The sequence below is a fragment of the Photobacterium chitinilyticum genome (genome assembly GCF_004104355.1).
GTDB lineage: Bacteria > Pseudomonadota > Gammaproteobacteria > Enterobacterales > Vibrionaceae > Photobacterium > Photobacterium chitinilyticum.
Genome location: NZ_RJLM01000008.1, coordinates 115,344 through 173,014 on the forward strand (window position 1 = coordinate 115,344; position 57,671 = coordinate 173,014).

The 57,671-nt window shown below is 49.1% G+C and carries 44 protein-coding genes and 1 other annotated feature (2 of these 45 cut by a window edge); of the genes, 14 read left to right on the forward strand and 30 right to left on the reverse strand.

Going from position 1 to position 57,671, the window contains the following annotated elements; genetic code table 11:
• The 5 genes from EDI28_RS18095 to rppH all read right to left on the reverse strand — a co-directional run.
• Positions 1 to 216, reverse strand: partial view of a thymidylate synthase gene (locus tag EDI28_RS18095; RefSeq protein WP_128785294.1) — the 5' end (the start) only. The gene continues 636 nt to the left of window position 1, outside the view; only the first 216 of its 852 coding nucleotides appear in the window; its start codon is at positions 214 to 216; the stop codon falls past the left edge of the window.
• A 114-nt stretch (positions 217 to 330) separates the two neighbouring features.
• On the reverse strand, positions 331 to 1,137 hold the full coding sequence (lgt, locus tag EDI28_RS18100; protein ID WP_128785295.1) for a prolipoprotein diacylglyceryl transferase: 807 nt from the start codon (positions 1,135 to 1,137) through the stop codon (positions 331 to 333).
• 67 nt (positions 1,138 to 1,204) lie between these two features.
• A complete protein-coding gene (locus EDI28_RS18105; RefSeq protein ID WP_128785296.1) occupies positions 1,205 to 2,008 on the reverse strand; it encodes a sulfite exporter TauE/SafE family protein in 804 nt (267 codons plus the stop codon).
• Positions 2,009 to 2,014: 6 nt separating this feature from the next.
• The gene (ptsP, locus tag EDI28_RS18110; RefSeq protein WP_128785297.1) at positions 2,015 to 4,273 is read right to left on the reverse strand and encodes a phosphoenolpyruvate--protein phosphotransferase; all 2,259 of its coding nucleotides are present in this window, start codon (positions 4,271 to 4,273) and stop codon (positions 2,015 to 2,017) included.
• A gap of 26 nt (positions 4,274 to 4,299) precedes the next feature.
• Positions 4,300 to 4,821: an RNA pyrophosphohydrolase gene (gene rppH, locus EDI28_RS18115; protein ID WP_128785298.1), complete on the reverse strand. Its 522-nt coding sequence runs from the start codon at positions 4,819 to 4,821 to the stop codon at positions 4,300 to 4,302.
• 808 nt (positions 4,822 to 5,629) lie between these two features.
• On the opposite strand from rppH, the gene mutH reads away from it, so the two are divergent.
• Positions 5,630 to 6,298, forward strand: a complete 669-nt coding sequence (gene mutH, locus EDI28_RS18120; RefSeq protein WP_128785299.1) for a DNA mismatch repair endonuclease MutH — start codon at positions 5,630 to 5,632, stop codon at positions 6,296 to 6,298.
• Here mutH and EDI28_RS18125 read toward each other — a convergent pair.
• Positions 6,293 to 6,595, reverse strand: a complete 303-nt coding sequence (locus EDI28_RS18125; RefSeq protein ID WP_128785300.1) for a DUF6482 family protein — start codon at positions 6,593 to 6,595, stop codon at positions 6,293 to 6,295. The two genes, mutH and EDI28_RS18125, sit on opposite strands and share 6 nt — an antisense overlap.
• Positions 6,596 to 6,783: 188 nt before the next feature.
• Between EDI28_RS18125 and EDI28_RS18130 the strand changes: the two genes are divergently transcribed.
• A complete protein-coding gene (locus tag EDI28_RS18130; RefSeq protein ID WP_128785301.1) occupies positions 6,784 to 7,818 on the forward strand; it encodes an NADP(H)-dependent aldo-keto reductase in 1,035 nt (344 codons plus the stop codon).
• 107 nt (positions 7,819 to 7,925) lie between these two features.
• Here the strand turns inward: EDI28_RS18130 and EDI28_RS18135 are convergent, their stop codons facing one another.
• The 9 genes from EDI28_RS18135 to xerD all read right to left on the reverse strand — a co-directional run bounded on the left by EDI28_RS18135 (position 7,926) and on the right by xerD (position 19,071).
• Entirely contained in the window at positions 7,926 to 8,171 is a 246-nt protein-coding gene (locus tag EDI28_RS18135; protein WP_128785302.1) for a hypothetical protein, read from the reverse strand.
• Between the two features lie 469 nt (positions 8,172 to 8,640).
• The gene (locus EDI28_RS18140) at positions 8,641 to 9,978 is read right to left on the reverse strand and encodes a sigma-54-dependent transcriptional regulator (protein ID WP_128785303.1); all 1,338 of its coding nucleotides are present in this window, start codon (positions 9,976 to 9,978) and stop codon (positions 8,641 to 8,643) included.
• 232 nt (positions 9,979 to 10,210) lie between these two features.
• Positions 10,211 to 11,485, reverse strand: a complete 1,275-nt coding sequence (locus EDI28_RS18145; protein ID WP_128785304.1) for a dicarboxylate/amino acid:cation symporter — start codon at positions 11,483 to 11,485, stop codon at positions 10,211 to 10,213.
• Between the two features lie 427 nt (positions 11,486 to 11,912).
• On the reverse strand, positions 11,913 to 12,335 hold the full coding sequence (locus EDI28_RS18150; protein WP_128785305.1) for a hypothetical protein: 423 nt from the start codon (positions 12,333 to 12,335) through the stop codon (positions 11,913 to 11,915).
• 167 nt (positions 12,336 to 12,502) lie between these two features.
• Positions 12,503 to 14,011, reverse strand: coding sequence for a lysine--tRNA ligase (gene lysS / locus EDI28_RS18155; protein ID WP_128785306.1), 1,509 nt, complete (start codon positions 14,009 to 14,011; stop codon positions 12,503 to 12,505).
• Between the two features lie 31 nt (positions 14,012 to 14,042).
• Positions 14,043 to 15,141 (reverse strand): peptide chain release factor 2 gene (prfB, locus tag EDI28_RS18160; RefSeq protein WP_128785307.1). Its coding sequence is split into 2 segments (ribosomal slippage): positions 14,043 to 15,065 and positions 15,067 to 15,141, totalling 1,098 coding nucleotides; the frame shifts between segments, so codons are not numbered across the junction.
• A 223-nt stretch (positions 15,142 to 15,364) separates the two neighbouring features.
• Entirely contained in the window at positions 15,365 to 17,089 is a 1,725-nt protein-coding gene (recJ, locus tag EDI28_RS18165; protein WP_128785308.1) for a single-stranded-DNA-specific exonuclease RecJ, read from the reverse strand.
• Positions 17,090 to 17,254: 165 nt separating this feature from the next.
• Positions 17,255 to 17,977 (reverse strand): bifunctional protein-disulfide isomerase/oxidoreductase DsbC, encoded by a 723-nt coding sequence (dsbC, locus tag EDI28_RS18170; protein WP_128785309.1) that lies wholly within the window; start codon positions 17,975 to 17,977, stop codon positions 17,255 to 17,257.
• Positions 17,978 to 18,138: 161 nt separating this feature from the next.
• Complete coding sequence (gene xerD, locus EDI28_RS18175) at positions 18,139 to 19,071, reverse strand: site-specific tyrosine recombinase XerD (protein WP_128785310.1); 933 nt, start codon at positions 19,069 to 19,071, stop codon at positions 18,139 to 18,141.
• A 211-nt stretch (positions 19,072 to 19,282) separates the two neighbouring features.
• On the opposite strand from xerD, the gene fldB reads away from it, so the two are divergent.
• A complete protein-coding gene (gene fldB / locus EDI28_RS18180; RefSeq protein WP_128785311.1) occupies positions 19,283 to 19,801 on the forward strand; it encodes a flavodoxin FldB in 519 nt (172 codons plus the stop codon).
• 64 nt (positions 19,802 to 19,865) lie between these two features.
• On the opposite strand, the gene brnQ is transcribed toward fldB, so the two are convergent.
• Positions 19,866 to 21,173: a branched-chain amino acid transport system II carrier protein gene (gene brnQ / locus EDI28_RS18185; RefSeq protein WP_128785312.1), complete on the reverse strand. Its 1,308-nt coding sequence runs from the start codon at positions 21,171 to 21,173 to the stop codon at positions 19,866 to 19,868.
• 393 nt (positions 21,174 to 21,566) lie between these two features.
• Here brnQ and EDI28_RS18190 point away from each other — a divergent pair, with 393 nt between their 5' ends.
• Together EDI28_RS18190 and srmB are read left to right on the forward strand one after the other, a co-directional pair.
• A complete protein-coding gene (locus EDI28_RS18190) occupies positions 21,567 to 22,283 on the forward strand; it encodes a tRNA1(Val) (adenine(37)-N6)-methyltransferase (protein WP_128785313.1) in 717 nt (238 codons plus the stop codon).
• Positions 22,284 to 22,465: 182 nt separating this feature from the next.
• Entirely contained in the window at positions 22,466 to 23,728 is a 1,263-nt protein-coding gene (srmB, locus tag EDI28_RS18195) for an ATP-dependent RNA helicase SrmB (protein WP_128785314.1), read from the forward strand.
• 89 nt (positions 23,729 to 23,817) lie between these two features.
• On the opposite strand, the gene yaaA is transcribed toward srmB, so the two are convergent.
• Both yaaA and EDI28_RS18205 read right to left on the reverse strand, forming a co-directional pair.
• The gene (gene yaaA / locus EDI28_RS18200) at positions 23,818 to 24,591 is read right to left on the reverse strand and encodes a peroxide stress protein YaaA (RefSeq protein ID WP_128785315.1); all 774 of its coding nucleotides are present in this window, start codon (positions 24,589 to 24,591) and stop codon (positions 23,818 to 23,820) included.
• Positions 24,592 to 24,700: 109 nt separating this feature from the next.
• The gene (locus EDI28_RS18205) at positions 24,701 to 26,131 is read right to left on the reverse strand and encodes an alanine/glycine:cation symporter family protein (RefSeq protein WP_128785316.1); all 1,431 of its coding nucleotides are present in this window, start codon (positions 26,129 to 26,131) and stop codon (positions 24,701 to 24,703) included.
• 676 nt (positions 26,132 to 26,807) lie between these two features.
• Here EDI28_RS18205 and EDI28_RS18210 point away from each other — a divergent pair.
• Positions 26,808 to 26,990, forward strand: a complete 183-nt coding sequence (locus EDI28_RS18210) for a DUF3545 family protein (RefSeq protein ID WP_128785317.1) — start codon at positions 26,808 to 26,810, stop codon at positions 26,988 to 26,990.
• Positions 26,991 to 27,081: 91 nt separating this feature from the next.
• Here EDI28_RS18210 and EDI28_RS18215 read toward each other — a convergent pair whose 3' ends face one another.
• The 3 genes from EDI28_RS18215 to nfo form a co-directional block, all read right to left on the reverse strand.
• Entirely contained in the window at positions 27,082 to 27,615 is a 534-nt protein-coding gene (locus EDI28_RS18215; protein WP_128785318.1) for a hemerythrin domain-containing protein, read from the reverse strand.
• A 122-nt stretch (positions 27,616 to 27,737) separates the two neighbouring features.
• On the reverse strand, positions 27,738 to 28,418 hold the full coding sequence (gene ung, locus EDI28_RS18220; protein ID WP_128785319.1) for a uracil-DNA glycosylase: 681 nt from the start codon (positions 28,416 to 28,418) through the stop codon (positions 27,738 to 27,740).
• A gap of 468 nt (positions 28,419 to 28,886) precedes the next feature.
• Positions 28,887 to 29,732, reverse strand: a complete 846-nt coding sequence (nfo, locus tag EDI28_RS18225; protein WP_128785320.1) for a deoxyribonuclease IV — start codon at positions 29,730 to 29,732, stop codon at positions 28,887 to 28,889.
• A 361-nt stretch (positions 29,733 to 30,093) separates the two neighbouring features.
• Between nfo and grcA the strand changes: the two genes are divergently transcribed.
• Both grcA and EDI28_RS18235 read left to right on the forward strand, forming a co-directional pair.
• Entirely contained in the window at positions 30,094 to 30,471 is a 378-nt protein-coding gene (grcA, locus tag EDI28_RS18230) for an autonomous glycyl radical cofactor GrcA (RefSeq protein WP_128785321.1), read from the forward strand.
• Between the two features lie 296 nt (positions 30,472 to 30,767).
• Entirely contained in the window at positions 30,768 to 31,946 is a 1,179-nt protein-coding gene (locus EDI28_RS18235) for a dicarboxylate/amino acid:cation symporter (RefSeq protein WP_128785322.1), read from the forward strand.
• A gap of 127 nt (positions 31,947 to 32,073) precedes the next feature.
• Here the strand turns inward: EDI28_RS18235 and thrC are convergent, their stop codons facing one another.
• The 3 genes from thrC to thrA are packed head-to-tail and all read right to left on the reverse strand — an operon-like array spanning position 32,074 to position 36,781.
• Entirely contained in the window at positions 32,074 to 33,360 is a 1,287-nt protein-coding gene (gene thrC, locus EDI28_RS18240; RefSeq protein WP_128785323.1) for a threonine synthase, read from the reverse strand.
• Positions 33,361 to 33,362: 2 nt separating this feature from the next.
• Positions 33,363 to 34,319, reverse strand: coding sequence for a homoserine kinase (thrB, locus tag EDI28_RS18245; protein WP_128785324.1), 957 nt, complete (start codon positions 34,317 to 34,319; stop codon positions 33,363 to 33,365).
• Positions 34,320 to 34,321: 2 nt separating this feature from the next.
• Positions 34,322 to 36,781 (reverse strand): bifunctional aspartate kinase/homoserine dehydrogenase I, encoded by a 2,460-nt coding sequence (gene thrA, locus EDI28_RS18250; protein WP_128785325.1) that lies wholly within the window; start codon positions 36,779 to 36,781, stop codon positions 34,322 to 34,324.
• Between the two features lie 84 nt (positions 36,782 to 36,865).
• Positions 36,866 to 36,977: a sequence feature (Thr leader region), on the reverse strand.
• Positions 36,978 to 37,265: 288 nt separating this feature from the next.
• Here thrA and aceK point away from each other — a divergent pair.
• On the forward strand, positions 37,266 to 38,984 hold the full coding sequence (gene aceK / locus EDI28_RS18255; RefSeq protein ID WP_128785326.1) for a bifunctional isocitrate dehydrogenase kinase/phosphatase: 1,719 nt from the start codon (positions 37,266 to 37,268) through the stop codon (positions 38,982 to 38,984).
• A 175-nt stretch (positions 38,985 to 39,159) separates the two neighbouring features.
• On the forward strand, positions 39,160 to 39,621 hold the full coding sequence (locus EDI28_RS18260) for a hypothetical protein (RefSeq protein ID WP_128785327.1): 462 nt from the start codon (positions 39,160 to 39,162) through the stop codon (positions 39,619 to 39,621).
• A gap of 33 nt (positions 39,622 to 39,654) precedes the next feature.
• Here the strand turns inward: EDI28_RS18260 and EDI28_RS18265 are convergent, their stop codons facing one another.
• Both EDI28_RS18265 and EDI28_RS18270 read right to left on the reverse strand, forming a co-directional pair.
• Positions 39,655 to 40,161, reverse strand: a complete 507-nt coding sequence (locus EDI28_RS18265; RefSeq protein ID WP_128785328.1) for a putative 4-hydroxy-4-methyl-2-oxoglutarate aldolase — start codon at positions 40,159 to 40,161, stop codon at positions 39,655 to 39,657.
• A gap of 36 nt (positions 40,162 to 40,197) precedes the next feature.
• Entirely contained in the window at positions 40,198 to 40,602 is a 405-nt protein-coding gene (locus tag EDI28_RS18270) for a DUF3293 domain-containing protein (RefSeq protein WP_128785329.1), read from the reverse strand.
• A 392-nt stretch (positions 40,603 to 40,994) separates the two neighbouring features.
• Here EDI28_RS18270 and arcA point away from each other — a divergent pair, with 392 nt between their 5' ends.
• Positions 40,995 to 41,714, forward strand: coding sequence for a two-component system response regulator ArcA (gene arcA / locus EDI28_RS18275; RefSeq protein ID WP_036816827.1), 720 nt, complete (start codon positions 40,995 to 40,997; stop codon positions 41,712 to 41,714).
• Between the two features lie 72 nt (positions 41,715 to 41,786).
• On the opposite strand, the gene EDI28_RS18280 is transcribed toward arcA, so the two are convergent.
• From EDI28_RS18280 to mnmL, 4 genes are all read right to left on the reverse strand, one after another.
• The gene (locus EDI28_RS18280) at positions 41,787 to 42,380 is read right to left on the reverse strand and encodes a hypothetical protein (RefSeq protein WP_128785330.1); all 594 of its coding nucleotides are present in this window, start codon (positions 42,378 to 42,380) and stop codon (positions 41,787 to 41,789) included.
• On the reverse strand, positions 42,377 to 44,743 hold the full coding sequence (arcB, locus tag EDI28_RS18285; protein ID WP_128785331.1) for an aerobic respiration two-component sensor histidine kinase ArcB: 2,367 nt from the start codon (positions 44,741 to 44,743) through the stop codon (positions 42,377 to 42,379). Before arcB ends, EDI28_RS18280 begins: the two co-directional genes overlap by 4 nt.
• Positions 44,744 to 44,885: 142 nt before the next feature.
• The gene (locus tag EDI28_RS18290) at positions 44,886 to 46,850 is read right to left on the reverse strand and encodes a sensor domain-containing diguanylate cyclase (protein ID WP_233353469.1); all 1,965 of its coding nucleotides are present in this window, start codon (positions 46,848 to 46,850) and stop codon (positions 44,886 to 44,888) included.
• A gap of 67 nt (positions 46,851 to 46,917) precedes the next feature.
• Complete coding sequence (gene mnmL / locus EDI28_RS18295) at positions 46,918 to 47,850, reverse strand: tRNA modification radical SAM protein MnmL/YtqA (protein ID WP_128785332.1); 933 nt, start codon at positions 47,848 to 47,850, stop codon at positions 46,918 to 46,920.
• 615 nt (positions 47,851 to 48,465) lie between these two features.
• Between mnmL and gltB (EDI28_RS18300) the strand changes: the two genes are divergently transcribed.
• The 3 genes from gltB (EDI28_RS18300) to gltB (EDI28_RS18310) form a co-directional block, all read left to right on the forward strand.
• Entirely contained in the window at positions 48,466 to 53,013 is a 4,548-nt protein-coding gene (gltB, locus tag EDI28_RS18300) for a glutamate synthase large subunit (protein ID WP_128785333.1), read from the forward strand.
• Positions 53,006 to 54,478, forward strand: coding sequence for a glutamate synthase subunit beta (locus tag EDI28_RS18305; RefSeq protein ID WP_128785334.1), 1,473 nt, complete (start codon positions 53,006 to 53,008; stop codon positions 54,476 to 54,478). The genes gltB (EDI28_RS18300) and EDI28_RS18305 overlap by 8 nt, the downstream gene beginning before the upstream one ends.
• 448 nt (positions 54,479 to 54,926) lie before the next feature.
• On the forward strand, positions 54,927 to 57,671 hold the 5' portion of the coding sequence (gene gltB, locus EDI28_RS18310; protein WP_128785335.1) for a glutamate synthase large subunit. It continues 1,719 nt past the right edge of the window; the window shows 2,745 of its 4,464 coding nt (coding positions 1–2,745); the start codon lies at positions 54,927 to 54,929; its stop codon lies beyond the right edge, outside the window.

Here is a 57,671-nt window from a genome sequence, read left to right on the forward strand (position 1 = left end):
TGCAGCATTATCATAGCCACGAATATAGCCGAGCAACTCTGCAATCGCGGCTTTCCAGAAGCTCTTACGCGTGGTGATTAGTGGGAATTGATTGTTTTCCACATCATAGGTCAAGTCGGCATTCACGACAGTCAGGCATCGCTTGCCAGTTCGTTCATTCTCAATCCAAACACCATCATCTACGATCCGCTGACACAGATCTAAATATTGTTTCATCTTCCCGCCCGTTCATCTCTAAGCTGCACCGGTAAGGTACAATTGCGCCCAATATTATCAGAATACAAAAAAGGCAGCACCCTGAAGTGCTGCCTTGATCCAATACGCTTTCTATTAGGCGGGTTTGTTTCTCGTCTGGGTTTTATACGCCCACAGCATCATCAACAGGCCGCCGATAACCATAGGTAGCGACAAGATCTGCCCCATGCTGATCCAACCGCCAAACAGCCCTAGGTGGGCATCTGGTTCACGGAAGTACTCGACAATAAAGCGGAAACTGCCGTAACCGAACAGGAACAGACCAGACACAGCTCCCGCAGGGCGCGGCTTGCGGATAAAGATATTCAGGATGATCAACAATACCAAGCCTTCGAGGAAAAACTCATACAGCTGCGACGGATGCCGCGGTAGCGGCCCACCTGTAGGAAAGATCATCGCCCACGGTACATCCGAGGTACGTCCCCACAGCTCACCGTTGATAAAGTTACCCAAGCGTCCGACACCTAGCCCGAACGGTACCAGCGGTGCAACAAAATCAGCCACATTGAAAAACGTCCGCCCTTGTTTGTGGGCATACCAGAACATCGCCGTGATCACACCCAGCAATCCGCCATGAAATGACATGCCTCCCGTCCATACCTTGAACAGATAGAGTGGGTTATCCAAAAACAAATCGAAATTATAAAAGAGCACATAGCCGATACGCCCACCAAGAACAACACCGAGGAAACCGGCAAACAACAAGTCGCTGACCTGCTCCCGGGTCCAGCCGCTGCCCGGCTTGTCGGCCCGATGGTTTGCCAACCACATAGCAAAAACAAAACCCAACAAATACATCAGTCCGTACCAGCGTATGGCTAATGGACCAATTTCAATCAAAATGGGGTCAATGTTTGGAAACGTCAAATAACCTTGGCTCATTCAATCAATCTCAAAAATAGGGGCAAGGAACTGGTTATTAACCATCAACTCTTACCGCTGTAAGCAATTATCCCAAAAACATCTCCGCGCTGATAAACAGCAAGAAGACGGCAAAAATCTTTTTCAATGTCATGGTCGGCAAACGGCTGACCAATGCAGCACCATAACGGGTTGTGATCATTGAAGTCATCACAATCCCCATTAATGCCGGAAAATAAACATAACCAATACTCATGGCAGGCAGAGTCTCATCACCGATACCGGCGGCAATAAACCCCATCATTCCCGCGACTGCAATCAATGCACCGGATAATGAAGCACACCCGATGGCACGACGCATTTCAACACCATGCCAGCTGAGATACGGAACCGTCAGTGATCCTCCTCCGATCCCAGCTAAGCTCGACACTACACCGATCACCCCGCCACTGCATACCGTTGCCATTGGTCCCGGCAATTGACGCAGACTGGAGATCCGCATTGAGACCAGCATTTGCAATGCCAATAGTAGTACAATAACCGCAAATATTTTCGGCAGCAGCGCCGTCGGTACCAACTCAGCGATAGCACTGCCGCCAAGCCCACCAACAATCACCCCCGGGGCCAAAGATTTCACAATCGTGAAATCCACATTACCCAGCTTGATGTGGTTACGGGCGGACGAGCCAGAGGTCAATACAATACTGGCGAGTGATGTGGCCAACGCAATATGCATTACCAGCTCACTTTCAATACCTGCCTGCGGTAACAACCAAACCAGCGCCGGCACAACCAGCAGTCCACCACCAATTCCCAGCAAACCGGCCAGCAAGCCGACACAGCTCCCTAAGCCCAGACACATGGCAAATAGCCATAATACGTTATCTATCATTTTAACCTACTGCTTACCGGCCCGGATAAACCCACCCAAGCCACGCTCGTCGACAAACTCAGTTGTTCTGGTACGCACATCATCAGCGAATGTCGCCTTCAAAGCAAATCGACTTAGCTGCTCCATCTCGCTGACCGAAATATGACGCAGAATATACTTAATTCTGGCGACATTGCGGGTATTCATACTCAACGAGCGATACCCCATTCCAACCAACAACAGCGCCCCAACCGGATCACCTGCGAGTTCACCACAGACACTCACCGGTATATTCAAGGCATTACTGGTGTCGATAATGTGCTTCATAGCATGGAGTACCGCCGGGTGCAGTGCATCATAGACACTTGCCACCCGTGAATTGTTCCGATCAACGGCCAATAAATATTGAGTCAGATCGTTGCTGCCGACAGAAATAAAATCCACTTTTCCTTTTAGCGCCGGCAGCTGGTATAAGATCGACGGTACCTCAATCATGATCCCGAGCCTTGGCCGCTTCAACACCTTTCCCTGCTCTTTGGCATAACACGCGACTTCTCTATAGGCACGGTCAATCAATGCGTTAGATTCATCAAGTTCAGCAATTCCGGATATCATCGGCAGTAAAATATCCATATTTTCTAGTCCGATACTTGCTTTCAGCATCGCTCTGACCTGAATCAGGAAAATCTCAGGATGATCAAGCGTAAAACGAATACCCCGCCAGCCCAGAAAAGGGTTATCTTCTTCGATGGTCAGGTACGGCAGAGGCTTGTCACCACCGACATCCAAGGTCCGCATTACCACCTGTTTATCATGGTAGGTCGATAAAATAGCCCGGTACTGCACCGTTTGTTCTTCTTCAGATGGGAAGCTGCGCTGCAATAAAAAGGGAACTTCCGTTCGATAGAGCCCAACCCCATCCACACCTTGGTTCACAGCAATACTGGTATCGGCGCTCAGCCCGGCATTGAGGTGAATATGAATACGCTGGTTATCCCGCGTATAAGAGGCCTTGCCGAGCTCCTCTTCTACAGTTTGGGTCAGCTCGTTTTCTTCTTTGAGCAGGCGATTGTATTCTGCGAGTACGTGCCGATTCGGATTGACCAGGAAATCCCCCCGATATCCGTCAACGATCACCTGACAATTGTGAACTTTCTCAGGAATAAAATCGACGCCCATAATCGCCGGCAAACCAAGAGCCCTCGAGAGAATCGCGGCATGAGAGTTCGCCGCCCCTTCCTGCGCGACAACCGCCGCCAGCTTATCTCGGGGAATACTGGCCAGCATGGCCGCTGTCAGCTCACGTGTCAGTAAGACAACCGGTTCATCCCACTGGTGTTCGGTCACATCATCATTATGGAGGAAAAACAGCAGGCGCTGGCCAAGTTCTCGGATATCTTGCGCCCGCTCTTTGAGGTAGTCATCTTTCATGTTGGCAAAGCGATCAGAGTAAGCCTCGACAACTTGGCGGATAGCCCATTCAGCCAAATCACCACCGACAACCTTGGCAAACAGATCTTTACGCAACATTGGATCATTGAGCAAGTGGCTGAACAAATCAAAAATCGCCAGCGTTTCTTTATGCAGCTCGCTGTCGAAACGCTTTCGCAACCGACGGAATTCGGCACTGGCAAGTTCAATCGCAATGCTCAGTCTTTCCTGTTCAGCTTCTATATCCAGACAAGACGCCGGCAGCACCTGCTCTAGCCGTGGCTGGTTATCATCCCACCAGGCGCGTGCAACCGCTACTCCAGTAGAAGCAGCGGAACCAATCAGGTGCAGCCCATCACGTTGGTCCGGCCACATTCCCTGCGCCTTGGCATGAGCAAATATCACCGCCAACTGGGCTGCCAGCGTCACCATGAAAGACTCTTCGCTTTCATCAAACTCACGTCGCTGTTGCTGCTGAATAACCAGTACGCCTAAGACCTGGCGCTGATGAATAATAGGCGTACCGAAGAAGGAACCGAAAGACTCTTCACCAATACCGGGAAAATGTTTGAAATGAGGATGATGCCTGGCATCTGCGACATTAATAGGTTCGGCCCGGCTACCAACCAGCCCAACCAGGCCTTCACCAAAAGCTAGCTCTATCTGGTAGTGGGGCTTTGTCAGCCCCTGTGTTGCCATCAGGGTAAATTGCTGTCGCTCGTGATCAGCAATATAGACAGAACAGCACTCTGTCTTCATTGCCCGGCAGGTACTGACAACAAGTTGATCAAGCGCTTCAATTAAACTTGGGGCGCTTGCGACCTTCTCAACAATTTCTCTAAGCTGCGTCAGCATAATAAACCCTATTCGGTAATCCTGAGTTATCCCCGCTTGCCTCTGCGCTTTATCTTGCGCTCTTTTCTCTCCTTAAACGGCATAGCCATCGCCGCAAACTCTTTTAGCGCCCGCCGATAGACATCACGCTTAAAAGAGACGACTTGTCGAACCGGGTACCAGTAACTCACCCAACGCCAACCATCAAACTCAGGTGTGCTGCCACGCTGCATATTCACCTTTGACTCATCACATTCCAAGCTGAGCAAAAACCATTTTTGCTTTTGCCCGATACAAACAGGTTTAGAGTCCCACCTTACAAGACGTTTAGGTAATTTATAACGTAGCCAGTGTCGACTTGACGCTAAAATTCGGACATCTTTTTTAGTAAGCCCTACTTCCTCGTACAATTCCCGGAACATGGCCTGCTCAGGGGTTTCCCCTTCATCAATACCACCTTGCGGAAACTGCCAGGAATGTTGTCCATATCGTCGAGCCCAGAATACTTGGCCATGGCTATTACAGATCACAATCCCTACATTAGGGCGGTATCCATCGCCATCAATCACTGGACGACCTCAAGTATAAATATCTATTAACAGTGATTTTTTCACAGACGATGCAACGGGTAAACAAACATTCTAATTAATAACCATTTTTTCCTACCTAGCACTCAATTTCTGGATAACTTCGAACACCTGGCGAGTTTATAAACAAACAAATGAGACCTATGCCACATTTATACACGCTTTCTGTGGATAGATTTGTGCAGAAACCCTATATCAGTCGTATTCACTCATGTCTCCAGCAAATAAAACCTTTGTACCAGCATAAAACAAAAAAAATAAACATTCTAAAAAACAATGAAATAAGTCATCACACAAGACCTGATATTACTATTTTTCAAAGATCTTCCGTTTAGGTAAAACAGATCGGTTAAAGATCAACCAACAGCTGCTTTATCCACATCACACACCACGAACAGCTGTTTTTTTACTCGCCACACTGTGCAAAATCTCCCCACACACCTGGATAAATAACCAGATAGCGATAATTTAAAATAATTGCTCAAGCATCCTGTGGATATCTTTGTAAAAGATCCTTACATTCCTCTTTTATAAGCTTGTCTTTCGCAAACCAGAGCGCCTTCAGCTCTTTTTCCAACCCTAACAAATCAATTTAATTCAACATGTTATAACTACAACCAGTACACTGCATCAGTGATCTTCCAACTGCAACCATGAAGATCGTACGATATTCAACCACTTTGAACGTCGTCACTTCCTGTTCTTCTTTCGTACTATTATCAGCATAGAAGTGCTGTGGTAGTATGCCCGGTTCCAACGACTATTAGCACGAGAGTGCCTTTATATTAATATGCGCCCAACTCCACAAACTGAGCTAGAGCTCCTTGGCCGCGCTCGTGATTTGGCTGGCCTGTCGCTAGGCGAGCTTGCCCTGCAGGCCGATATCGTTACACCTCCGGATCTAAAACGAGACAAAGGCTGGGTCGGTCAGTTGCTGGAGTGGCACCTCGGCGCTACCGCAGGAAGTAGACCTATCCCTGATTTTGTTGAGCTTGGTATCGAGTTGAAAACGATCCCGATTGGCTACAACGGCAAACCACTAGAGACAACTTTTGTCTGTGTTGCACCGCTCATTGGCCTCCAGGGCCTCAGTTGGGAAAATAGCCATATCCGTCACAAACTGGCAAAGGTATTATGGATCCCCGTTGAAGGAGAGCGTGACATCCCCCTGGCAGACCGGCATGTTGGCTCACCTTTATTATGGAGCCCGTCAGCCGATGAAGAGCAACGGTTACGCAGGGACTGGGAAGAATTGATGGATATGATTGTGCTTGGGCATGTCGAACAAATTACAGCACGCCACGGCGAGATCTTGCAGCTACGACCAAAAGCAGCAAACAGCAAGGCACTGACAGAAGCCTATGGTGCCAATGGCCAGCCGATCAAAACCCTGCCACGTGGCTTTTACCTAAAAACCCACTTTACCGCAGAGCTACTTGAGCGCTACTTCATTTTATAGTGAAATTGTCATATCTTCCCGACAGTCAGATACTTTGCCATCGGCAGAAAACTCGTCATAGGGGTCCGTCACTCGTAATATCACTGAAGTGATCCCCAACGGACGAAGTAAATCTTTCACCTGCTCGATAGACTGAAAACGAACCATCTCGTCATTATCATCCTTCAAGGGCTCAAGCTGATGCTTGAACTCAACTTCCATTAAGTAATCCGAGCACCCCGCATAGCTAGTCACAATGCATTTCGGAACTTTTCCATCATCGACTTTAAGCCAGTGCTTCAACTGCGATAGTTTCATTACATCTCCCCGGAGCCTGTCAGACCATCAGATATTTTACTGTTCCAGTGTATAACTATGTGTCACGGTAACCATATCGGCAAGATATAGCTGACATATTAAGTCCCTGCCTTGTTCAGTATTTCGTCTTCTCAGTCTCCAATAGACAGGTTATATTCAATAGATAGCAACCAGTCCAAGGAGGGCTTATGGAATACCACCGACTCCCCCATTCCTCGCTCGAAGTCAGTAAGATCTGCCTCGGAACCATGACATTTGGCGAGCAGAACAGCGAAGCGGAAGCGCACAGCCAATTAGACTTGGCAATTGAGCGCGGGGTAAACTTCATCGACACTGCTGAGATGTACCCAGTCCCACCAACACCGGGCACGCAAGGACTCACCGAAAGCTATATTGGCAACTGGCTAAAAAAATCAGGAAAGCGAGATAAAGTAGTGCTGGCAACCAAGGTCACCGGCCCTAGAGGCCTGCCTTATATCCGTGAAAAAATGGCACTGGATCGGCGCAATATCCATGATGCGATTGAAACCAGCCTCAACCGCCTGCAAACCGATTATATCGATCTCTACCAAATCCACTGGCCACAACGGGAAACCAACTGCTTTGGCAGCCTGAACTATCAATACACAGAGGACCATTCTGGCACTACGATTACTGATAGTCTGGAAGCTCTGGCCGAACTGGTACGTTCCGGTAAAATTCGCTATATCGGCCTGTCCAATGAAACACCGTGGGGCGTTATGTCATTTCTTCGCTTGGCCGAGAAACACAATCTTCCTCGCGTGATCACTATCCAGAATCCTTATAACCTCCTTAACCGCAGTTTTGAGATCGGGTTATCGGAAATTAGCCACCATGAAGGGGTTGAGTTACTCGCATATTCACCGTTGGCATTCGGTATACTGAGCGGCAAATATCTCAATGGCGCTCGACCAGAAGGTGCCCGCTGCACTCTGTTCGAAAGATTCTCACGCTATTTTAACCCGCAAGGTATTGCTGCGACCCAAGCCTATATCGACATAGCCAACAGGCACGGCCTGGATCCTGCCAAGATGGCTCTCGCCTTCGTTAATCAGCGTCCTTTCGTTGCCTCCAATATAATCGGGGCGACAAGCCTTGAACAGCTTGAGGCCAATATCGACAGTGTCAACCTCGCGCTTGGCAGTGAGGTGCTGGCCGATCTGGAAGAGGTGGGGATCACCTACTCCAATCCTTGCCCGTAGATACCGCTGTACCCTTCAAAAAAAGCCCCCGTCAAACAACGGGGGCCCAGCTAAATTAAATCGAGTCATCGCGCCTTACTCATACCGCTGAGAATAAGGCGCGACTATTACGTCACGAGTCGCGACTTATAATCCCGTCTCAGATGACGAACCATACGACCGGCCTTATCTGAAACAAGATAATTTTCCACACGATGATCTTTACCTACCCCGATATCCTGTAGCAGGTGTTCAGACAAGTGGGGAATATCAATACGGATCCGACGGTGCGCGCGACGCCAGGCGGCATCTTCACGATGAACGTCAAGACGAATTAATAAAACGGCGATACGCAAATAGATTGATTGGCGCATAGTAGTGCTCTCCATTAGATAGATTATCGGAGGGACACAGATACTGCCGAAATAAGCTGACAACTTAGCTAGCCGCGACAGATATCCGCGGCCCATTTACACAGCAGATTGCTGTTATTGGCTGGTGTGTTTCAAGACATCACCAGCAGGACGCAGACAATTCAAGATACTGATAGTCTTCATATTTTCCTCCTGGTAATAAATAAGAATGGGATAAAGTTGGGTTATTTTAACCAGCCAAACGAATAAAACAAGTATATATTATCACCTAAATGCATAAACATACTTTATGCTAGCATTGCTGTTTCAAGCGCTTACATTTCATAACAATGGTCTGGCTCTGGTCAAAAATACAGCATTAATTCATCATCATCGTTCCGCATGAAACGTCGGATTATCTTTCTATCTCAGTGTATTACAGCCTCGGCATAAGCAATAAAAGCGCTCTGTGGCGCTTTTATTGTGATCATCAGCTCTGCCGGAAATGCCGGGGAGGCGGGACCAAATCATGCTTGTTCAGCAGACGGTACATCGTCGCACGTGACACGCCAAGCTCACGAGCGGCTGCAGAAATTTGTCCCTTGTTATTCTCCAATACCGTCAGCAGCGCACTACGCTCAGACTCCTCACGGATGGTCTTCAGGCTCTGCTTGTCATCACTCATACGGGGCAGATCGAGATGATCAGCTTCAATCACCTTGGTTTCTGTCAGTAAGATAGCCCGTTTAAGCTGGCTGATCAGCTCACGGACATTACCCGGCCACGGATAACTCAGCAGCAGCTTTTTGGCATCTTCCGACAAGGACTTGGCCATGCTGTTGTACTGGCGGGAGAACTTCAGCAGCAAGTACTCCGCCAACAACACAATATCATCCCCCCTTTCACGCAGTGCCGGGACGGCGAGGCCAAGCACATTCAGGCGGTAGTAAAGATCCTCACGAATTTTGCCCTCTGCCAACAACTCTTCGAGCGAATAGCGGGTTGAGACAATCAAACGAAGATCCGACTGCACCTGACGCCCGCAAACCGTCATAAAACAGCCGTCTTGCAATAAGCACAATAGCTCTTGTTGCCGTTCATCATTAAGCATGGATATTTCATCAAGAAATAACACGCCCTTGTCGGCGGATGCAAAACAGCATCGGCCTGGATCGGCCGAATTACCCTCATCGATGAGCCACGAGGCATTGAGTGATTCGCAGCTGACACCGACAAACGCAGCCTTGGCTCTCGTTGATGCCTGATGGATCGCCTGTGCAACCAGTTCTTTGCCTGTGCCGATTTCGCCCTGCACAAATACCGGCATATCTGCAGCGGCCATACGTTTTACCTGATGACGCAGCTTTTTCATTGCGGCGGTATTGCCCTGCAACCCGTGCTGGCCAAACTGACCGAGCTCTGGCCATACCTTGCGCTCCAGCCTCAGCATTCCCAGCTGATGACCTATGGTTTTTAATAACTGGGATTCGGGTACTGGCGAGGTAAAATAATCAATACAAAAGTTGACAATAAACTGGCAGGTAGCTTCAGTATCAAGTTGCTCCTCACGCACCAACGCCAACCAGCGCGCTTGTTTGTTTCGGTTAACCACCCCGGCAATACCATTTAGGCTGAAGTTATCCTGGGTAAGGTCAACCACACCAATGCAGGGGCCCACTTCCAATAACAATGATTCGGCAGTACGAAGATCACAGCAACGATGGCAGCGCCAACCTGCCTGTTCTAATGTCGTTATCCAGGGTATGTTATTGCCCCCTAGAACGATTAATGTTCCCAGGGCTGAAGCTCGCTTCAATTCTGTCTTCATTCCTTTTCCGCCTTTCCATCTGCCTGTTATCAAAAACCAAAACCAGTTTCTAACTGGCTTTGGCTTATTGCTGCAATAAAACCATCACTTACTTGATGATAAGTCGCTCTCTCAAAATAATGCAACTCGTTTACTATTATAATTAATATCTTGGTAATGGTTTCACATTATTTATCGTACCAAAACGCAAAAAGCGCCCGAAGGCGCTTTTAAATCATCATCTTACTGTGAGTTAACTCACTGTTACTGTCTCGGCCGGAGCATCGGACGTTTCAATACCAATTTCATTCTCACTTTTCGCTACGATGGTATTAACAGCAGTATCACCGACCACGTTTGAACTAGTACAGAACATATCGTTGATACGGTCAACAGCAGCGACAATCGCTAGACCTTCTGGCGGTAGACCTAGTTGGTGAAGCAACACACCAACCATAACCACACCACCACCAGGAACACCACCAGCACCGATAGACAGCAGCAAAATAGTCAGCCCCAGAGTAAACAGGTCAGCACTGTTGATAGGTTGGCCAAAAGCGTTAGCAACGAAGATAGTCGCCAATGCGATATAGATAGATACGCCCGACATGTTCATAGTCGCACCGAGCGGTACACCAAAACCAGCAACTGACTTCGACACACCAATCTTATCTGTCAGAGTGCGCATCGTAACCGGAATGGTTGCATTCGAGCTTGCTGTTGATAGAGAGAACAGGATCTGCTCACGGGTATGACGCAGGAACTGAGACGGTTTGATCCCCGTAGTCAGACCAACCATCATCGGATAGAAGAAGAAAATCCAGAACACCAACATGGCTACAACTAGTGCGACATAACCAGCGACCGACATCAAGGTGTTGCCATCCAGTGTAGCACCAAGCTGAATCATCAGGGCAAATACACCAAACGGTGCCAGGCTCATCACCAGGCCAACCAGCTTCATCATAATTTCATTAGCCATCTTGAATGTCTTGATGGCTGGGCCACCGCGACTATCAAGAGCCTGAATAGCAAGACCTGTCAGAATAGCCATGAAGATAATTTGCAACATATCTCCACTGGCAAAAGCTTGTACTGGGTTGCTAGGGACGATGTTAACAATCAGTGAAAAAATGTCCGGGGTTTCAGTCGTTGTCAGCTCAACGGCTTCTGAGACCGTACCTGCCAAGTTCGCATCTGCACCTGGCTGGAAAATCATCCCAACCGTCAGGGCAGCAGTAATCGCGATGATGGTATTAATAATGTAGAGACCAAAGGTTTTACCACCCAAGCGACCAAATGCCGTGATGTCTTTCAGATCAACGATACCGCATACAATCGAGACATAAACCAATGGCACGACCAATAGCTTAATGAGTGATACGAACATCCCGCCAGCACCTTCGGCCAAGCCAAGTGCGTAGGTATCCATCAATGTCACGCCGTTAAACAGGTACTGAATTGCGGTACCGATAATCAGACCAGCAAATAGGCCTGCAAATATTTTTCCTGATAGCGATTTCTTCATCGTCCATCTCCAGTAGGTTGTGCTTGTTTAAGTTTTACTTACTTCCTGTTCCCACTGTTCTTCGTGGGTTGGGCGACATTTTACACAGATCAATTCGACTGGAAAGAATAATCTTTACAAATAAATCACAAACCAAACACAAAATTAAACACTATTAGATCAAACAAATTACAGCATAACAGGCTAAATCATTTAGATATCTGAAACTTATCAGTAAGAGAAATAGAACAATATTCGCAGAATATCATTCTGTTTATGAAGGCGGAAAATACTGGTAATGTGAATTAAATCACACACATTAATCCACTATAGGAATAAAAAGTGAACATTTTCCACTATTGGAAATCGGGGAAGGCGTAAGAAAAGCACCTCTCCTTGCCGCTTTCTCAGTCGCGGCAACTGAAGAGGTGGTAAAATTTAGCAATAATTAGCTATCTTTAGACTGTTCGATCTGGGCACAAATTTCTGTTGTAACAACATCCGTGGTGAAACCGGCATTGCCGACGTACCAATAGCGTACACCCAATCCATGGTCTATTACGCCACCAAACTGCTCGCAAACGTATGGAAAGACATCTTTTTCCGCTTCTGATTTACGTATATTCCAATACCAGCGCGGATTGGGTAAGCGGTAAACAACCGTCAACAAAGACGCAGCTTCGTCAAACTGGAAAGTCTGGACACCACCTCGGAACGGCGTGGAGGGCTGATCATTCAGCGTATTGAGTTTTGCTTTGTATTCGTCAGGCAGGTTGCCGACAAAATCCGACGGTGGCGGAACTAGCTTGGTTGTCATACAACCAGATAACAAAGTAGTAGCAATGGCCAATGACGCAATGCGGAATTTCATGGTAATCCCTTATTGTTGATTATTCGGGGCAAGAATTGATTTGCCGGCAATAATACACTAACCAGATGCAATAAGGGGTATATCTTTCTGATAAAGCTCTGATTTTTTATATAAAAAAGCCACCCTCGGGGGGTGGCTTATGATATCGAGACATACCTTATCAGGTATTAAGCATTGCTCTGAGGGCGCATTGCCGGGAACAAAATCACGTCACGAATCGTGTGCGTGTTGGTAAACAGCATCACCAGACGGTCGATACCAATACCCTGGCCAGCTGTCGGTGGCAGGCCGTGCTCCAGTGCCGTAATGTAGTCGGCATCGTAGTACATTGCTTCATCATCACCGGCGTCTTTAGCATTAACCTGTGCCTTGAAACGCTCGTCTTGGTCTTGTGCATCGTTAAGCTCAGAGAAGCCATTCGCGACTTCGCGGCCACCGATAAAGAACTCAAAACGGTCAGTAATGAAGTCGTTATCATCATTACGACGCGCCAGCGGAGAAATATCTGCTGGGTACTCAGTGATGAACGTTGGCTGCATTAGCTGAGGCTCAGCCGTTTCACCAAAGATCTCTTCCAGTAGCTGACCACAGGTCCAGAACTTCTCAACGTAGATATCTAAACCACGAGCGATGTCTGCCATGTGCTCACGATCAGCAACTTGCTCATAAGTCAGCGCCTGGATCACAGCATGGTCGGGATTGTACAGTTTGATTGCATCTAGCATGCTCATACGAGTGTATGGACCACCAAAGTCAATCTCATGTTCACCGTATGGTAGTTTTGGCGAACCACAAAGATCCGTCGCGATGCTGCTTAGCATTTCTTCGGTCAGATCCATCAGATCGTTGTAGTCTGCATACGCCATATAGAATTCCATCATAGTGAATTCAGGGTTATGGCGAGGAGACAAACCTTCGTTACGGAAGTTACGGTTAATTTCGAACACACGCTCGAAGCCACCAACAACCAATCGCTTCAGGTAAAGCTCTGGTGCAACACGCAGGTACATATCGATATCTAGCGCATTATGGTGCGTAATGAACGGACGTGCTGTCGCGCCACCCGGGATCACGTGCATCATTGGCGTTTCAACTTCCATGAAACCTTTCGTGGTCATGAAGTTACGGATCGCGCTGACAACACTAGAACGCATCATCATAGCTTTGCGAGAGTCTTCGTTAACAATCAGGTCAACGTAACGCTGGCGATAGCGCATTTCCTGATCCGTTAGGCCGTGGAATTTTTCCGGAAGCGGACGCAATGCTTTAGTCAGCAAAACGTACTCATCCATGTTCACGTAAAGATCGCCTTTACCTGACTTATGCAGTGCACCTTTAATACCGATGATGTCACCGATATCCAAGCCAGAGTATTTTTCTTTAAGCTCTTTCTGAACCGTTTTGTCAGCGTATGCCTGGATACGACCAGACACATCCTGGATCGCCAGGAATGGACCACGCTTGGCCATAATACGGCCTGCGATAGCAACTACGTTGCCCGCTTCTTCCAGCTCTTCTTTCGATAGTTCGCCAAATTTAGCCTGCAGGTCTGCCGCTAAGCTATCGCGACGGAAATCATTCGGGTGGCCAGAAGCCTTACAGTTCTCGCGAATCATATCCAGTTTCGCGCGACGCTCGGCAATCAGCTTATTCTCATCTTGTAATTGATCAGTCATGGGTTAACCTTAAATTTTTAACCGAATTCGGTTACAGACCTGATTTCAGGCTAGCTTCAATAAAACGGTCTAAGTCACCGTCCAGTACCGCTTGGGTGTTACGATTTTCCACCCCGGTACGCAAATCTTTAATACGGGAGTCATCCAGTACGTATGAACGGATCTGGCTGCCCCAGCCAATGTCAGACTTCGAATCTTCGTTGGCCTGCTTCTCAGCATTTTGTTTTTGCATCTCAAGCTCGAACAGTTTTGCTTTCAGCTGTTTCATCGCCTGATCTTTGTTCTTGTGCTGAGAACGGTCATTCTGGCACTGCACCACAGTATTGGTCGGTAGGTGAGTAATACGCACCGCAGACTCGGTGGTGTTGACGTGCTGACCACCCGCACCGGATGCACGGTATACGTCGATACGCAAATCTGATGGATTAATATCGATGGCAATGTTGTCATCAACTTCAGGGTAAATAAACGCTGAGGCAAATGAGGTATGACGACGTCCGCCTGAATCGAACGGTGATTTACGTACCAGACGGTGGACACCGGTTTCGGTACGCAGCCAACCGTAAGCATACTCGCCACTAATACGGACGGTTGCTGACTTCAGGCCTGCGACTTCACCTTCGGACACTTCGATAACTTCAGTCTTGAAGCCCTTCGCATCTGCCCAACGCAAATACATGCGCAGCAGCATCGAGGTCCAGTCCTGAGCCTCAGTGCCACCAGAGCCCGCCTGAAGGTCGATATAACAATCTGATTCGTCGTGGTCGCCAGCAAACATTCGGCGGAATTCCAGCTTAGCAAGCTTGGCTTCCAGTTCAGCCAGTTCCGGCTCGATCTCGTCAAATGTTTCCTGATCGGCTTCTTCAACGGCCAGCTCAAGCAGACCTTCAACGTCTTCAACGCCTTGATCCAGCTGATCGATAGTATCAACCACAGCCTCTAGTGCTGCGCGTTCTTTACCCAGAGCCTGAGCACGCTCTGGCTCATTCCATACATCTGGTTGCTCTAGCTCTGCATTGACCTCTTCTAGATGCTCTTTCTTGGCATCATAGTCAAAGGTACCCCCTAAGGATATCAGTACGTACTGACACATCCTCAAGTCGGTTTTTAATAGGATTAATCTCGAACATTGCCACTCTTCATAGCCGAAACGGACATAACCGATGAATTCTATCGAATTGTAGATAGAATATACAGAGGAGAAGAAAGGTTATCGATGAATTTATTTTTCAACCTTAGTCACAGAAACAGTGTTGTCACCATCTTGAAATAATCTGTTTACCCTCTTTGCGGCAAGAGTCTTATGATCTTGCTCACAGTTACGGCGCCGGAAAGCGCCGCTATCGGCTTCGATTATACGGCTTCGATATGCTCAATCATCAGCTGGGCACTGCTATTACCCCGAAATTCGTTTACATCCAGGCGGTACACTAACTGAACTTGCTGCACCGAGGCATCCGGCCAGCAGCGAATATCAATATTGAAGGCAATACCATCGATAACACTGCCCCCCGTCATAGGCTCAAGCATCATTTTCAGATGCTTGCCACCCACCAGCTTCTGGTGTAGCAGGCGAAACTTGCCATCAAACATTGGCTCAGGGAATTGCTGCCCCCAAGGACCGCCCGATCGCAGCAATTCAGCCGTTTGCAAATTCAACTCATGGCTATCTAGCTCACCATCGGACAACAAAACACCCTTGAGCGCGTCTTCATCCAGCTCCTTGCGCACCGCCAGATCAAACGCCTTGCTAAAAGCGGCCAGTTTGTCTTCGGGGATTGTCAGCCCTGCCGCCATGGCATGACCACCAAACTTAGCTATCATTCCCGGGTTCTGGGTATCGATAAGATCAAGTACATCACGCATATGCAGGCCAGGAATAGAACGACACGAGCCTTTGATTTCGCCATTGCCGGTATCGGCAAAGGCTATCACCGGACGGTGATACAGCTCCTTGATCCGTGAAGCCAGAATACCAATTACCCCCTGATGCCAGTCACGCTGGAACAGCGCCAAACCATAGGGCATATCTTTCTGATTGAATTGAAGACGCTCGCAGATAGCCAAGGCCTCTTCCTTCATGCCGTGCTCGATTTCTTTTCGAGTCTGGTTCAATGCATCAAGTTCCGATGCCATTCGCCGGGCAGCCTGAATATTGTCACTAAGCAGCAGCTCAACGCCGAACGACATGTCATCCAGACGTCCTGCGGCATTTATTCGAGGGCCAAGAGCAAACCCCAGGTCGCTCGACACCAGTCGTGCCGGATCGCGCTTGGCTACCTCAATCAGCGCCTGAATCCCCGGACGACATTTACCGGCACGAATTCGCTGCAGCCCCTGATGGACCAATATGCGATTATTGCCATCCAGAGCGACAACATCAGCAACAGTACCCAATGCCACCAAATCCAGCAATTCGGCCAAATTAGGCTCCGCAATCCCCTGCTGGCCAAACCATCCGTTTTGGCGCAACTCTGCCCGCAATGCCAGCATAAGATAAAACGCCACACCGACACCACAGAGCGACTTGGAAGGGAAACCGCATTCATGCAGATTAGGGTTCACAATTGCATCAGCAAGCGGTAATTCTCCCCCCGGCAAATGATGATCAGTCACCAATACCTGGATACCCTTGGCTTTCGCAGCCGCCACGCCCGCAATAGACGAAACGCCATTATCCACCGTCATGATCAGCTCGGCGCCTCGTTCTTCTACCTGAGCAACCACCTCCGGACTCAAACCATAACCATCATCAAAACGGTTGGGAACCAGGTAATCAACATTACGGCAGCCCAACATTTTAAGCGCCAACACAGACAGCGCTGCGCTCGTTGCTCCGTCAGCATCAAAATCACCGACGATGATGATCCGCAGGTTATCCGCCAGTGCCGACACCAGCAGCTGCACGGCAGGTTCAATGCCGTATAGCTGGTTAAATCCCAGCAGACCGCGGGCTCCGCGCTCAAGATCAGCATCACCGACCAAACCTCGGCTGGCATAAATCCGCTTTAACAGCGGGTGGATTGCATCAGAAAAGCCGGCGGTATCGGCCGGTGGGCGACGTTTAATTTCAATCATAACAAGGCTAAGTCTATGCTGGGTAAGTACCCGGTGCTGTGCACGAGGGGTAAGGGTTCTAGGTTCTAGGTTCTAGGTTCTAGGCATTATAGGTGCTATACCCAATATAAAAAACCCGAATTCGATCTCTCGAATTCGGGTTGGTATAAACGCTTGCCAATACTGTTAGCTTCGGCTATCTAACATCTTGCGCAGCATACCGGCAGGCTGGTAGCCCGGCAGCATGGTACCGTCTTCCAAAATCATCGCCGGGGTACCGCTGACTCCCATTGCTACACCAAGCTGATAGTGTTTGCGAACAAGATCTTCGCGCTGGGCAGTACTACTGATATCAAACTGGCCGTTCTTGGCATCATTCATCGCCTTGGCTGTATCTTTCGCTCCCCAGATAGCGCTCATCTCGGCAAAGTTGCGCGAACGTTCGCCACCACGCGGGAAAGCCAAGTAACGAATAGTGATACCGGCATCATTATAGGACTGCATTTCACTATGAAGCTTGCGGCAGTAACCACAGCTGGTATCGGTGAATACGGTAACGACATATTTCTCATCTTTGGCAGGGTACACGATCATCTCGTCTTCCATGCCTTTCAACTTGACCTTGTTCAGCTTGGCCATTTTCTGCTCCGTCAGGTTGACGGGCTGAGCACCATCATTTTTGTATAGCTGGCCAGCAAGGAAATAGTTACCGTCATCAGAAACATAAATGATCCCACGGTCTGTCACCACTTCATTCAGACCAGAAAACGGAGATGGTGTAATAGAGACCGGAGCAAGTCCCAATCCACTCAGTTTCGTCTTGATTGCAGCATCATCAGGTTTAGCCGCTGCTGTAAAAGCAGTGAGTGCCACAGCAGTTGCAAGTATCGTACGGCCAAAAAAGTGCATTCGACTATTTCCTTTCAGCAAAATTATGGATAACCAATAAGACCCTTAAGAGTCCGAAAATCTTTCATAGTTCAATTAATAAATCGGCTCTTTCAGTATAACCATCCCATTTATAAGCAACCAGTATATCGCATTTAACGCTTTAGCCCTACGGCAGCTCATCAAGCCCTTGGATGATGTGTTTCGTGCAGTTGCTTGAGTCGCTCTGTTGCCACATGGGTATAGATTTGCGTGGTAGACAAATCGCTATGACCAAGCAGCATCTGGACAACCCGTAGATCAGCACCGTAATTAAGTAAATGCGTAGCAAAAGCATGGCGCATTACATGGGGAGAGAGTTTATCCGAGTCAATACCTGCCAACACGGCGTAGTGCTTTATCCGGTGCCAGAAGGTCTGTCGTGTCATCTGCTTGGCACGCTTGCTAGGAAACACAACATCAGAGCTTTTCTCGCCCAGCAACTGCGGACGACCGGTCTCAAGAAATTGCTCAATCCAGTCAACGGCATTTTCTCCCATCGGGACCAGCCGTTCTTTGTTGCCTTTACCGATGACCCGTACCACCCCCTGGCGCAGGCTGACATTTTCCATCGTCAGACTGACCAACTCAGTTACACGCAACCCTGTCGCATAGAGCAGCTCCAGCATCGCCTTGTCCCGAAGCTCAATCGGATCATTGGGATCGGGCGCATCTAGCAGGGCATCAACCTGCTCTTCGCTGATATCTTTCGGCAGTCGCTTAGGCAGCCTCGGACTGACCAGCATCACACTGGGGTCATCCTCCCGAACTTTCTCCCGGTGCAAATACTGGTAGAGCCGCCGGATCGCCGAGACCATCCGGGCACGGGAGGTCTGCTTATAGCCAGCGTCAAACAACCATTGCTGGTAACGCTGTAAATCGTCCACCGAGGCGCTCTCAAAGCTGAGCTCTTCCTGCTCGATCCAACGGCGCAGTTTGCTTAAGTCGTTGCGGTACGAAGTGAGGGTATTTTCAGACAACCCCCTCTCCATCCACATTGCATCGAGAAACCGCTCAATGACCACTTCGTCGTTTTCCACCACAACCTCTAACCAATCGACCAATCCATAATGCATGGATAAATACACAGTAGTTTTGTCATGGTAGTCTATTTAAAGGCAAAAGTAACTTGTCATTTCACGGTCAAACCTATCAACAGCTTGATAACTAAATTGACTTAACTTAGCGCCAATGCCAAGCAGCAGCACACAGAATTAGTCAATAGCCTTCAACCTAGGTAAAATCTCCGGCTATTGTTCTAATGCACAAACCAACTGGACTAGCAGCATGAAAATTGGCTTATTCTACGGCTCAACCACCTGTTACACCGAAATGGCAGCAGAGAAAATCCGTGACTGTATCGGCGCAGAGCTGGTCGAGCTGCACAACATCAAAGATGCAGATATCAGCACGATGAATAATTTCGACATGCTGATCCTAGGGATCTCGACATGGGACTTTGGTGAGTTGCAGGAAGACTGGGAAGCCGTATGGGAGCAACTGGACGGAGTAACGCTAGAAGGAAAAACCGTCGCCCTGTTCGGCCTTGGTGATCAGGAAGGCTATACCGAGTGGTTCCTCGATGCGATGGGCATGCTGCATAACAAACTGCTTCCTACTGGCGCAAACTTTGTCGGCTACTGGCCTAACGAAGGCTATCAGTTTGAAGCCTCAAAAGCCTTGACCGCCGATAAGGCGTTTTTTGTCGGCTTGGCGCTGGATGAAGACAGCCAGTATGAGTTCAGTGATGATCGTATCACCCAATGGTGCGAGCAAATCCTAACAGAATACAGCGAAACGCTGTAATCCGCCTCGCCTCCAAAAAAAACGGGATGCCATTGGCATCCCGTAGTGTTTTTCAACAGACTAATTAAGCCGTCTGTTGTTCTGCCTGGATAGAAGAACCACCCACAAAGCGTGTAATTACCAAAGCAATTGTGGTTGGAAGCAACCATGCCATACCGTAGTCAAATAACGGAATAATTTTAAATGCCGTAACATCAAAGCCTGACACCTTAGCAGCATCAATCATGCTGAATGACAACGCTACCAACATAACCACTCGGTATGACAATGCTGGATTCGGCAACCACCGACGGATAAACGTTAAAATAACCAAAGCCATCGCAATCGGATACAAAGCAAACAGTGCTGGTAAGGAAATTTTGATTAACTGGTTCAAACCTACATTGGCTACCACACAGCAAATCACAGCAAGTACTGTTACCCATTTCTCGTATGACCAACTAGTTAGTGTCGAGAAGTACTCGGAACAAGCGCTTATCAGACCAACAACTGTCGTCAAACAAGCCAATAAAACGATCAGTGACAAAATCATCTGTCCGGCAGGACCAAACAGTGCTGCAACATAAATCGCTAGAATATCACCACCGTTCGCGGCATTCGCGGCTATTTCAACACTTGTAGCACCAAGATAGAACAGTGATACGTAAACAAAAGCCAGGCCTGCAGCAGCAATCAAACCTGCACAAATAAGATACTTACGTGTCGCCGTCTCATCCGTCACGCCTTTACTACGAACCGCATCAACAATTACCATACCAAACAGCAAGGCAGCAACAGCATCTAGCGTGTTGTAACCTTCAACGAAACCTTTAATGAATGGCATTTCGATGTAATCGCCTTTCGCCGCTTCAATAGCATCTTGTGGATTAACCACAACAGCGATAGCCAGAGCAACAAGGGCAACAAACAAAATCGGGGTCAGGAACTTACCAACCATATCGACCAAGTTGCCGCGCGAGCGAGAGAGAAACAGAGCGATAGCAAAAAAGACAATAGAGAAAATAGTTAGGCTAAGCTGACCGGCATCTGCAATAAACGGTTTCACACCCATCTCGTAAGCTACGAGACCAGCACGCGGTGCTGCGAATGCAGGACCTATAACGATAAAAATCAATACCGCAAGCAGCGTTGCTGCCTTGGACGGCAAATCACGGGTCAGGCCTTTCCAACCACCAGCCAATGCTACGGCAATAATAGCAATAAGCGGTAAGCTTACCCCCGTCGAAAGGAAGCCAAGCATAGCAGGAACTAAATGTTCACCGGCTTGTTGACCCGCCTGAGGTGGGAAAATGATATTACCAGCCCCTAAAAAGAACGCGAAGGTCATAAAACCTAACGCTAGTATGTCTGTTGTTTTGAGTGTTTTTTTCAAACTGCACCTTCCACTCTGTCTGTATATGTTGTGTCTGCGTATTTAGAATTATTTGTCACAATTTACTTATTGCTAAATGTGACATGTATCGCAGCATAATGAAGAAAAAGAGAACAATAAGCAACCACCCAGTCAAAAACACCACAATCTTTGGCTCGCAACCTCAAAAACCAGCATAACAAACCAATCTGAAAGCCAAATCAAAAACATACCACCAAGAAATAACGGTTATTAAAAAGATAAAAAATAGCATTAATATCCAAACAACAACAAATTAACAAAATTAAAATACTCTTCAGCCCAAAGCTAACTGGTTATAATGCTGATCCAATGGTGCTGGCAGCCAGTTTGAACGGAAAAAGGCTGCCAATATTGAATTTTCCGGAGATTCAGATGGCAAAAGGTTTTACTTTCAAACAGTTCCACGTTGATGATTTTGGCTGTGGGATGCCGGTCAGTACCGACGGAGTACTCCTGGGGGCTTGGGCGGAACTATCTCTGCATGGCCCGCTCCTCGATATTGGTACCGGCAGCGGACTATTGGCATTGATTGCGGCTCAGCGCACAGCCGCGACAGCCCCTCCAATTGTAGCTGTCGAAATTGATCACGCAGCCGCCAACGCGGCTAACCAAAACTTCGTGCAATCACCGTGGTCTGAGCGCCTTCACTGCATTGAACAAAATATCGAGCTCTGGGCAACCCAGCAGCCAGCCGGCTGCTTCAGCACAATCATCTGCAATCCCCCGTATTTTAATTCAGGTATATTGGCTGAGTGCCAGTCTCGGGCGACCGCTCGCCATACCGGCAGCCTGACCCACTCAAAGCTGCTGGTTACTATCCGGCACTTGCTCAGTGAAACAGGATCCGCCAGCCTTATCCTCCCCGTGAATGAAGGTAGGCAACTCATCGAATTAGCACCGTCTTATCAACTTTTCTGCCGCCGGCTATGTGAAGTCCGCAGCACTGAGAAAAAGCCCGTCAGCCGCCTGCTGATAACGCTGTCAGCACAACCTGGTGATATGCGCACCGAGCAGCTATCTATCCATCACCAGGGGGAATATTCCGCTTCATTCACAGCCCTGGCCCGTGATTTTTACCTTAAGCTTTGACTACATACCTGAGCCAAGCAGGTGCAAGATGACTTTATCACGAAGTTTTTATACTTTAATCGGTGATACTTGCGGCAATTATCTCTATAATGCCGCCCCTTATATCAATGCCTCTCGCCGTTACTCCGAGCATCTTTTGGGTAATGGCTGGCGTTAGTCTTATTCCCGAGGAGAAACGACTGGTGAGAGACTTTTCCGAATTAGAGTTAGATAGCGAGCTACTACAAGCGATTGAAGAAGTCGGCTATGACCGGCCGACCGTTGTTCAGGCCCAGGCTATCCCTCATGCCCTGGACGGTAGAGATATTTTGGCTTCCGCTCCAACCGGTACCGGAAAAACTGCCGCATTTCTTCTGCCAATGCTTCAGCATCTACAGGACTTCCCGCGTAAAAAACCGGGGCCGGCTCGCGTACTGGTGTTAACCCCAACCCGTGAGCTGGCAATCCAGGTTGCCGAGCAGGCACGCGCGCTGGCAAAATTCACCAACCAGAAAATCTTCACGATCACTGGTGGTATCTCCTACGACGATCATGCCGAGCTACTGGGAAAAACCCAGGATATCGTGGTGGCAACACCGGGCCGTTTGATGGAGTACATCGAAACAGAACGTTTTGACTGCCGCGCCATTGAATGTCTGATCCTTGATGAAGCCGACCGAATGCTGGATATGGGCTTTACCAAAATCGTCGAGCGCATCAACAAAGAGTGCCGCTGGCGCCGCCAAAGCCTGCTGTTTTCGGCAACACTGGAAGGTAAAGGGGTTCGTGAATTCTCGCAAACGATTCTGACTGAGCCGGTTGAAGTCAATGCAGAGCCTTCACGTCGCGAGCGCAAAAAAATCCACCAGCTATACCTGCGTTGTGATGATATGAATCACAAGCTGGCACTGCTGGAAAATATCCTAAACCATCAGGCCGAACGCAGTATCGTGTTTATCAAAACACGTGAACGTCTTGGTGAGCTACGTGATCAGCTAACCGCAATGAACATCAAATGCAGCTGGATCCAAGGCGAAATGGCGCAGATATCGCGCAACAATGCCATCGCCCGCTTTCGCGATGGCGAAGTCAACGTCCTGCTTGCAACCGACGTTGCTGCCCGTGGTATCGACCTACCGGATGTTAGTCATGTGATTAACTTTGATATGCCTCGCACTGCCGATGTCTATCTGCACCGCATCGGACGTACAGCTCGTGCAGGTAAAAAAGGAACGGCTATCTCGCTAATCGAAGCCCATGATCAGTCAATGATCGAACGTGTAGGCCGCTACATGAAGGAAGAGGTGCCGGAGCGCTTTATCAACGGATTACGTCCCGCGAGCAAAAAGTCGAAGACAGTTAAGAAGAAAAAAGTAAAAGTCGACAAAAAGCTCAAGGCGGCAAAAGTAAAGAAAGCCGCAAAGAAGAAAAAAAAAGCAGCACAGTCAAAGCCAGAGAGTAAATAAAGGCCTTGCCAAAGACCGCTCCTTAACAACATAAGGCAGGGAATCCCCCTGCCTTTGTTTTATCTTCCAAGAATTTAATGTAGCCGCAATTACTGCTCATCCCGCTTGAAGACCAAGTCCTTGTCCGTCGACTCTGCCGGAACAAAATAGTACCCCGCGACATCAAACTGCTTCAGGCCTTCTACAGAATCAATTTTATTATCAAGAATATAGCGAACCATCATGCCTCGTGCTTTTTTGGCATAAAAGCTAATAACCTTGTAATTGCCGTTCTTGCAGTCCTTGAACACCGGGGTGATCAGCTGCGCATCCAGTTTTTTCGGTTTAACCGACTTAAAATACTCGTTCGAGGCCAGATTAACCAATAGCTTGTCGCCTTGCTCTGCCAGGGCAGCATTCAATTTATCGGTAATGATATCCCCCCAGAATTGGTACAGATTGGTACCGCGAGAATTGGCAAGCCTAGTCCCCATCTCAAGACGATATGGCTGCATCAGGTCAAGCGGCCGTAACAAACCATAGAGACCAGATAACATGCGAAGATGCTGTTGCGCATAGGCAAAGCCCTCATCAGACAGTGTCTCTGCAGCCAACCCCGTGTAGACATCCCCCTTGAAGGCCAGAATGGCCTGGCGGGCATTATCTGAGGTAAATTCCGGCTGCCATTCAGCAAAACGGGCAGCATTCAAGCCAGCAATTTTATCACTGACCTTCATCAAGCTGGCAATATCCACTGGCGTTAGCTTTCTACACACCTCAATAAGCTCAGCCGAATGCTCGGTCAGCTCTGGCTGAGTATAGTTCTGTGTTGCCAGAGGCGATTCATAATCAAGTGTTTTTGCTGGAGAAACCACAATTAACATAAGGCTTTATTCTCAGTAAGGCTAACTGCACGAAAGATTAACACCGATGCAAAAAAAAACCACGCGATAGTCGCGTGGCTTTAATTATTTTTCTGATAGGCAGGGCCAATCAATTCTTGTCTGACTGATCCCAGATCCCTTCTTCCAACTGAGCATGGAGCTCAGGGTAATCATTGCTGTCGAACGTAGGCACCTTACCCAGCGACAGCTGCTTGTTGTAATCCTGAGCCAACTTCACCACGGTGCCCGATAACAGCACAATGGCAATCAGGTTGATGATCGCCATCATCCCCATCGAGACATCCGCCATTGCCCACACAGTAGGAAGATCAGCGATTGCACCGAACATCACCATGCCCAATACAACGACCCTAAATACTGTCAAGCCTGCTTTATGATTGTGCTCAAGGAAGATCAGGTTGGTTTCGGCGTATGAATAATTAGCCACCAGCGAGGTGAAAGCAAAGAAGAAAATGGCTACCGCGATAAAGATCGCCCCCCACCCCCCAACTTGCGAGCTCAGTGCGCGCTGAGTCAGCTCAATGCCGGTGATTTCGCCATGCGGTACGTATTCACCAGACATCAAGATGATGGCAACCGTTGCCGAGCAGATCACAATCGTATCCATGAATACCCCGAGCATCTGCACATACCCCTGGGAAGCAGGGTGAGGCGGATACGGCGTCGCGGATGCCGCGGCATTGGGTGCCGACCCCATGCCCGCTTCATTCGAGAACAAGCCCCGCTTCAGGCCATTTATCATGCCCTGGGCAATGGAATAACCCAGCGCACCCGATGCCGCTTCCTCAAGGCCAAAAGCACTTCGGAATATCATCAACAGCACGTCAGGCAGCTTGCCAAGATTGGTAAACATAATAAACAATGCCAATACCAGGTAACACAGCGCCATTGCCGGAACCAGGATCTCAGCGGTACGTGCGATTGCCCGCAGGCCACCAAAGATAATCACCCCCGTCATCAGCACCAGGACCACACCGACATAAGTCGGATTCCAGCCAAACGCTACATTCATCGCCAGAGTAATAGAATTGGCCTGCACTGAGTTGAAAACAAGCCCAAAAGCAATGATCAGGAAAATGGAAAACACCACTCCCATCCAGCGCATTCCCAGACCTTTCTCCATATAATAGGCAGGCCCGCCTCGGTAGTTACCGTCGTCATCTCGAGTTTTGTACAACTGCGCCAAAGCGCTTTCGGCAAATGCCGTCGCCATTCCCAGCATGGCTATCAGCCACATCCAGAAAATGGCACCGGGTCCACCGAGGGTCAAAGCCACCGCTACCCCAGCCATATTGCCAGTTCCCACCCGGGCCGCCAAACTGGTACACAATGCCTGAAAGGAAGAGATACCAGCCTTATCTGATTTTCGGCTGTTCTTCATTACGCTGAACATGTGGCCGAAATGTCGGAACTGAATAAACCCCAAGCGATAGGTGAAAAACACCCCCACCCCGATAAGCAAATAAATGAGCACGGAGCCCCATAACAGATCGTTTAAAAAATTAATCTGGCTTGACACGTATACCCCTCGAAAATGATAAAAAGGACTATTCCCAGCACCTATTTCCAATAGTACTGAATATAATCAAAATATTAGGGTTGCCTACTAACAACCTTAGTCGTTCTTTTTTATGTGGCAAATGACAGGTGCAATATTCGCTCAACCTCGCGAGTATGTGCTACCCGAATGCAGCTTATCTATGTTTTATGACTGCAGATGGCATATGATCATGCAAAGATATTCATCAAAAATCAATATGCCCAGCCGGAGTATGGGGAGTTGCAATCGAGGAATTAAACGTAAAAACCAAGCGTTCAAATAATTCTTATTAACAATTTCAATCAATCGCGACAACACTGATTTCAGTACGTTACCACGATTTTCTTATCGCAATACAACAAGCTGATAGCCTCGTTTTCCTGTCCTAATATCTCCCTGCCACACGATGAATATTGATGGTAGTAGCAATAAACCGCCACCAGAATCACCGGTGGATAACTCTTTAAAATTCATCCTTCTACCAACAATTACCCGAGCAACAATCGATTACTTATTGACCAGGTGAGTTCTAGTTGCGAGAGAGCGCTCATAAAAAGTTCATAAACAGGTAACAAATGCGAAACAGGTCAATTTTATTTTAATTGCCAATATGATATTTAACTAGAGACCAATCTGGTAAGGAAAGAGGTGCTCTATGGATAGCTTTGCATTCGATGACATTCTTGCAACAGATACACCACGCCGTGCTGCTCGCAGCAAGCCCGTTAAGCGTAAGTGGCGTGAAATCGAAGCTCTAAAGGACAAGCAGAGACTTCGTAAAGAATTAGAAGATATTGATATGTTCAGAGATTATTCCGACGACATCAATATCAGTTAATTCAACATATCACGAATCAAAGCACCGGCATTAACCGGTGCTTTTCTTTCTGATCGCTCTTTGATGAATTGGAACACACCTGAACTTGGTGCTAGGCCTTTAGCCGTTCAGCCAGATTCCGGTAGCGTTCAGAGACTGTGTCACCGAATAACGGATCACAACCACATTCTTCGTATTCAGCCGAGACGGCAATCCAGTCTTCGGCGGTAAATGTACGCCGGATCAAAGGTAAAACATGCTTTTCCTCAAACTCGAGGTGAGCCTTTTGTCTCGCGACGAAGGTATTGAGTTTTTCGGCAAAAACATCAAGAGGGATCACTGCATCCATCAAGATCATATCTACGGCGTCGGCAAAGTCATGGGTTAACTCAGCCAGCTCGACATGCTCGGCTTCCAAGCTTTGCATTTCGCCACAACTTGCATAATGCGACTGATAATAGCGATACAGAAGATCTTCTTTCGGATGATGACAGCACTCTGCGTACTTTTGCAAATACTCAACAATGTCTTTGATCAGGCAATAGTTCACCGGCTTACCATTTTGGATCGCAACCAGCTTTTGCGTCAGGATGTTCAACAGCCGATTAATATAGCCATGTTCGGTGTGAATACTTTCCAGCATCATAGCTCCCTCCCAAATATTCTTCCTTAAACATTATTTTGAGTGTAAGCCTTGCTGGGCAAAGTCGCTTTGATCCTGATTGTTTATCGCTCAATTGAGTTACAAAAATGTCACATCACAGTAAATCAGAAACAATCCTCTAACTTCCAATCAATTTCCGGCTTATTCATCTGCCCCAGTAGCGTATTGGCCTGAGAGAAATGTTTGCAACCAAAGAATCCACGATAGGCAGATAATGGAGAAGGGTGGGCAGACTTCAGAATATGGTGCTTGTCGCTATTTATCTTCTTTCCTTTTTTTTGCGCATGCGCTCCCCAAAGCAGGAAAACTACCCCTTCGAGATGCAGATCCAACGTTTCAATCACCCGATCAGTGAACGTCTCCCAGCCCACTTTGGCATGAGAGTGCGCTTTGCCCTGTTCAACAGTTAGAACCGTATTGAGTAACAGGACTCCCTGCTTAGCCCAGCTCTGAAGGTAACCGTGCTGTGGAATATTGAAATCAGGGATATCAGTGGCCAGCTCTTTATACATATTGGCCAAGGACGGTGGGGCTTTAACGCCGGGGCGAACTGAAAAGCTCAGGCCATGTGCCTGATCGGGACCATGATACGGATCCTGGCCCAAAATGACGACCTTAACATCTTTAAATGGTGTGGTATCAAAAGCACTGAACACATCTTTCTCTGGTGGGTAGATCACTTTCCCGGCAGCTCGCTCGGCAGCAACAAACTGTTCAATGTTCTGGAAATAAGGTTGCTCTCGCTGCTGAAGAATAAACTCCTGCCAGGTCACCTCTTGACTCATGACTTGCTCCTGATACTAAACTTGACCGTCCATTTTAGTCCCCTTTTTCTCAATAAGAAAATACGGTCTGCCGATCAGGAGCAATCATCTTCTCTTCATGTTCTATTTCTGTTCAGGATGAGAATGATGCTGAGTGGGTGTCCGCCAGTGTCCTCGCCCCTGGATTGGGCGATTAGCCTGAGGAAATCGCACTGCAAAACCTATATATACAATCATCATGTCAGTGTTCATTGGAGCCTCCGAAATCTATCGATAATGAAAAAAGTATTTATATCTATCGTCACATATAGAGCTATGAAAAATTAATGCCAGAAAAACAACATCACGAATAATACCTTACAATCAAAGCCTTATATCTTTACTGCAAACTAACTCACTGATAAAAAAGCACTCAACCTGGGCAACTGCCCATGTTGAGTGCAATCAATAAAAAATACGAGTCGCTGTATGCGCCGTTGTATATGCCACTTATTCATTAATGAAGGAGCGAAGCGTCTTGATCTCCTGCTGCCAGATATCCGGGTTGATAGTTTCCAACACCAATGGGATATCATCAAAGCGTTTATCCTGCATCAGATAGCGGAAACAGTCCCAGCCTATCTCCCCTTCCCCCAGGCTATTGTGCCGGTCGAGCCGGCTGCCCAGTGCCCCTTTGGAATCATTCAGATGCATTCCGCGCAAGTACGTCATACCCACCACCCGGTCAAACTCGGCAAAAGTTGCCTCGGTTGCCGTCTCTGTCCGCAAATCATAGCCTGCTGCAAAGGTATGGCAGGTATCAATGCAGATCCCAATCCGTGTTTTGTCTTCAACCAGATCGATAATTTCCGCCAGGTGTTCAAACCGCCAGCCTAGGTTACTGCCTTGGCCTGCGGTATTCTCAATCACAGCGACAACATCTGACACCTCCTGGTGGGCTAGGTTGATAGATTCGGCTATCAATACCAGACACTCCCGTTCCGAAATTTTCTTTAGATGACTCCCCGGGTGGAAATTGAGCAATTTCAGCCCCAGCTGCTGACAACGCTGCATTTCATCAATAAATGCATTACGTGACTTTTCAAGCTTCTCTGTTTCGGGCGCACCCAGATTAATCAGGTACGAGTCATGTGGCAAAATAGCATCCGGTGAAAAGCCGTATTGCAGACAACGCGCCTTGAACGCCTGGATCACATCTGCCTCTAGCGGCTTGGCGACCCACTGGCGTTGATTCTTAGTAAAGAGCGCAAACGCATTCGCCCCAATCTTGGCAGCATTCTCCGGCGCATTGAATACTCCGCCTGCGGCTGATACATGTGCTCCAATTAACTTCATCTTTCTACCTTCTGCGATTGCATTGCTCTCAACGGCCCCTGTTATTTTCAAACGTCTGTCACTACAAAATGATCAGATACCGGCCACATTATTACGATAAATTGATGTTGTACACCTAATATAATGTTGTAATTTTACTACATTCAATGCATTCAACTATTTTTTAATATATAAACAACTGATAAGAAGCCAATAAATATAACGGTTAGTTGACCTAGCTCAATAAAACAGCCATGACAAATTTAAGGTTTTTTGTTGTTTTTTGATCTAAATCAATACCAGTTTCAGCCTAGCGAGATATATAATACCCAACTCAACATAAAATCGAAAAAATTAACAACATCCCTCGGAGGAGTAAGTCATGATCACAGGTATTCAAATCACCAAAGCTGCAAACGACAATCTACTGAATTCTATTTGGCTGCTAGACGGCGAAAAAAATGAAGCGCGTTGCGTAAGTGCCAAAGCAGGTTTCGACGCTGATCAAGTCGTTGCTACTTCTGAGCTGGGCGACATCGAGTACCGCGAACTGCCGATCGAAGCGCCAGCAAAAGTCGAAGGTGGTCAGCACCTGAACGTTAATGTTCTTAAGCGTGAAACACTGGAAGATGCAGCCAAGCACCCAGAAAAATACCCACAGCTAACTATCCGTGTATCTGGCTATGCGGTACGTTTCAACTCTCTGACAGTAGAGCAGCAGCGCGATGTTATCGCGCGCACGTTCACTAACAGCCTATAAGCCTCGCTGTTAAGGTAACGTCATAGCAAAAACGGCACTTCAGGTGCCGTTTTTTTGTATCTACCCATCACGATATCCCTGTTCATGAAGGCCTTAGCCCCTCTTTTGTTTAGTTTATATTCAACTTCATAAATACAACAAGTTTGATACATACCTCTCATTTCAGCCTAATATTTAGACATTAACACCTAAAAGTGCGTACATTGCCAGCATTGCCTATTGTTACCATTTATGGGAGCAACAGACAATTTCAATTGATGGAGTCATTCAAAACACACATCTCAGGAGCCAGCTTAATGAAGTTAATACTAAAACTAATTACAGGTATTTTGGTCGGTATCCTACTCGGATTTTTTGCCCCCGATGCAATCATTCGCGTCCTACTCACGGTAAAACTACTCGGTGGACAGTTAATTGGGTTCACCATTCCTCTAATCATTCTGTTTTACATCACCAGCGGTATTGCCAGCCTTCCTAAAAATTCCGGTTCGCTATTGGGAAAAACCGTTGCGCTATCATACGGTTCAACGATCATCGCCGGCAGCCTGGCTTTTCTTGTCGCCAGCATGGTTATTGCAGGCCTACCGGAGCCAGCCGCCGCTGCCACAGATGCATCTGAAAAGCTAACTAGCTTTATCAGCCTCGAAATTCCACCTCTCTTTGGTGTTATGACAGCCTTGGCGACAGCCTTTTTGTTTGGTCTTGGGATCAGTATTACCAATAGCTCACAGCTAAAAGCGGTTGCCGAGGAAGGGCGCAGCGTCATTGATCTTCTGTTGGCCAAAGTCATCATTCCGTTGCTGCCGTTCTACATTGCCGGTGTATTTGCCGAGATGTCAGCCGAAGGTACTGTTTTCACAACATTGAAAACTTTTGGTGTCGTACTTGCTCTGGCAATCTTTATGCACTGGGTTTGGATCATGATCCAGTACACCATTACCGGCTTGGCTATCGGTCAGTCTCCGGTGAAGCTGATAAAAAACATGCTGCCGGCCTATTTCACTGCGATTGGTACCATGTCTTCTGCCGCAACGATCCCTGTTACTCTGCGCCAGACGAAAGAAAATGGCGTCGATGACTCTATAGCCAACTTCACCATTCCACTATGTGCGACCATCCACCTGTCGGGCTCGACCATTACCCTGGTTACCTGCTCAACAGCCGTCATGGCTTTGAGCCAGCATATCGCGATCCCGTCATTGATGGATATGCTACCGTTTATAATGATGCTGGGGATTACGATGATTGCCGCACCGGGTGCGCCGGGCGGTGCCGTAATGGCAGCACTGGGACTGATGTCGACTATGCTAGGTTTTGGTGAGGCGGAGCTGGCTCTGATGATCGCGCTGTATATGGCACAGGATAGCTTCGGCACTGCCTGTAACATCACCGGTGACGGTGCGATTTCCCTATGGGTGAACAAGTTTGCCAAGCATGAGCCAGAACCGGAAGCTCAACCCCAGCAGGAAAGCTAAATAGAACGACACACGCTCGTAGCAATATAGACTAGCTGCACAAACTAGCAGCAATAAAAAAGGTAGCCGGAAAGCAAACTCTTTCCCTCGGCTACCTTTTCTCTTTATTTATTTCTATAAAGAGGCGTTAATCCTGAACGCTTTTCAGCACCGCCTTCAGTTGTTCAAAATCATTGTCGCGCTCGAGTGACAACAGATCCATTGCATTGTGTTTCGCCAATGGAGCAGGAAGATCAATGTCCTTTTCCAGGATCTCGTCAACCACTTCCTTGAACTTCGCAGGGTGAGCCGTGCACAGGAACATACCAGTTTCCCCGTCTTCAAGCTGTTCGGTCAGAATGCGGTAGGCAATGGCACCATGCGGTTCGCACAAATACCCTTCGGCGTCCATCTGGCGCAGGGTTTCAGCCGTCTGCTCATCAGTTACAGCGCCATAGCCCAACTCACCAAGCCCCCAGCCTTTTAGCTTGCAAAGCTCTTCGATACGCGGCCAGTTATTCGGCTGGCTCACATCCATTGCATTGGAAATAGTCGGGACCGTCGGCTCCGGTGCCCACTGACCATTTTGCAGATAACGCGGTACCGTATCGTTGACATTGGTTGCCGCAATAAAACGCTTCACCGGCAAGCCCAGTGATTTTGCCAGCAGGCCCGCTGTCAGGTTACCGAAGTTACCACTTGGCACAGCAATCACCAGGCTGTCGCGCTCGGCTTTTGGCAGTTGGGAGACTGCTTCAAAGTAATAGCAGATTTGAGCCATCAAGCGACTAATATTGATGGAGTTTGCCGAGTTCAGGCCAACATCCTGACGTAACGCCTCGTCATCAAACGCTTGCTTCACCAACGCCTGGCAGTCATCAAAGGTGCCGTTAACCGCAACGGTACTAATATTGCCACCCAAGGTACAAAACAACTTTTCCTGCAATGGGCTAATCTTGCCTTTCGGATATAGGATCACCACCTTGATGTTGTCCATACCGTAGAAAGCATGGGCAACAGCGGCCCCCGTATCCCCCGATGTCGCAGTAAGGATCGTTATTTTACCGTCATGGTCTGTAACAGCGGCAAGTGACTGGGCCATAAAGCGACCGCCAAAATCCTTGAAGGCCAGAGTCGGGCCATGAAAAAGCTCAAGGGCATACACGCCATCTTTTACCTTGGCGACAGGAGCCGGAAACTGAAAGGCACTGGATACCATCTGGGTTACGGTGTCGGCAGCAAGCTCTTCACCAATGAACGCCGAGAGGATCTTGCTGCTGCGGCTTACGAAGTCCATATCGAGCAATGCATCGACATCACCCAGTTCCGGTAGCTCCGATGGGAAGAATAATCCCTGGTTGCGTCCAAGGCCCTGGCGAACTGCCTGACCAAACGAAACCTGTTCCTGGTGTTCTTTAAGGTTATACAACTTCATTGTTATAGCTCACTTCCTGTTACTTTTGATCCCTGCTCGTCAAGACGACAAACGTGGACGAATCCTTCTTCATTCTGAACATAATGCTCTTCGAGCCAACGTGCAATACGTTTGGCTACTTCAATGTCGTTGCAGACACTGAACATCGTCGGGCCCGAACCTGAGATACCGCTCGCCAGCGCACCGGCTTCCAATGCATACTGACGCGCCTCGGCAAAGCCCGGAAGCAGTCTTTCGCGATAAGGTTCTGCCACTACATCCTTGATCATAGAAGCAGCCAGCTCAGGCTGTTGCGAATGGCAGGCATGAATAAAGCCTCCCAAATAACGACCGTGGGCAATCACATCCTGACGACGGTATTGCGATGGCAGTATTGCCCGCGCCTCTGCGGTAGGTACCTTGATACCGGGATACGCCATCACCCAGTACCACTCGTCAAAACAAGGTACCGACTGGCTGATGATCCCCAGCTCTTCCACCATAAACTGCAGGCCGCCCAAATAGCACGGTGCCACATTATCATAGTGCAGGCTGCCGGAAATCTCCGCCTCCATCTCCCCCATCAGTGCCAACAGCTCGGTCTCGTCCAACGCCATGTCATGGAAACGATTGAGGGCATCCAACGCCGCAACAATCGAGCAGGCACTGGAGCCCAGCCCCGAGCCAATCGGCATATTCTTCTCAAGAGTCATGGCAACAGGCTTTGACTGCTGCCCTTTTTTATCCAGCTCGCGGCTATATACCTGCCAGCAGCGATAAACAATGTTCTCCTCGGCGACTTGTGGCAGCTTGGCGACAAACCTTCCTACACAGTCTAATGAAAATGGCTGCTCACCCGCAGCAACCCGTACCCGATCACCGAGCAAGGTGCCGTCGACCGGAGACACTGCGGCCCCCAGTACATCAAAGCCAACACTCACATTGCCAATCGACGCTGGCGCATAAACTACAACACTCATTGTTAGACTCCTAGCTTCCAGCCTAATGTACGCATCAAATCGGCAAACACACCGGCGGCAGTCACTTCGGTACCGGCACCATAGCCACGCAGCACCAAAGGAATTGGTTGATAGTAGCGGCTATAAAATGCCAGGGCATTTTCGCCGTCTTTGATCTTAAACATCGGATCGTCAGGATTCACAGCCGCAATTTTCACCGAACAGCGGCCGTTATCGATCTCTCCGACATAGCGCAGTACCTTGCCTTCCTTGGCCGCTTCCGCGGACAGCTGGCTAAAGTAGGTATCCGCCTCGGGCAGGCGGGCCATGAAATCATCCACCGACCCCTCGGCACTGAATCCCGGCGGCAGTGCCTGCTCGACCACAACATCATCAAGCTCCAGCGACAGCCCGGACTCACGAGCCAGGATCAAGAGTTTACGAGCGACATCCATACCAGACAGATCATCACGAGGATCTGGCTCGGTAAAACCGTTATTGCGTGCCACTGTTGTCGCTTCACTAAAGCTCATGCCTTCGTCCAGTTTACCGAAGATATACGACAGCGAGCCAGACAAAATGCCCGAGAAGCGCTCCAGCTCATCACCGGCCGCCATCAGGTTCTGCAAGTTTTCGATAACAGGCAGACCTGCACCTACCGTGGTGTCATACATAAACTTACGACGTGTCGAACGTGCCGCCTGGCGCAACTGCTGGTAGTAGGCCATGCTTGCGGTATTGGCCTTCTTGTTCGGTGTAATCACATGGAAACCGGCAGCCAAATAATCGGCGTATTGCTCGGCAATGCCCTGATCGGAGGTACAGTCAATGATCACCGGGTTGATGATATGGTTACGCCGCACCAGCTGGATCATCCGGGCCAGGCTAAGCGGCTCACTGGCCTGCCCCATCAGATCACGCCAGTTGTCCAGCGGCAGGCCGTTGCTGTCCAACAACAGGCCACTGCTATTGGCCAAACCACACACCCTGATCACGATACCATTATCAGCCAGCTTCTCCTGTTGACGGCGAACCTGATCCACCAGCTCACCACCGACACCACCGACACCGATAACAAACACATCAAGAAAGTGCTTGCTGTTAAATAGGTTCTCGTGACAAGCCTTCACCGCCTCGGACACTTTTGCTACTGGGACCACGGCTGAAATCGCGCGCTCCGACGAGCCCTGCGCAATCGCAATGATGTTCACATCAACTTCTGCCAATGAGGTAAAGAAACGGGAGGCGACACCGCGGGAGGTACGCATACCGTCACCAACCAAAGTCACAATGGCCAAATCATCAAGAAACTCTACCGGCTCCAGCAGGCCTTCTTTAAGCTCCAGCTCGAAATTATTCCGCAATGCCTTCTGCGCAATAACCTTATCTTCACTCTCGATACAGAAACTAATACTGTATTCCGAGGATGACTGAGTGATCAATACAATCGATACCCCAGCCGCTGACATCGCGCCAAACACACGTGCCGCCATGCCAACCATGCCTTTCATTCCCGGGCCGGAAACATTGACCATAGTCAGATCTTTCAGCGTTGTGATCCCTTTGATATCCAGCTTATCTTCACCGGTATCGAGACCAATCAGGGTGCCTGCACCCTGCGGGTTAAAACTGTTTTTGATTAGACAGGGGATATGGAACTGAGCAATCGGGGCGATGGTTTTCGGATGCAGTACCGAAGCACCAAAATAGGACAGCTCCATGGCTTCCTGGTAGCTGAGAGACTTGAGCAGCCGTGCATCCGGAACCAGGCGGGGATCGCAGTTATAGACGCCGTCAACATCAGTCCAGATCTCACAGCACTCGGCACGCAGACATGCAGCCAGAACTGCCGCCGAGTAATCAGAGCCATTACGACCCAGGGTTACCAGTTCCCCTTTCTCATTACCGGCGGTAAAGCCCGGCATAATATTCACATGTCCTTCGGGTAGCGGGTCTTGCTTGAAGTTGTTGGTCGAGACTTCGATATCGACATGGGCTTCGAGGTAGTCACCATACGCCAGCAGACGCTCAACAGGATCAATCAGACTGGCCGGCTGGCCCTTGGCTTCGAGCATCGCTTTCATCGCGACAATGGATAAGCGCTCACCCTTGCTGATCACTTTGGCATAGACGTTATCCGGACACAGCCCCAACAGCTTCATACCATGGACGTATTGCCTCAGCTGTCCCAGAGAGCTTGCCAGCTTGGCATCTAACAGTGCTTTGTCAAATTTAGGCTCCAGTTTCTGAAGACCAGAAAACAAGTCCTTAAAAACCGCCTCCAAATCGGCAAGCTGCAGATCTGCCTCCCCTGTCTTGACGGTACTATCAATGACCGAGACCAGCTTATTCGTCACCTTGCCCGGAGCCGAAAGCACCACAGATACCTCGCCCTGCTGGGCGTTGTTGGCAATGATATCTGCTGCCCGCGAAAAACGGTCCGCATCTGCCAGTGATGAACCACCAAACTTTAATACTCGCATTCCCTACTCCAACTTCCTGATTCACTGACTACCGAACTGCATAATTCGCACTGGTGTAAGCAAAAATATTCCAATAAAAAAGGTAAAAAAAAAGCCCGCACTTTCTGAGTGCGGGCTTTTTTCAAATCTTATGCGTATCAGCCCGCCCCAACACGCATGGTGCCGGTAATAATAATGGTGGTGGTGATGCTGATCGCTGTAAACATAGTAGCCTTTGGTCTAGCCAATATTCTGTATTACTTAACGTTTACCGGAATGTGCTTATCGAGTCAACAAAGTTTTTCACTTTTCTCGAACAAGCTGCTAGCAATTAGGCGGTAAAACACCCAGCCTTACAATGACTAAAAGGAATAAAAAACAAGCGATAGATTGAAGTTAAGCGTGCAGCGTTGCATAGTAGTGTTTATGATTGAATAATAATTAGCCAGCTTTGAGACAGTAGCGCTAAGAAAACTGTCTACTCTATAGTTCGGAGGGATCCCGAATGGCAGCAGTAATGGAACAGCTCGTAGCCCACACAATTTTACAAGGTTTTGATGCCATGTACGGCCGATTCCTGGATGTCACCGCTGGTGCCCAGGAACGTTTTGAAGGACGAAACTGGCCAGCCGTCCATCAGGCTCTCAAGAAACGGATCAGTTTTTACGATCACCATGTCGGACTGGTCACCAGCCAGATCCAAATCATGCTTGGCGAGCGTTACGCCAACCGTACCTTTCTCATGGCGGTAAAATCTGCCTATGTCGATTTATTGCTAGACTACCCCCGCTACGACATCGCGGAAAGCTTCTTTAACTCCGTCTACTGCCGGATCTTCGAGCATCGAAATATCAACCGAGACAAGCTGTTTGTCCATAGCTCACAGGAAGGACGAATACCAACCTACCCGACTTCGCTGACCCGTACCTACAATACCGGCAACGGATTGACAAGCGTGCTGGAAAGAATGCTTGATGACATGCCATTTACGCTGAACTGGGAAGACAAACACCGTGACATCGACCTTATCGTCCAGCGATTGCAAAACGATCTGGGTAACGCAGCACTAGGTAGCACTCCGGTTATCGAAATGATCCGCGAGCCCTTTTTCCGCAACAAGGCAGCCTACCTGATTGGGAGAATTATCCTCAAAGATAACCGTACAGTGCCTTTGGTCTTGCCCGTACTCAACAACAGCAGCAAACAGTTATATATTGATGCCTGCCTTTGCCATGTCGACAATGTCAGCATCATCTTTGGCTTTGCCCGGTCTTACTTCATGGTTTACGCCCCGGCTCCGGCTGCACTGGTTCGTTTTCTGGCCGAAATCCTCCCCAACAAGACCAAAGCCGAACTCTATACCGCAATAGGCTGTCAGAAACACGGGAAAACCGAACTCTTCAGAGAATTCCTGCACCATATGGAAAATTCAGATGATCAGTTTATTTCGGCACCGGGGATCAAGGGAATGGTCATGTCCGTATTCACCCTTCCATCCTATGATTTTGTGTTCAAAATCATCAAAGACAAGTTTGCGCCGCAAAAAGATATCAGCCACGCTACCGTCAGGGAAAAGTACAAGCTGGTTAAGGAACATGACCGTGTTGGCCGCATGGCCGACACCCAGGAATACCGCAACTTCTCCTTCGAGCGACACAGGTTCAGTGATGAGCTGCTTGAAGAGTTGCTGGATGTTGCCCCGTCGATCATCAAGGTCACCGACGATCAAATTATTATCAAACACCTGTACACCGAACGGCGAATGATCCCGTTCAACATATATATCGAACAGGCCGATGAGCAGGATCTTCGCCATGCCGTTGATGAATATGGCAAGGCAATCAAACAACTGGCAGCAGCCAACATTTTCCCCGGTGATATGCTATTCAAGAACTTCGGGGTCACCCGACATAAACGCGTTGTGTTCTATGACTACGATGAAATTAGTTATATGACTGAAATGAACTTTCGCAAAATCCCGCCTCCCCGCTATCCGGAAGACGAGATGGCAGCAGAGCCGTGGTACAGCGTCGGAATCAACGATGTTTTCCCGGAAGAGTTTCGGACATTTTTGTTGATCAACCCTACCGTCAGGGCACTGTTCAATGAACTGCACAGTGATTTATTTGAAGCCGGTTACTGGCAGCAGCTACAACAAAATATCACTCATGGCCAATATGAGGATGTATTCCCATATAACAACAAGCATCGACTACGAAAATAGAACCGGATCTTCGCGTAGTTTCAGACGGAATTTTTATGCCGAGCATCTCATTAGGTAATATATGGTGTGCCAATCATGAGAATTCTGTTCTAATATTGATAAGACTGACTATGATCAGGTAGTAATAATAAGTACGTTATAAACAACAATAATAATGCACAGGGAAGGTGGCGCAATGAAGCAATTGCTGATCACGATTGCCCTGCTGGTAGTGGCGTTTCCAACAACAGCAGCAGAAAAAGGACTCTTTAATCTGATCGGACAGAATAACGCTTCGTCCGGCTGGTTTATGTCGTCTCAATCAAAAAGTGCGGAACAATTCGATGTCTGGCAGATAGACAGCGGTTATGCCTATGCGCTGAGCGATAACACCGAACTCTACCTCAGCACCCGACTCAAAACAGGCAACCAATCCCAGGCAGCTACCCGCGGGCTACTCTCCGGTGTAAAGTACAGCTTTTCCTCAAAAATCAGCCTACAAAGTGCATTAACATCTGAAACTGTTCAGGAAGAAACGGTAATGGGTGTGGAGGTTTCAAGCCAGTATGAAGTCACTGACCGGGTAAATTTTCACGCCACCGTCGACTACGAGGCACTGGAACAAATCTACCAGCTGGGCATAGGCTTCCGCTTCTAGTTTTCTTCTTTGCTATGCCCGGCCTTTAACTCTTTAGCTAGAGTCCTTTTCGAGAAAAGACAGATCCAACCGCTTCTGACTCAGCAATATTCCGTTCAGATCGGCGTATAACATATCGCCCGGGTACACCATGGTATGGGCAACGGTTAATGTTACGTTACGATCCCCTGTTTGCCGCTTTTCTGTTTTTAGCGGACACGCCGCAAGGGCCTTCACTCCGATATCAATAGTTGCCAGAGTTCCAACATCACGCGCAGCACCATTAATCACAACCCCCTCCCAATGATTCTTCTGTGCCAAAAACGCCAGTTGATCGCCAAGCAACGCGAGACGACAAGAACCATGCCCGTCAATGAACAAGACCTTACCGGTTCCGTCTTCAGAAACGATATCCCGCACCAAGCTGTTATCCTCAAAACAACGCAGGGTAACCACTTCGCCGTAAAATACCTTTCTTCCGCCGTAATCCAGCATTGTCAAAGGAAGCCAGCGAACATCCTGTCCATACTGATCACACAAATCGGGTAGTAAATCTAGCATCACAATCTCCTTTGTCTTCAAGGTAAGTGCAGCCCTCTACTCAGTGTAGAAAAAGTCTTTGATTTCACCCAGATTTATTGCCCTAACCTCATCCATCAAAGCTGGTACCAAGTAGAGTTCCCCCCTCTCAACCCAGTAAAATGCATTTTGCTGCCAACGACATGCCAGACGGTTAGCTTGCTCCTGGGCAACGGCTGCGACAAAGCTAACCTCTTGCCAGCTGCCGTCCGGGGCACGGGTTATTACCGTTTGTACCCCATTTGTCATACTTTGAAGCTCAATTTTCAGTAATTCGTTCCGTTTTACGTTGTCAGGGTTATTAAGAACAATGCTTCTGGGGTTAAATGCTGTTAGAATTGCAAAACAAGGGTAAACAGGGTGTTGCTCGGCTTTGAATAAAATAGTCTGGTAGCTACACCACAACGAGATGTTTTCACACATTTTCAGTTTTACCTTAAGTGCGACGTAGTATTTTGTAGCTAATGTTAAACAAACTGAAGATTCATAGAAGCATTCATTCTGTTTGATATAAATCAAGAAAGCGCCAAAAATCAGTCACGAAACAAAGCCGCAATATTGTTAGCGAGCTGTTAAGTGCATACAATCGTCGCCATCCCACGGAGATTGTAGCCAATGCCCCTTGTTTTCGGGCTCTTTCAGCAATGTAATGAGATATCATCATGCTGAATAAAGGATGGCGTACCAAACAGGCTGCTTTTCAGCTTAATAAAATGTATTTTTCCTAATACTTTGCCTGTATGTGAATTTTTTTTATAGAATTTAACTATTCTGTTTTTGACCAGATTCCGTTTTTAGAAATTTAGGTACTGCCAATGCAAACCCCTCACATTCTAATTGTAGAAGACGAGCACGTAACACGTAATACCCTGAAAAGCATCTTTGAGGCAGAGGGTTATACTGTATTTGAAGCCAATGACGGTGCAGAGATGCACCAGATGCTATCCGAGCATCCGGTTCACCTTGTGATCATGGATATCAACCTGCCGGGCAAAAACGGCCTGCTGCTTGCACGCGAACTACGCGAGCAAGGCGACATGGCGTTAATGTTCCTAACCGGCCGTGACAACGAAGTTGATAAGATCTTGGGTCTTGAAATTGGTGCAGATGATTACATCACTAAGCCATTCAACCCACGTGAACTGACTATCCGTGCTCGTAACCTGCTAACCCGTGCTATGAACCAAGGCCTGCCAACCGAAGACAAACGTCTGGTTGAACGCTACGAGTTTAATGGCTGGTCGCTTGAGATTAACAGCCGCTCTTTGGTTAGTCCAAGTGGCGACCAGTTCAAGCTACCACGTTCTGAGTTCCGTGCCCTGCTTCACTTCTGTGAAAACCCAGGCAAGATCCAGACCCGTGCCGAGCTACTGAAGAAAATGACAGGCCGTGAGCTGAAACCACACGACCGTACTGTTGACGTTACGATCCGTCGTATTCGTAAGCACTTCGAGTCAGTTGCCGATACGCCTGAAATCATTGCGACCATTCACGGTGAAGGCTACCGCTTCTGCGGTGATCTGGACGAAGAATAATTCTTTGACCATGCTAATAAAAAAGGCTCCCAAAGGAGCCTTTTTTAGTTTCAGCAAAAAAGACAAACCGTCCTAGAATACCTGAGCCAGCTCCACATCATGCTGGACAATAATGTACTCTACGCCACCGAACATAAAAATCACCGCAATATCGACACGACTGCCCGGCACCCATTCCGGACCTTCGCGCAATACAACTTCCAGTGTCAATTCACCTTCGGCACGTACCTCCAGGTTATCTTTGACCAGCCACTGCTTATCCTCATGCTCCAGCAGCACCTGGAATATATCGATGCCCTGCGGCAAGGTTTTCATGTCGGTTGTCTGTAGCTTCACGGAAGCATGCAGCCGGTTGGACGGCTTGGTACCATCGTCACCAATGACCGGCATGCTATTTAGCCACAGCTCGCTACTGAGGTTGACCGTTGTCTCCTCAAGTATCAGCTCAGTCGGCGACTGCCAGATATCCGCTGCCAGCGGGACCTGGCTCGGTTCGGATGCAGGTTCCGGCTCGGTCGACAACGCCTCTACATCGCCTTCAGCAGCTGGAGATTGAGCTTCCGCATCAACAGGGGATTCGGCACCTGTCACCTCAGTTTTTTCCGGCTCAGAGCAAGCAGTCAGCAACAAACTGCCGACAGCCAACAAGATGTATCTCAGCTTCATGATGATCTCTCCTGAGTAGCCAGCCAGCCTTTAAGCACATTAAGGTCATTCTGGTAACCGTCTTTGATCTCATCGACCCAGTCATTGATGTTTTCCCACCAGGCGGGCAGCTCGGGCGACTGTGCTTTCTGGGCAACCTGCTGGATATGTTTCAATCCGATAGCCCCTGCCGCTCCTTTAATTTTGTGCGCCTCAAACTTAATGCCGTCCTTATCCTTGGCTGTCATATTGGAATCTAGGATCTCAATATACTCCGGCATTTTTTCCTCAAACATAGTAATACTGTCGTAGACAGGTTTGGTACCAACTATTTCAACATAGGAAATCAACATCTCGAGATCCAATAGCTGGTTCACCATATCCTCACTCAAACCATTAACTTCCTGCTCCGGGAGCTGGTCATCCATTTCCTCATCCTCATCAATTGGGCAAGTCAGCACCAAGCGCTGGATCACTTCAGTAATCGCTTTCACACTGAGTGGTTTGCTGAGCGCATCATCCATGCCTTTTTCTAGATATTCTGCCTTATCTTTAATCACATTGGCCGTCAGCGCCACCAAGGCAGGCAAATAGTCATACTTCTCTCGCAATATACGGGCAATATCAAAGCCGGACATATCAGGCAGCTGAATATCAAGCAATACCAAATCATAGGCTTCAGGATCAAACTTCTCCAGCGCTTCATCACCACGCATCGCAATGGTCACCTCATGACCCAAGCTCTCCAGCAGTGCCTTGGCAACCGTGATATTCAACTCAATATCTTCAACCATGAAGATATTCAGGCTGACTTGAGGGAGCACTGGCATCACCTCTTCTTCCGCTTTTTCAATCAGCGGAGTCCGGATGGTAACGGTAAAAGTACTGCCTTCACCGACTTCAGATGAAACGGTAATATCACCGCCCATCATCTGGACCAGCTGCCGAGAAACAGCCAAACCGATCCCCGTGCCCACCGCGTGTAGATTGTCACTGCCTTCCTTGACCTGATAATACATCGCGAAGATTTTATCCAGTTCAGTGTCAGGAATACCTATTCCGCTGTCCTCAACCTCGAAAGTGATCTCTGCTTGTTGTTCCAAAATCTCACTGCTGACCGACAGCACCACACCGCCCTCTTTGGTAAACTTGGTCGCGTTGCTCACCAGGTTCCATAACACCTGGCGCAGCCGGGTGCTGTCGACCTCGATGCAACGCGGCAAGTCCGTGAGGCGCTCTAGATCGAAACGCAGCCCTTTCTGCTCGGCCATCAAGCCGGAGATGTTTTCCATCTCTACCACAAACTCTTCGAAATCAAGGGGTTTAGGCAATAATTCCAGACGGCGGCGATCAGATTTATCCATATCGATAATGTCATTGAAAATGTTACCCAGCGTGATCGCACTGACATGAATGGTACGCATATAGCCGCGCTGTTCTTTGTTCAGGCGGGTTTCCAGCAACATTCGGCTTAGTCCTACGATACCGTTAAGCGGCGTTCGCAGCTCATGGCTGATAGTGGAAATGAAGGCCGTCTTATCCCGGCTGGCCTTCTCTTGCGCATCCTGGTATTGCTTGCGCTCGGTAATATCACGGCCAAAGCCCATCAGCCCCAAACGGCGACCATCTCGGCTGTAAAACGGAACCTTTCGCAGCTCGAAGATAGCCTTGCGGCCGTCCGGGTATTCCAGCCACTGCTCATAGGTAAGCGATACGCTCTGGTTAAAGACCTGCTGATCCGTCTCAGCAATCTTGCTCGCCACCTCCTCGCTGTAGACATCCCAGGGAGTCAGCCCCACCAGTTGCTTCTCCGTTCTGTCCGTGAGCTCTTCCATTGCCCGGTTGCAACCTGAAAACTGGCCTTTTTCATTACGGTAGTAGATAAGATCTGGCGATGCATCGAGAAACGATTTCAATAATGCGCTCTGCTCCGCCAGCTCGAGCTGGGCATTTTCCCGTTGATAGACTTCATTTTCCAAATCTTGCATCGCTACCTGGCGGGCTTCCTCAGCTTTTTCACGCTCTTCAATTTCCAGGTTAAGCTGGGTAATATTATCCTGCAGCTGTTTGTTAAGCTGCATATCTCGCGAGCGCATTTCTTCCAGCTTGGTCACTAACTTAGACAAACGCTGACGAGAGTCTTCCAGCTGGTCAACAACTACCGATAGAAAATACACCGCCCACGGCGTGATCAGCAGGCCGAAAAATACCGAACGAACGATATCAATATCATGTACTTCCCCCTGCAGTACCAGGGTGATCCCAACCTGTACGACGACGGCCAGAGCCACTAGGGCCAACGCCAGTAACAAACTGAACCTTACGATGCCAAGCTTAACCAGCAAGTCGACATAGAACTGGGCCAGTACTTTGATTTGTTTCATTATTCATTCCTACCAATGAAAGGCTACAACCATGATAATCGCCCCGGGGGCAGAACCAAAGGATTCGCCCCACAGATATCTCATTTGCCCCGATATAACAAAGCCTGCTAATGCAGGCTTTCATGCTAAGTGTTCGGTCTCGCTAAAACCCGTCGCTATCAGACATCGACATTGTACAGTTGCGTCCTACCGCCTTGGCTTTATACAGTGCAATATCTGCCATTTCTATCAACTCACCATAATCCTGAACCGGTAGCGGGGTAATGGTGGCGATCCCCAGACTGACCGTCAGCTTGGTATCGATACCAGAATACATATGGGAGATCCCCTTTTCGGCCAACTGCCGGTGCACTTTCGCTGCGATAACCTCACCGCCTTTCATATCAGTATTGGGCAGCAGAAAAGCAAACTCCTCCCCCCCGTAGCGAGCCACTTCATCGGTTTCGCGTTTTACCACCGAACGGAACACCTTAGCCACTTCCCGTAGGGCATAATCCCCTTGCTGGTGACCATAGTTATCATTAAACGCTTTGAAGTTATCGATATCACACAGGATCAAGGTCAGCGGCTTTTGCTCCCGAATATGACTATGCCAGAGCTTGCGTAACTGCTCATCAAAACTGCGCCGGTTGGCGACCTTGGTCAGACTGTCAATAAAGCTCAGTTCCTGCAACTCCATAATGGCATCAGCCAGTTGCTGCTCTGCCATTTTGCGCTCAGTCACGTCACGGGCCATTACCAACACCCCGGCTGTACCATCTGTCGGATCGCGATAAGGTGACTTTACCACCTCGTACCAAATCGGCGTACCATCTTCCAAAATGACATAGTCATCCATTTTCAGGGCAACGCCTTCTCGGATAACCTGCTGATCCGCTTCCTGGGACAGTTCCCACTTATCAGGCTCAAGCACCTCAGAGACGACCTTGCCCAGCAACTCTCCCTGTCCGAAGCCCAAGGAACGTGCAAACGGCTCATTACAGCCCACATAGATACCGTGCTCATTATAGAGGCCGATAGGATCCGTGCTGGCACTCATGATGGTATCAAGCAACGTATTGCGCTGTGCCAGTGCCTGCTCAGTGATTTCCCGCTTCTCTATTTCTTGTTTTAGGCTTTCCTGCATTTCATGCCAGTCTGTCACATCGTGGCTAATACTGAGGGTACCAATAGCTTCACCGTTATCCCCAATCAGCAACGTTTTATTCGTCTCCAATAATCGACTGGAACCATCAGGAGCGGTGGTCCAGGTATGACTCGAGTTGTTCGCCCCGGAAACACAGTCATCATCCCCCATGACACCTTCACTGACTCTCCCGCGCCAGAAACGATCAAACGCTTTGTTGGTGCCGATAGTTTGGCCTGATTTATCCTGAAAATAGACCAGCTCGGAAAGAGAGTTCAATACCTGCTGAAACACCCGCTGTTCTTGCTTCAGCTTTGCAGGAGATGTCGGCCGCTGCGGCGGCTTGACGATAAACAGTAACCAGGCAGGCTGCCATTTATACCTTACCGGCTGGCCAGATACCGTTAACTTCAACATTCGCCCCTGTGCAAAATGCAGCTCTTCGCTCACGTTGCGAAAACCACGACGAAAAGAAAAGGGTCGCAAAAAATCAAACATCATCTGTGGGCTGATTTCGTCCGGATACAGATAGCGACCATCAAGCTTACGGATCCCAAGTAGCTCGCGGCAACTTTTATTACCATAAAGTAAAGAACCATCTTTTCTTTTAATAATGGCGACCGCCAGCGGCATATGGGTCAGGGAGGCATGCAGTTTACGAAAAGATGATGAGCCAAGATGGTGAAGGAGTAATACCACCAGCCCGCCTCCGACAATGATAACCATGATCATCAAAGTGAAGAGCAGAATTGAGCTATTGAGGCTGTCTACAGCTTCCTGGGCAAACCCCGGCAACGGGCAGAGTAGGCTGGCGACAATGAATAAAAAACGAGTAGGTACTCGAGCACTTCTCCGAATGATTAACCGACAGAAGCTTCCTGTTTTTTTCCAGCAGTATTTCATCGAGGTACCTCGAATGCCGGAAGCCCATAACCGGCGGTTAGGGCTACTGACTGAATCTAGAGCAATGGCTGACAGCATGCTTTTTATTGAAAAGTTACTTATTGACTCCTGCTAATCTACCATATTTCTTCTTTCTACCAAGATCCTACTTAACAGGCTGATAAATAAAAGGCTGGTCCAATGCGCTACCCTGGGCACCGGATTGATCAAGACGGCGGCCTATTTCTGTCATCGCCAACCAGCGGTTTTCACACCAGGTCGGAGCGAGCAGAGTTGGGCGACGGGCACTGGCTGATACCCGGTGGTAAACGACTTCGGGCGGCGTTAAGCGAATCATCTCTGAAGCAATTTCTGCATAGTCGTCCAAGCCCAGAGCGTCCAAGCGATTGGCCTTCCATGCCTGACCCATTTTGCTCCCTTCAACAATATGCAGGGGGTGAAGTTTTATACCATCGACACCGGCGTCTACAGTGCGACGGATCGTCTCTAAATTATCGTCTTTAGTATCGCCCGGCAGTCCGACAATTAAATGGGTACACACTTTAATGCCCAGCGCACGAGCACGCTTGGTGATCTGCTCGTAGCAAGCAAAATCATGGCCACGGTTAATACGCTTCAACGTTTTATCATTGGCGGTTTGCAACCCCAGCTCAAGCCAAATTTCATAACCTTGCCGGCAGTAACTGGCAAGTAGCTCCAGTACAGCATCAGGCACACAATCAGGACGGGTACCAACACACAACCCGACAATATCAGCCGCCTGCAATGCTTCTTCATACATATTTTTCAGCAACTGTACTTCGGCGTACGTATTTGTGTAAGCCTGGAAGTAAGCCAAGTAGCGCTTCGCTCTGTCGGTCTGCGCTGCTCGCTCTGCCAGTTGCTGGCTAATCGGTAAATATTGCGCCTGCTCATCGGCAAACGAGGCCACATTGCAAAAGGTACAGCCGCCACGACCTATCGTGCCATCACGGTTTGGACAGCTAAACCCACCATGCAGGGTAAGCTTGTGTACCTTCTCTCCATAGCGGCGTTGTAAATCCTGTCCAAATGTATTGACTAATTCGTGCAACTGCATCGTGTCACCTGAGTGGTAAAGTAAAAAAGCAGCGCAGACTAACACCAATCAGACCGCCGGAGTTTGTGCCAAAACAATAAATATCGCTTAATCTCCTTGCTGTAGCACTCCTACACCGTAGTGACAGAAAACTACAAAACCAATTCTAGGTAACCCGCCATTAACCTTAATAAATAAGCGGTTAATAACCATAAGCTGGCAGGTCATATTCATAACGAGAACCGTTATCGAATAAAAAATCAATAACGTGAGCTATAAATTCATATAGCTAGCAATTTTATGCTAAGCGACTACTATTTTTTGTTGGTAATTGATAAATCAAAATTGTAGGATAGTTACAGCTGTGTGCAATTTATGAACAATAAATGTGGCGATTTCACCCCTAAAAATAGTGATTTATGTCACCACCTCTAGGTAGTCGTAGAACTTTTGCAAACCAGAGCAAGAGTGCTACAGAATTAAGTTTGCTAATGATTCGAAACATCATCCCACAGCAAACATGCGTTTCACCGGCTGGACAGGAGTCCATTTGATACCGGTCGCGATGCACAAAAATAAATTAGGGATAACTCAGGCCTCTGGACTGACGCCTGTTGAAACTGGAAGGAAGTATCTATGACAGATCAAGAGCTTAATGCTCAGGGACTTTACGTGCCTGAATTGGAGCACGATGCCTGCGGTATCGGCTTTGTGGCCCATCTGAAGAACCGCAAATCCCATGAAATTGTAACCCAAGCCCTTGATATGCTTGCTCGGATGGAACACCGTGGCGGTCAGGGTTGCGATCCATGTAGCGGTGACGGTGCCGGTATTCTGCTGCAAAAACCTCACGAGTTTTTACTGGAAGAGACCGTCAAACAGGGCATTAAACTACCGTCGTTTGATCAGTACGGTGTCGGTGTGGTGCTTTTCCCCAAAGACGAGTACAAGCGCCAGCAATGCCGTGATATTTTAGAACGAAATGCAAAACGACTGGATCTTGAGATCATCGGCTACCGTATATTGCCCGTCGACAACTCAATGATCGGGGACGATCCGCTCAGCACCGAACCACAGTTTGAGCATGTCTTTATTACCGGCGGTGCAAACCTGGATCCTGCCGTTCTCGAACGCAAACTGTATGTACTGCGTAACTACACCGTTCGGGTCTGCCTCGAAAGCATCTCCAACATTGGTGATGATTTCTATATTAACTCCCTGTCGTATAAAACCTTGGTATACAAAGGCCAGCTAACCACGGAGCAAGTACCTCAGTACTTCCTGGATCTGCAAAACCCGACCATGGTAACGGCACTGGCGCTGGTTCACTCACGCTTTTCAACCAATACCTTTCCGAAATGGCGTTTGGCCCAGCCTTTCCGTTATATTGCCCATAACGGCGAAATCAATACCGTGCGCGGTAACCTGAACTGGATGAAGGCACGCGAAGCGATCCTTGAGTCGAAACTGTTCAGCCAGCAAGAAATCGATATGCTGCTTCCTATCTGCCAGGAAGGCAGCTCGGATTCATCGAACTTTGATATGGCACTAGAGCTGCTGGTTCTTTCTGGCCGTAGCCTGCCACACGCCCTGATGATGCTGATCCCGGAAGCCTGGCAAGAAAACAAAAACATGGATCCGAAACGCCGTGCATTCTACCAGTACCATGCCAACGTCATGGAACCATGGGATGGTCCGGCTTCGGTATGTTTCACCGATGGTGTACAGGTCGGTGCAACCCTTGACCGAAACGGCCTGCGCCCTTCACGCTATACCGTCACCAAAGATGACTTCCTGGTAATGGCATCGGAATCTGGTGTTGTCGAAATCGAACCGGAAAATGTCCAGTTCCGAGGCCGCCTGCAACCTGGCCGTATCTTTGTTGCCGATCTGGAACAAGGCCGCATTATCTCTGACGAGGAAGTCAAAGATAGTATTGCTACCGCGCAGCCATATGAGCAGTGGGTAAAAGACAACCTGTTAACGCTAAAGGCCCTGCCCGAAGCCGACAACATGCACCACCAGCCAACGCCTGAGCGCCTGCTTCATCACCAGCAAGCCTTTGGCATGAGCTCGGAAGAAGTGAACGACATTATCGTTCCGCTGGCAAAAACCGGTTACGAGCCGCTCAGTGCGATGGGGGCTGACTGGCCACTTGCGATCCTTTCGCACCAGTCACAGCACCTGTCCAACTATTTCAAGCAGCTGTTCGCCCAGGTCACCAACCCACCGATCGACCCGATCCGTGAGCGTATGGTCATGTCTCTGAACACCTATCTGGGTAAAGATCAGAACCTGCTGACCGAAACCCCCGAGCACTGTCAGAAAGTCGAGCTGGAATCACCTGTACTGTCCAATGCCGAACTGGAAAAACTCCGCGCGATTGATAAGGAGCACCTACAGGCCAAGACACTGGATATCGTATTCCGGGCCAACGGCGAGCAGGGCAAACTTGAGCGTGCCCTTAAGCGTATTTGCCAGTACTCGGAAGATGCCGTCCTAGATGGCTATTCCATCATTATTCTGACTGACCGTGCGGTTAACTCGAACCATGCCGCTATCCCGGCAATGCTGGCCGTCGGTGCCGTTCATCACCATTTGATCCGCAAGGGCCTGCGTGCCAAGTGTGACATCATAGTCGAGACCGGCGATGCGCGAGAAACCCACCACTTTGCCACGCTGGTCGGTTATGGTGCCAATGCGGTTAACCCGTACCTGGTCACTGAAACCCTGGTTGATCTGCAGAACAAGCGCAAGCTTGACCCAGAGCTGCCAACCGAAGAGCTGTTCAATAACTACCGCAAAGGCGTCAACGGCGGCCTGCTCAAGATCTTCTCCAAAATGGGGATCTCGACCCTGCAGTCCTACCATGGTGCCCAGATCTTCGAGGCGCTCGGGATCAGCAAAGCCGTGGTTGACAAATACTTCACCGGGACAGTTTCACGTATCCAGGGCCTGACTATCGATGATATCGCCCAGGAAGTTCTGATCCGCCATCGCGTCGGTTACCCGACCCGTGAAATCCCAATCCAGATGCTCGATGTCGGTGGTGTCTACCAGTGGAAGCAGCGTGGCGAAAAGCACCTGTTTAACCCTGAGACCATTTCGCTGTTGCAACAGTCGACCCGCAACAAAGACTTTGCCCAGTTCAAGCAATACGCCCATGAAGTTGACGCGCAAGGTGACAATGCGGCAACGCTGCGTAGCCAGCTTGAATTTATCAACAACCCGGCTGGCTCCATTCCGCTCGCCGAAGTTGAACCTATTGAGAATATTCTCAAGCGCTTTGCGACCGGTGCAATGAGCTTTGGTTCTATCTCCTACGAGGCACACTCGACCCTGGCTGTTGCGATGAACCGCATCGGCGCGAAGTCGAACTCAGGCGAGGGCGGTGAAGATCCGGCTCGTTTCGAGAAAAAAGACAACGGAGACTGGGAACGCTCGGCGATCAAGCAGGTTGCCTCAGGCCGCTTCGGTGTGACTTCTTACTACCTGACCAACTCTGACGAAATTCAGATCAAGATGGCACAGGGTGCCAAGCCGGGTGAAGGTGGTCAGCTACCGGGTGACAAAGTCGATGACTGGATCGGAGCGACCCGTCACTCCACACCGGGAGTCGGCCTGATTTCACCACCGCCGCATCATGATATTTACTCAATCGAAGATTTGGCCCAGCTGATCTACGATTTGAAAAATGCCAACCGTACCGGTCGCGTCAACGTGAAACTGGTATCCGAAGCAGGCGTCGGTACGATAGCCTCCGGTGTTGCCAAAGCGAAAGCGGACGTAGTACTGATTGCCGGATTCGATGGCGGTACAGGTGCATCACCGATGTCATCAATTCGCCACACCGGTCTGCCTTGGGAGCTTGGCTTGGCCGAGACCCACCAGACACTGCTGAAGAACGGTTTGCGTAACCGTATCGTTGTCCAGTCTGATGGCCAGATGAAAACACCGCGCGACCTTGCTGTCGCTACCCTGCTAGGTGCCGAAGAGTGGGGGGTTGCCACCGCTGCGCTCGTCGTTGAAGGCTGTATCATGATGCGTAAGTGTCATAAAAATACCTGCCCTGTCGGTATCGCTACACAGAACAAAACGCTACGTGAGCGCTTTGATGGCCGTGTAGACGACGTGGTGACCTTCTTCCAGTACATGGCAGAAGGCCTGCGTGAAATTATGGCCGAGCTTGGCTTCCGGACTATCGAAGAAATGGTCGGCCAGTCACAGAAACTGAAGATCCGTGAAGATATCGCTCACTGGAAATACCAGAACCTCGATCTGACCCCGGTATTGTTCACCGAGCAAGCTCGTGATGAAGACGGTATCTACAACCAGCGCAAGCAAGACCATAACCTGGAAAATGTCCTTGACCGCAAGCTGATTGAAGCGGCAGCCCCTGCGCTTTATGAAGGCAAACAGGTAGATGCCGAGTTTGACATCATCAATACCGACCGTAGTGCCGGTACCATGCTGTCGAATGAGATCTCCAAGATCTACAAAGACAAAGGGCTCCCTCAGCCAATGAGCGTCAAGTTCAAAGGTTCGGCTGGCCAGAGCTTCGGCGCATTCCTGACCAAGGGCGTGCAGTTCGAGGTCGAAGGCGATGCCAACGACTACTGGGGCAAGGGCCTGTCTGGCGGTACGCTGGTACTGTACCCGGATGCAAAGTCTGACATTGTGCCGGAAGACAATATCGTCGTCGGTAACGTATGTTTCTACGGCGCGACCTCGGGCGAGTCTTTCATTCGCGGTTTGGCTGGCGAACGGTTCTGTGTGCGTAACTCCGGTGCCAAAGTGATTGTCGAAGGTGTCGGTGACCACGGTTGTGAATACATGACTGGCGGTGTGGCCGTTATCCTTGGCCAGACCGGACGCAACTTCGCAGCCGGTATGAGTGGCGGTGTTGCCTATGTCTGGGATCAGTTCGACGATTTCGAAACCAGGCTAAATCCTGAACTTGTCGATATCGATCCGATTGAGCAAGAAGACAGAGACTTGCTCCAGGAAATGCTAACCAAACATGTAGAGCTAACTGGTAGTACAGTGGCACAGACTTTCCTTTCCAACTTCGACGCGAACCTGCAGAAGATGGCGAAAGTGATGCCAAGGGATTACAAAGCTGTACTGCAAAAGCGTAAAGCGGAAGCAGAAAACAAGGAAGAGTTGGAGGCCGTAAATGGGTAAGCCTACTGGATTTTTAGAATTTGGCCGTGAACTGCCACAAAAGCTGGAACCAAGTGTTCGTATCCAGGACAACAAAGAGTTTGTCCTCAACGAAGAGTTTGGCAATAAGATCAATACACAGGCGTCACGCTGCATGGATTGCGGTGTGCCCTTCTGTCACAACTCATGCCCGATCGGCAACATCATTCCTGAATTCAATGATGCGGTTTATCGTGATAGCTGGGAAGAAGCGTGGAACATCCTGAGTTCGACCAATAACTTTCCGGAGTTTACCGGTCGTGTCTGCCCGGCTCCTTGTGAAAGTGGCTGTGTACTGGGTATCAACCAAGACCCAATCACGATTTGTAATATAGAGAAAACCATTGTCGAAACGGCCTACCGTGAAGGGTATGCCAAGCCGAAAACACCACGTTCTCGTACCGGCAAAACCATTGCCATCATCGGCTCGGGTCCTGCCGGGCTTGCAGCAGCCGAGCAGTTAAACAGTGCCGGTCACTGTGTAACGGTATTCGAGCGTGACGAGAAAGTCGGTGGCCTGCTGCGCTTTGGGATCCCAGATTTCAAATTAGGCATGGATATCATCGACCGTAAGATCAACTTAATGGCAGACGCTGGGGTGAAGTTCGAAGTTAACGCCCATATCGGTGTCAACATCAACGCCCAGCAATTACGCCAGGACTTTGATGTCGTACTGCTGACGGGTGGCTCAACGGTGCCTCGCAATCTACCTATCCCGGGGCGCGAGCTGAAAGGCGTTCACTTTGCCATGGAGTTTTTGGCACAGAATAACCGCCGTGCCAACGACATGGACCTCAAAACTGAAGAAATCCATGCCAAGGGCAAGCACGTGGTCGTGATCGGGGGCGGTGATACCGGCTCTGACTGTGTCGGTACCTCAAACCGCCATGGTGCGGCCAGCATTACTCAAGTGGAAATCATGCCGATCCCACCGGAAAAGCGCCCGGCCAACCAGCCATGGCCGTCTTATCCGATGATCATGAAAACCTCGACATCTCATGAAGAGGGCTGTGAACGCCACTGGAATATTCTGACCAAAGAGTTCATCGGTGATGAGGCAGGTAACGTGAAAGCGCTGCGCATTGCTGATATTCAATGGCAAGAAGCCAAACCAGGCGAACGCCCGGGCTTTGAAGAAGTCGCAGGTTCTGAGCGTGTCATTCCGTGTGATCTGGCCTTCTTGGCAATGGGCTTCCTTCATCCGGAACCTACCGGTGTTCTCGCTCAGCTGGATATCAAACTTGATGAGCGCGGCAACGTGGCAACCGAAGGGTTTGCGACGAGCCAGAAAGGTGTATTCGCCGCTGGTGATATGCGTACCGGTCAGTCACTGGTTGTACGCTGTATCAATGAAGGCCGTGAATGTGCACGTGAAATTGATGATTACCTGATGGGTAATTCCAACCTGGAAGCAAAAGCCAATTCACTTATGCTATCTAGAGCCTGATTTCATTCAACATAATCCTAAATTTAAAGCCAGCTCCTAGAGCTGGTTTTTTTATATCTATTCTCCCGACTCAATCCGCCGATCGCAGCCCCATTCCTCCCTTATCTGACCTAACTTTATTCACCAGCTAATTCCTTTTTCAATACGCTGGCAGAATGTGCTTGTCGATATAGAAAATTCTAATTTTTCAGATGGTTCCAAGATATTCTTACTCGCCCCAAAATGTAAGCAATATGTTTCACCAAACCAATAAAAGTCAAAATACCAATAGTTTATGCAGAAGAATATCCACATTCACTGGATTTAAACCGTCAAGTGATGGAAATTTGACCTTTTTGTAAATTATCGTTAACTTCAAATATTGCGGGAAGCAGAAATGGCGATCAGGGAGATTGCCATAAATATGCAGTAATACTGCTCGAATGAGTGGAAGCAAGGGAGAGTTGCAATGACACTGTATGACCCAACGCTGGAAAAAGATAACTGTGGTTTTGGCCTTATTGCCCATATCGAAGGGGAAACCAGTCACAAACTTGTCCGTACAGCTATATCCGCATTGGATCGTATGACCCACCGTGGTGGTATTGCCGCGGACGGCAAAACCGGTGATGGCTGTGGCCTGCTGATGAAAAAGCCTGAAAGCTACTACCGCATTGTTGCCGAAGAAGCCGGCTGGAAGCTCGCCCGAGAATACGCCGTGGGCATGATTTTCCTCAGCCAGGATCCCGTCAGGGCCGAGCAGGCCCGTACTATCATCAATGAAGAACTGGCGAAAGAAACGCTCTCCATGGTTGGCTGGCGTGAAGTACCGATCAACCCAAATGTCCTTGGCCCTATTGCCACCGAGTCCCTGCCCCAGATAGAGCAGGTATTTGTCAATGCCCCGGCAGGCTGGAAGCCCCGCGATGTTGACCGCCGGCTTTATATTGCCCGCCGCCGAATAGAAAAACGTATCAACAACGATCCTGATTTTTATATCTGCAGCCTGTCGACACAGGTCACGGTCTATAAAGGGCTGTGCATGCCGGCTGATTTACCGAAGTTTTATCTCGATCTGGGCGATCTGCGCCTGGAGTCATCAATCTGCCTGTTCCACCAGCGCTTCTCGACCAACACCCAGCCGCGCTGGCCGCTGGCACAGCCGTTCCGTTATCTTGCCCACAACGGCGAAATCAACACCATTGCCGGCAACCGCCAGTGGGCGCGGGCCAGAGCCTATAAGTTCTCCTCTCCGCTACTGCCGGATTTACAGACTGTCGCCCCGTTTGTCAATGAGACAGGTTCAGATTCATCCAGCCTTGATAACATGCTCGAGCTCTTCCTGTCTGGCGGTATGGACCTATTTCGGGCCATGCGTATGCTGGTTCCGCCTGCGTGGCAAAACCACCCGGACATGGATCCGGAGCTGCGTGCCTTCTATGACTTCAATACCATGCACATGGAACCATGGGATGGGCCAGCCGGTATTGTGATGTCCGATGGCCGTTACGCAGCCTGTAACCTTGACCGAAATGGTCTGCGGCCGGCTCGCTATGTGATCACCAAAGACAAGCTGATCACCTTGGCTTCCGAAGTCGGGATCTGGGATTACGCACCAGACGAGGTAGCAGAAAAAGGCCGGGTCGGCCCCGGCGAACTGCTGGTGATCGATACCAAGTTCAGCAAGATCTGGCACTCGGCCGATATCGACAGCGAGCTGATGAGCCGCCATCCGTATAAAGAATGGATGGATAGCCATGTAAAACGCCTGGTGCCGTTCGAAGAGCTAAACGAAGAGCAGGTCGGCAGCCGATCGCTTGATGATGGCGAGCTGCAAACCTACCAAAAACTCTTTGGGGTCAATAACGAAGAGCTGGATCAGGTTCTGCGGGTCGTTGGCGAAAACGGACAGGAGGCCACCGGTTCAATGGGCGATGATGCCCCGATGGCTGTGCTGTCATCGAAAGAACGCGCGGTAACCGACTACTTTCGCCAGATGTTTGCCCAGGTTACCAACCCGCCCATTGACCCCTTGCGGGAAAAGCATGTGATGTCGCTGGCCACCTGCATCGGGCGCGAAATGAACGTATTCTGCGAGACAGACGGCCACGCCCACCGAGTTGCCTTTAGCTCGCCGATATTGCTGTACTCAGATCTGGTCCAGCTGCTGGAGCTCGATAACCAGTACTACCGCAACAGCATGATTGATATTAACTACGATCCGAACGAGAAAGATCTCAAGCAAGCCATTATCGATATCTGTGATCAGGCAGAGCGCCTTGTTCGCAACGGAACGGTTCTGGTGGTGCTCTCCGATCGCGGGATCAACAAAGATAAACTTCCGATCCCCGCCGCCATGGCTGTTGGCGCGGTACAAACCCGCCTGGTCGCCACCAACCTGCGCTGCGATGCAAATATCGTCGCTGAAACGGCTACCGCCCGCGACCCACACCAGTTTGCCGTCCTACTTGGCTTCGGTGCGACGGCGGTATACCCGTATCTGGCCTATGAATCGCTCGGCAAGCTGATCGACAGCGGTGCGATCAGCAAACCATACTGCGACGTCATGATTAACTTCCGCAACGGTATGAACAAAGGTCTGTACAAGATCATGTCGAAGATGGGGATCTCGACAGTTGCCTCATACCGCTGTTCGAAATTGTTTGAAGCGGTCGGGCTGAGTGACGAAATTATCGAACTGTGTTTCCAGGGCGTTTCCAGCCGGATTGCCGGGGCAGACTTTGACGATTTCCAGCAGGATTTATTTAACCTGTCCCGCCGAGCCTGGCTCAAACGCAAGCCGGTTGAACCCGGCGGACTGCTGAAATATGTCCACGGCGGCGAGTTCCACGCCTACAACCCAGATGTTGTCAGCACCTTGCAACAAGCGGTAAAAACCGGTGATTATCAAGACTATCTGACCTTTGCCAAACAAGTGAACGAGCGTCCGGTCGCAGCCCTTCGTGACTTGCTGAAACTGAAAAACACCGGCAGCCCTATCGATATAAATAGCGTCGAGGCAGCCACCGAGCTGTACAAGCGCTTTGACTCGGCAGCCATGTCTATCGGCGCCCTGAGTCCGGAGGCACACGAGGCATTGGCTATTGCCATGAACCGGCTGGGCGGCTGCTCCAACTCAGGGGAAGGCGGGGAAGATCCGCGCAGATTTGGCAACGAGCGAAACTCGCGCATCAAACAAGTGGCCTCCGGCCGC

Excerpts from the sequence above, each read along its gene's own strand:
- EDI28_RS18290 (WP_233353469.1), bottom strand. The coding sequence starts at position 46,850 with ATGCTGTCAGCCATTGCTCTAGATTCAGTCAGTAGCCCTAACCGCCGG.
- arcA (WP_036816827.1), top strand. The coding sequence starts at position 40,995 with ATGCAAACCCCTCACATTCTAATTGTAGAAGACGAGCACGTAACACGT.
- EDI28_RS18140 (WP_128785303.1), bottom strand. The coding sequence starts at position 9,978 with ATGAAGACAGAATTGAAGCGAGCTTCAGCCCTGGGAACATTAATCGTT.
- dsbC (WP_128785309.1), bottom strand. The coding sequence starts at position 17,977 with ATGCACTTTTTTGGCCGTACGATACTTGCAACTGCTGTGGCACTCACT.
- EDI28_RS18190 (WP_128785313.1), top strand. The coding sequence starts at position 21,567 with ATGGCAAAAGGTTTTACTTTCAAACAGTTCCACGTTGATGATTTTGGC.
- grcA (WP_128785321.1), top strand. The coding sequence starts at position 30,094 with ATGATCACAGGTATTCAAATCACCAAAGCTGCAAACGACAATCTACTG.
- EDI28_RS18125 (WP_128785300.1), bottom strand. The coding sequence starts at position 6,595 with ATGAAACTATCGCAGTTGAAGCACTGGCTTAAAGTCGATGATGGAAAA.
- mnmL (WP_128785332.1), bottom strand. The coding sequence starts at position 47,850 with ATGCAGTTGCACGAATTAGTCAATACATTTGGACAGGATTTACAACGC.
- gltB (WP_128785333.1), top strand. The coding sequence starts at position 48,466 with ATGACAGATCAAGAGCTTAATGCTCAGGGACTTTACGTGCCTGAATTG.
- lysS (WP_128785306.1), bottom strand. The coding sequence starts at position 14,011 with ATGACTGATCAATTACAAGATGAGAATAAGCTGATTGCCGAGCGTCGC.
- EDI28_RS18105 (WP_128785296.1), bottom strand. The coding sequence starts at position 2,008 with ATGATAGATAACGTATTATGGCTATTTGCCATGTGTCTGGGCTTAGGG.
- ung (WP_128785319.1), bottom strand. The coding sequence starts at position 28,418 with ATGAGTCAAGAGGTGACCTGGCAGGAGTTTATTCTTCAGCAGCGAGAG.
- EDI28_RS18305 (WP_128785334.1), top strand. The coding sequence starts at position 53,006 with ATGGGTAAGCCTACTGGATTTTTAGAATTTGGCCGTGAACTGCCACAA.
- nfo (WP_128785320.1), bottom strand. The coding sequence starts at position 29,732 with ATGAAGTTAATTGGAGCACATGTATCAGCCGCAGGCGGAGTATTCAAT.
- EDI28_RS18235 (WP_128785322.1), top strand. The coding sequence starts at position 30,768 with ATGAAGTTAATACTAAAACTAATTACAGGTATTTTGGTCGGTATCCTA.
- EDI28_RS18280 (WP_128785330.1), bottom strand. The coding sequence starts at position 42,380 with ATGAAGCTGAGATACATCTTGTTGGCTGTCGGCAGTTTGTTGCTGACT.
- recJ (WP_128785308.1), bottom strand. The coding sequence starts at position 17,089 with ATGATTGAAATTAAACGTCGCCCACCGGCCGATACCGCCGGCTTTTCT.
- xerD (WP_128785310.1), bottom strand. The coding sequence starts at position 19,071 with ATGCATTATGGATTGGTCGATTGGTTAGAGGTTGTGGTGGAAAACGAC.
- thrC (WP_128785323.1), bottom strand. The coding sequence starts at position 33,360 with ATGAAGTTGTATAACCTTAAAGAACACCAGGAACAGGTTTCGTTTGGT.
- EDI28_RS18210 (WP_128785317.1), top strand. The coding sequence starts at position 26,808 with ATGGATAGCTTTGCATTCGATGACATTCTTGCAACAGATACACCACGC.
- mutH (WP_128785299.1), top strand. The coding sequence starts at position 5,630 with ATGCGCCCAACTCCACAAACTGAGCTAGAGCTCCTTGGCCGCGCTCGT.
- yaaA (WP_128785315.1), bottom strand. The coding sequence starts at position 24,591 with ATGTTAATTGTGGTTTCTCCAGCAAAAACACTTGATTATGAATCGCCT.
- EDI28_RS18150 (WP_128785305.1), bottom strand. The coding sequence starts at position 12,335 with ATGAAATTCCGCATTGCGTCATTGGCCATTGCTACTACTTTGTTATCT.
- EDI28_RS18260 (WP_128785327.1), top strand. The coding sequence starts at position 39,160 with ATGAAGCAATTGCTGATCACGATTGCCCTGCTGGTAGTGGCGTTTCCA.
- arcB (WP_128785331.1), bottom strand. The coding sequence starts at position 44,743 with ATGAAACAAATCAAAGTACTGGCCCAGTTCTATGTCGACTTGCTGGTT.
- EDI28_RS18135 (WP_128785302.1), bottom strand. The coding sequence starts at position 8,171 with ATGCGCCAATCAATCTATTTGCGTATCGCCGTTTTATTAATTCGTCTT.
- EDI28_RS18215 (WP_128785318.1), bottom strand. The coding sequence starts at position 27,615 with ATGATGCTGGAAAGTATTCACACCGAACATGGCTATATTAATCGGCTG.
- aceK (WP_128785326.1), top strand. The coding sequence starts at position 37,266 with ATGGCAGCAGTAATGGAACAGCTCGTAGCCCACACAATTTTACAAGGT.
- thrB (WP_128785324.1), bottom strand. The coding sequence starts at position 34,319 with ATGAGTGTTGTAGTTTATGCGCCAGCGTCGATTGGCAATGTGAGTGTT.
- EDI28_RS18145 (WP_128785304.1), bottom strand. The coding sequence starts at position 11,485 with ATGAAGAAATCGCTATCAGGAAAAATATTTGCAGGCCTATTTGCTGGT.
- EDI28_RS18270 (WP_128785329.1), bottom strand. The coding sequence starts at position 40,602 with ATGTGTGAAAACATCTCGTTGTGGTGTAGCTACCAGACTATTTTATTC.
- ptsP (WP_128785297.1), bottom strand. The coding sequence starts at position 4,273 with ATGCTGACGCAGCTTAGAGAAATTGTTGAGAAGGTCGCAAGCGCCCCA.
- EDI28_RS18130 (WP_128785301.1), top strand. The coding sequence starts at position 6,784 with ATGGAATACCACCGACTCCCCCATTCCTCGCTCGAAGTCAGTAAGATC.
- fldB (WP_128785311.1), top strand. The coding sequence starts at position 19,283 with ATGAAAATTGGCTTATTCTACGGCTCAACCACCTGTTACACCGAAATG.
- lgt (WP_128785295.1), bottom strand. The coding sequence starts at position 1,137 with ATGAGCCAAGGTTATTTGACGTTTCCAAACATTGACCCCATTTTGATT.
- EDI28_RS18265 (WP_128785328.1), bottom strand. The coding sequence starts at position 40,161 with ATGCTAGATTTACTACCCGATTTGTGTGATCAGTATGGACAGGATGTT.
- thrA (WP_128785325.1), bottom strand. The coding sequence starts at position 36,781 with ATGCGAGTATTAAAGTTTGGTGGTTCATCACTGGCAGATGCGGACCGT.